Genomic DNA, 57671 nt, shown 5'->3' on the forward strand with positions numbered 1-57671 from the left:
CGTGCGCACGTGCTGGAAAGGCTGCGCCTTCTCATCGACCAGTCGGCCGATCAGCAATTGACAGCGCTGGAAAAGGAACTGGCAGCCTATCCAGTCAGAAAAACCGGACCGGACCCCAAACCCGGCGCCGCTGACATGATCGCCGTGTCCCTTCGTCTACGCCTCGGAGGAGCGGAGCTTTCCTTCATCACCACGACCACCGTTTTTGGCACCCCACTCGACGTGACACTGTCAGAACTTGCCATTGAAAGTTTTTTTCCAGCCGACGCTGCAACCGCCGCCTTTTTGCGACAGCTTCAGAGCCGAGGCTCATGAGGAAGGCGGCACGAAGCGGCGGGCAGCGACCCGCCTGAGGCCAAGGCGGCGCTCGCGCCAGATGATGAAGAGCCCGGCTCCGATCACAATCATCCCGCCAACCAGTGTGTAAAGGGTCGGCACGTCGCCGAAAGCGAAATACCCGATCACGATGGCGAGGATCATCGACGTATATTCGAAAGGTGCGATGGTGGAGAGTTCCGCATGACGATAGCACTCCGTCATCAGGATCTGCGCCACCCCGCCGCAAATGCCCGCGCCGGCCAAAGCAAGATATTGACCGCGCGATAATTCCGCCCATCCGAAAGGAATGGTGAACAGAGAAAGTACGGTGGCCGTCACCGAGAACCACAGAACAATGGTGGCCGTTTTCTCGGTCTGGACCAGTCGACGGACCAAAAGCATGGCGACGGCAGAGCCGGTCGCGCCACACAGGGCTGCGATAACACCCACGGCCTCAGCGGCCTCCAGACCGGCATCTCCTGTCAGAAGGGTCAGTTTCGGCCAGGCGATGATGATGACCCCCAGAAAGCCGACCGCAACGGCGCTCCAACGGTAGATGCGCACCACCTCCCCCATGAAAATGGCCGAGAAGACCACAACGATGAGCGGTTGAGCGTAATTGAGCGTGATCGCGTCGGGCAGAGGCAGGCGCGTAAGCGCAAAAAAGCCAAGCCCCATGGAGGTAACCCCCACAAGGCCGCGCAAGATGTGGCTGACAGGATGCGTGGTACGGAAAGCCGTTGCCAACTCATGTCGCCAGGCCAGCATGGCGATGATCGGGAATATCGCAAAGAACGAGCGAAAGAAGACGATCTGCCCTGAAGGCACCATCCCCGCCGATTTGATCAGCGAGGACATCATAACGAAAACCGAGACCGAAATAACCTTCAGCGCGATGCCGATCAGTGGTTTGCCTTCGGCACCGACTTCGGTCTCAGCGGGCATGATCTGATTTCCTATAAGGCCGGTAAAGAAGCGGGAGGGTGGAGCAAAACCATCGCCAAAAAAGCCGTCATGCCGCCTCTCTGGCCTGTCGGATCGTCTCCCACACCCGCGAAGGCGTGGTGGGCATGTCAATATGGGTGATGCCGTAGGCGCGGTAGAGCGCATCCGTCACAGCGTTGAGAACAGCCGGCGTGGCACCGATCGTGCCGGCTTCACCAGCCCCCTTGATGCCCATCGCGTTGGTGGTCGAGGGCACGTTGCGGGTCTCAAAATGGATGAACGGCAGATCGTCCGCACGCGGCATCGCATAGTCCATGAAACTTGCGGTGACGAGTTGGCCATCTTCCGAGTAAATCGTGTCCTCCGTCAGGGCCTGTCCAAGGCCCTGGGCAACCCCCCCATGAACCTGACCAGCCAGAAGGATCGGGTTCACTGTCGCGCCGAAATCATCGACAATCCAATAGGCCAACACCTTGGTGCGTCCGGTTTCCGGGTCAATTTCGACTTCGCAGATATGCGTGCCATTCGGATAGGTCGCCTCTTCCTGCACGAATTCACCGAAGCCTTCCAGATCTTCAGGTGCCTTGGCGGCCTTGGCGATGGCTGCAAAGTCGACCGCGCGATCCGTGCCGACAATGCGGGCGGCTCCATCGGACAGTTCAATGTCATCGACCGACGCTTCGAGTTCATCGGCTGCAAGCTTGCGGATTTTCTCGGCAAGGTCTTCGCCGGCCCGCGCGGCCGATACACCGCCCAGCGGAATTGAGCGCGAGCCGCCCGTGCCGCCACCGGAGGCCAATTCATCCGTGTCACCCTGGCGCACGGTGATCCTGTCGATGTCGATATTGAGCTTGTCGGCCACGAATTGCGCATAGGCGGTGGCGTGTCCCTGGCCGTTGGACTGGGTGCCGATCAGAAGCGTGACGGTGCCATCCTCGTTCAGCCGCACATGGGCAGGCTCCGAACCGGCAAAGGCGCAGGCTTCAATATAGGTGGCCATGCCGATGCCGCGCAGTTTGCCGTTGCGCCGCGATTCCTCAATCCGCTCATCGAACGTGGCCCAGCCGGCGTTCTCCATGCATTTGTTCATGTGCCCCTCGAACTCGCCGACGTCGTAAAGACGGCCAGTCTGGGTGCGATAGGGGAACTGCTCGGGCCTGATGAAGTTGCGGCGACGGATCTCATCGCGCCCGATGCCAAGATCGCGCGCACAGGCATCCACCAGCTTTTCAAGCAGGAATGCCGCCTCCGGGCGGCCCGCCCCACGATAGGCATCCACCGGGCAGGTGTTGGTGTAGACGCCGTTGATCGTCACATCGAGCGCCTGAATGTCATAGACGCCGGTCGACATGGAGACGCCGACAAACGGGATGAAGGGACCATATTGCGAGATATAGGCGCCCATATTGGCCGTGAGATCGACCCGTAGACCAAGGAAACGCCCTTCCCTGTCCATTGCCATTTCGGCAGTCACGACGTTGTCTCGCCCCTGCGCATCGGTCATGAAATGCTCATTGCGGTCACCGGTCCACTTGACCGGGCGGCCAAGGCGTTTCGCCGCCTCCATGACCATCGCGTATTCACGGTAGACAAAGGTTTTCGGACCAAAACCGCCACCAACGTCCGGCGTGATCACGCGCAGATTTTCCGGCTCGATGCCGAAGGTTTTGCACAGAATGCCGCGCATGGAATGAACGCCCTGCGAGCCGGTGGTCAGCACAAAGCGGTTCTCGTCGTCGCGCCATTCGGCCAAGGCCGCGCGCGGTTCCATGTAGTTACAGACGAGGCGGTTGTTCACAAACTGGATGCGGGTCACATGGTCGGCCTTGGCGAACGCCGCATCGGACTTATCCTTGTCGCCCACATGGTAGAGGAAGGCACGATTCGACCCGAGCTCCGGCCAGACAAGCGGGGCATCCTCGGTCAACGCAGCTGCCGTCGACGCTATGGCCTCCTCGTCATCGAAATCGATCTCGATCAGCTCTGCAGCGTCTTGTGCCTGTGCGCGGCTGTCGGCGACCACGAGCGCCACCGCGTCCCCCACATATTGCACACGATCACGGCACAGGATCGGAATGTCACGGGTGGGGGCGCGAGTTCCGTCGGGCTGTTTCTGCATGGCGCCGGAGCGCAAATCCTTCAAATGCGCCACATCCGCGCCCGTCAGGACCAGATGCACGCCTGGCGCGGCCTGTGCTTCCTCGACCGAGGCGATCGTAAACTGCGCCTTGGCGACAGGCGAACGCACCACGTAGAGATGCAGTGTGCCTTCAGGCAGGAAATCGTCCGTATAACGCCCCTTGCCCGTGATGAACGCCGCATCTTCCTTGCGGCGCACGGAGGCACCCATCCCGAATTTCGGCGTCATCACAGTCATGCGGAGTCCCTTCTGGCCAATCGTGGTTTGACCGATGTTCGGTGAGCTGGCTGGAAACAGTCGAGCGACATATGCTGTCTTAGTTTTGTCGAGCCTGATGATTGTGTAAAGAGCAGCTATCCGATTTTGTTGGACCAGACAGCCCACAGATTGCCGGCCCGCTCCCCAGGCCGTAGAAAGAGTAGCGATGCGTACAGAAAGCGGCCAGGTTTTTCGTCTCGAGGACTATCAACCAAGCAATTATCTCATTCCGGAGATAGCGCTGGATTTTCGGCTGGACCCTCAGGAGACGCTGGTGACAGCCACATTGAGGGTGGAACGGATCGCACGCGCCCCGGCCGATTCTCCATTGATTCTTGATGGCGATGGGCTGATCCTGGAAGCTCTGCAGATCAACGGGGTGGATGCATCAGCTGACAGCTATGACGTCTCACCGGACCGCCTGGCAATCACGCGCTTGCCGGCTTCTCGGCAATTCGAACTAACCATTGTGACGCGAATTGCGCCATCCACGAACACCACGTTGATGGGACTCTATGTTTCGAACGGCGTTTTTTGTACCCAGTGTGAGGCTGAAGGCTTTCGCCGCATCACCTATTTTCTCGACCGCCCCGATATCCTCTCGGTCTATACGGTGCGTATGGAGGCGTATCGCGAGAAAGCGCCGCTTCTTCTCTCAAACGGCAACCCGGTGGAGAACGGAGAACTCGCTGACGGGCGCCACTTCGCCGTCTGGCATGACCCTTTCCCCAAACCCTCCTATCTGTTCGCGCTCGTCGCCGGCGATCTCGGCGTGGTGAAGGATCGCTTCACCACTGCCTCGGGACGTGAAGTCGAACTTGGCATCTACGTCGAACATGGAAAGGAAGAGCGCGCCACCTATGCGATGGACGCATTGAAGCGGTGCATGCGCTGGGACGAGGAACGGTTCGGGCGAGAATACGATCTCGACGTGTTTAACATCGTGGCCGTTTCGGATTTCAACATGGGCGCGATGGAGAACAAGGGGCTCAACGTCTTCAACGACAAATATGTGCTTGCAGATGCTGACACCGCCACTGATGCTGATTTCGCAAATATAGAGGCGATCATCGCGCATGAGTACTTCCACAATTGGACAGGCAACAGAATCACTTGCCGGGATTGGTTCCAGCTCTGCCTGAAGGAAGGGCTGACCGTTTTCCGCGATCATGAATTCTCCGCAGATCAGCGATCGCGGGCCGTCAAGCGTATCGCCGAAGTGCGCGGCCTGCGGGCGCACCAATTTCCCGAAGACCAGGGTCCTCTCGCGCATCCCGTGCGACCACGCCGCTACCGGGAGATCAACAATTTCTACACGGCGACCGTCTACGAAAAAGGCTCCGAGGTCATTCGCATGCTGCGTACGATCCTGGGTGAGGACGCCTTCCGGGCCGGGATGGACCTTTATTTTGAAAGACACGACGGGGAAGCCGTAACCATCGAGGATTTTGTAAAATCCTTCGAGGATGCGTCGGGACGGGACCTCAGCCAGTTTGCGCTCTGGTACCATCAGGCCGGCACACCCAATGTGGCGCTTTCATCGCGATATGATGCCAAGAAGAAGGCGCTGACGGTGGAGATCGAGCAGTCCATACCGCCGACGCCCTCCGAAAGCCGCAAACGCCTGATGCATATTCCTCTCGCTTTCGGCCTTGTTGGCCCGGACGGCAGCGATCTCGACTATGAGAGCGCAGAGGGAGCAAACGTCGAAAACGGTGTGATCCACCTGCGAAAACGCCGGCACCAGATCACCTTCAAGGGCGTGAAGACGCGTCCGGTCCTGTCTATCAACCGTGGCTTCTCCGCTCCAGTCACCCTTGCCGTCGAGAGCAGTGCTGACGAACAACGCTTCCTCGCGCGCCATGACAGTGACCCGTTTTCGCGCTGGCAGGCGCTGAACACGCTGCTGACCAGCGCCTTGATTGCTGCCAGCAAAGCAGTGCGTGGGGGAAAAACACCGGTGTTCGATGACGAGATCGTCTCGGTCACGATAGACCTCGCCGCTGACGAAACGTTGGAAGAGGCCTTTCGAGCGTTGACCCTGAGCGTGCCTGGCGAAGCTGATGTAGCACGTGAAATCGGGCGGGATATCGACCCTGATGCGATCCAGGGTGCGCGCAAGGCTCTTCTCTTCACCATCGCGCAGGCGGGCAGGGAAACCTTTCGCACGCTCTACGACGGGCTGCTCGACAACGTGCCCTTTTCGCCGGATGCGCGCAGTGCGGGGCGCCGCGCGCTACGCAACGCTTTGATAGAATTTCTGACGTTGGATGATGCCAACCCCGCGGCCGCCTACAGGCAATTTGAAGGCGCCGACAACATGACGGAGCGCGCCGGAGCGCTCACGGTTCTTGCTCAGCATTTCCATGATACCGACGAGGGCAGAGCTGCGCTGGCGGCCTTTGAGAAGCGCTACAGCGACAATCCGCTCGTGCTCGACAAATGGTTCCAGATCCAGGCAATGATCCCCTCGGCGGGGACAGTTTCCTTGATCCGTAACCTGATGAAACATCCGCATTTTTCGCTCGCCAATCCAAACAGGGTACGCGCCCTGGTGGGTACGTTCTCGATGGCGAACCAGGCGGCCTTCCACAGTGCCGATGGCGAAGGGTATCGACTCGTCGCAGAGACGGTCACCGCGCTCGATGGCCACAATCCGCAGGTAGCGGCCCGCCTGGCCACCGCGTTCCGTTCCTGGCGCTCGCTGGAAAAGGGCCGGCGTGAGCACGCACGCCGGCTCCTCTGCGAGATTGCCAACCGCAAAGACCTGTCTCGAGATCTGGCGGATATTCTGGAACGGACCCTCGCCTAAAACGGCTCATTAATATCTTTTTTACCAAGACCTCTGGACAAGGCGAATCACCTTTGATTCCTTATGGATGATTCGGCAGCAGGCGGAGCCGAATCACCGAACTTAACGAGGAACGAGGGAGCCCGTCGGATGGCGAAGGCAGGGGGTTGGGCTTTGCCCCTGATAGCGGGCATCGCAGCCGGGCCGCGAACCCGACGCGCTAGGCGCATGGGACTGGCAGGCAACGCCAAGATTATTGCAGCTCCGGCCTATGAGCGTCTTTTGGCGATAGAGCCCTATCTGCGCCGCTCCATTCCCGTTCTGATCATCATCTTCCTTCTGGTTCTTGCGGCAGCGCGGCTTCTCTCGCTTTTCACCTGGCGCGACGACATAGAACGCGACGCCCGGACCATGCTGGCGCTAGCCGCGGACTCCCTTGCCGCAAGCGTTGCGATCGACACCAGTGAAATGGCGCCCGGCCAAAGGGCGCGCATGCTTATCGAAGAGGCAATGCGCCGCGCTGGGTCGGAAGATGAACGTGTGCTTGCCATCACCGACGAACATTTTGAAGTTCTGGCGAGTTCACCCAACGGCCAAAGGCTTGTCGGCCGTTCGCTGGAAGACGTTTTGACGGGCGGCCAACCGCTCTTCCTGTTCGGTGCGCGTGCCGGCGTGATGAATGTGGAGATCGGGGGAGAACCGTGGCTTGCCTCGCTCGTCCATGTCGCAGGCCAGGACGGCGCGGCGGTGGCCCTCACCTCCCGCGACAGTCTCTTTGCCGACTGGCGTCGTTCCGTCTCGATGAATGTCTCGCTGTTTGCCCTGACGGCGGGCATTCTGATGGTCATCCTCTACGCATATTTCAGCCAGGCTGCGCGTGCGCAGGCAGCTGACCGCATCTATATGGAGGCCCATCAACGCATCGACATGGCCATGGTGCGCGGCAAATGCGGCCTGTGGGACTGGGATATGGTGCGCGGAAAGATGTTCTGGTCACGCTCCATGTTCGAAATGCTGGGCTACGAAACCACCGAGGAGATGCTCTCGTTCGGCGAGGTGGCGGCGATCATCCATCCTGACGATGGCGATCTCTTCGAACTGGCCAACCGCATCATGGCACGCGAGATTGATCACGTGGACCGCGTTTTCCGCATGAAGCGCGCCGATGGGCAATGGGTATGGGTTCGCGCGCGGGCGCAGGTCGTGGACCCCAACGCGCCGGAGCTGCACCTGATCGGCATCGCCGTGGATGTGACCGAGCAACGCACGCTTGTGCAGCAGACGGAAGCGGCCGATCAGCGGCTACGTACCGCGATCGAGAGCATCGGGGAATCCTTCGTTTTGTGGGACTATGCCGAGCGGCTCGTCATGTGCAACACGAAGTACAAGCAGGATCTGGGGGTCGATGAGAGTCTCATCGTCACCGGCGCGCGGCGACGCGATATTGAAGCACTGGCACCTGCTTTCCGCTCCGAGCGCCGGCTGGCCGTACCTTCCGGCAATGGCAATGGCGCGACCTATGAGCGCCAACTGGCGGACGGACGCTGGCTGCAGGTGACGGAACTGAAAACCCGCGATGGCGGCACGGTTTCGGTCGGAACCGACATCACCCAGCTCAAGCAGCACCAGGGCAAGCTTGTCGACAGCGAGCGCCGGTTGATGGCGACCATTCACGATCTCAGCCTGGCGCGCCGCGCCGAGCAGGAGCGTACACGCGAACTCAGTGAGCTGAACCGCAAATACATGCGCGAGACCGAGCGTGCGGAAGCGGCGAACAGGGCAAAATCTGAGTTCCTGGCCAACATGTCCCACGAGCTGCGCACGCCGCTCAATGCGATTATCGGTTTCTCGGAAGTGATGGAGTCGGGGATGTTCGGGCCACTGGGCTCCGAGCGCTACGAAGAATATGTGCGCGATATCTGCGCAAGCGGGTCCTACCTGCTCGGCGTCATCAACGATATCCTCGACATGTCGAAGATCGAAGCCGGTCAGTTCTCGGTCGATTGCGAGGAAATCGATCTATGCCCGCTGATCCGCGAGACAGTGCGGGTGGTGGAGCTTCAGGCGGCAGAAAAATCCATCGCGATGAAGATGGACATTCCCGAAAGGATGCAGGTCTTCGCCGATCGACGTGCAATCAAGCAGATCGTGATCAATCTTCTGTCCAACGCCGTGAAGTTCACGGGCGAAGGCGGACACATATCTCTGCGTGCACGCAAGGTCGGACCGGCGGTCACGCTCACTATCGAGGATTCGGGGTGTGGTATTCCGCGGGATGCATTGAAAAAATTGGGTCGCCCCTTCGAACAGGTTCAAAACCAGTTCTCCAAAAGCCACACGGGCTCGGGACTGGGCCTCGCCATTTCCCGCTCGCTGGCGGAGTTGCATGGCGGGGTGCTCAAGATCCGCTCGACAGAAGGCGTCGGCACCATCGTATCGGTGCGCCTGCCCGCCGGGGAACGCAAGAAACCGGCCGTCGCCGCCTGAATTAACCGACCGGGCCGACCAGCTCTCCAAACAGTCGACGCACCCTGCCCGCCGTCTCTTCGACATGCGCCTCCAGAATGCCCAGTTCCGGAAGATCGGTTTGTCGCAACAGCAAATCGGCAAAGCCGGGCGGCGCCTCGTCAGGATCAAAGCCGCCTTCTAGACAAAGCCGCGTGGTCTGCGTGAGGGTCATATAAAGCTGATGCGCGTCGACGAGTTCCTGTCGCGCTTGAGACGCACAAAACCCTTCTGACAGGGAGGACAGGATCTCACCGGTGGCGGTCGCCTCGCTCCCCGCGCGGGTGTTTCTGGTCAGCACCGCCACCTGGGCGATGAATTCGAGGTCGATGAGACCGCCCGGCACAAGCTTCAGATCCCAGACGTCGCGGGCAGGTTTCTCCTCCTCCAGGAGCCTGCGCATCTCGGCTGCTTCTTTGCGGATCTTCTGTGTGTCGCGCGGCAGGGCCAGAATGTCGTGCACTTCCTTTTCAACGCGCCCGATCAGCGCCCGGTCGCCGGCGAAAGCGCGTGCCCGCGTGAGCGCCATGTGCTCCCAGGTCCAGGCATCGTTGCGCTGATAGCGTGCAAACGCGTCTATGTGGGTGGCGACCGGCCCCTTGTTGCCCGATGGGCGAAGCCGTAGATCGAGCTCGTAGAGCACCCCTTCGGCAGTGGGTGCGGACACCGCGGCAATCAGTCTCTGGGTTAGCCGGGCGTAATACTCCGAGGGCGCCAGCGGTTTTTTACCATCTGAATAATCGGCGTCCTCATCGTGATCATAGAGCAGGATCAGATCTATATCGGACCCTGCCGTCAGTTCCCGGCTGCCAAGCTTGCCCATGCCAAGGACAGCAACACGCCCACCGGCTATACGGCCATGGCGCTCTGCGAAATTTTCCACCACCGCTTCAAGCGCCGCCTCAACCGTGAGGTCCGCAAGATCCGAAAACGCCTTGCCGGCCCGCGCAGCGTCGATGGCTCCGGTGAGAAGCCGGATACCGATCAGAAACTTCTGCTCGGCTGCAAAAATGCGCAATCGATCCAGGATCTCTTCGTAAATCCGGGCGCCGGCCAGAAATGTTTGAAGACGCTCGGAAAGATACGCCCGATCGGGAAGCTCGGACAGAAGTGCCGGATCCAGAAGCCCGTCAAACACATGCGGACGCTTCGTGATGATGGCGGCCAGGCGCGGCGCAGCACCCATGATGCTGACCAACATGTTGAGCAAGGCCGGATTGGATTGAAGCAGCGAGAAAAGTTGGATACCGGCCGGCAGCCCCGCCAGAAACGTATCGAAGCGCAAGAGTGCCTCATCGGCGCGCCGCGTGCTTCCGAAGGCTTCGAGAAGCGCCGGTGTCAGTTCCGTCAAACGCTCACGCGCCTCTGCCGATTGCGTTGCGCGATAGCGGCCATAATGCCAGCCGCGGATTACACGGCACATGTCACTTGGCCGTTCAAAACCAAGTTCGCTCAACGTTTCCAAAGTGCCCGGGTCGTCCACGTCACCGGTGAAGACCAGATTGCCGACCCCGCGTGAAAGCTGAGGCGCCGTCTCGAACAGGTCCGCATAGTGCTGCTCCACGAGGCGAAGGCTTTCGCGAAAAGCTGCCGAAAAAGCCTCCGCATCCTCGAAAGCGAGCAGATGCGCTATGCGCTCCAGTTCTTCATCTTCTTCGGGAAGGGTATGCGTCTGCTCATCCGCCACCATTTGCAATGCGTGCTCGACATCACGCAGGAACCAGTATTGTCGCGTCAGTGCCTCTCGCGCCTCTTCGTCTATCCACCCGCAGCGGGCGAGTTCTTCCAGCATGGAGACCGTCCGCCGACCACGGAGCTCCGGGAAGCGACCGCCGGCGATCAGTTGCTGGGTCTGGACGAAAAATTCGATTTCACGAATACCGCCGCGCCCGAGCTTGACGTTGTGACCACGGACGGCAACCTCACCATGTCCCTTATGCGCGTGGATCTGGCGTTTGATCGAATGGACGTCAGCAATGGCCGCATAGTCCAGATATTTGCGCCACACATAGGGCTGCAATTCCTTCAGAAAGTTCGCGCCCCCCGACAGATCGCCAGCGATGGGCCGAGCCTTGATCATCGCCGCCCGTTCCCAATTCTGGCCCCGGCTTTCATAATAGTGAAGCGCCGCCTCGACAGGTATCGCCAGTGGCGTGGAGCCCGGATCGGGGCGCAACCGCAGATCGGTGCGGAAGACGTAGCCATGCTCTGTTCGGTCCTGAAGGATCCGCACCAGTCTGCGTGTCAGGCGAACAAAAAGGTCGATGGCCTCATAAGCCTCGATGATGGCCGGCGCGTGCGGATCGACCAGAACGATGAGGTCGATATCAGACGAGAAGTTCAGTTCATTGGCACCGAGCTTGCCCATGCCAAGCAAGATCCAACCGCTGCCCTCAGCCGGTTTTGTACGGTCCTGGAGTTTCAGTTTCCCTGCCCGATCGGCATCAAGAAGCAAGAAATTGACGGCGGCACGGATGCATTTGTCCGCAAGAACGCTCAACCGCTCGGTCGTTTTGGCTGTGTCCGAGACATTGGCAAGTCTGCAGAGAGCGATAAGAAAATGCGCCTCCGCCTTCAAGTCACGCAGCGCCTTCATCTGGCCGCTTTCGCTCTGCTCCTCGACAAGGGCACTCGCATCGATGCGCTCGAACAGTATGTTGAGCCGTTCGTCGGCTGGCGTGTCGAACAGGGCTTCAAGAGCATTCGGGTTGCGGCGCGCGCAGTCGCGCAGGAATGGCGAAAGCTCGAATACCGCCGAGAGGAAATCCGTCAAACCGGTATTGCGTCCGAAAAGATCGCACAGGCGCGCGCATTGAGCCTCCTCGGCCGCTTCGCGGACCATCTGGAGCGCCTCAGCGGCCTCGTCCTGATCCACCGGCTTGAGAACAAGAACCGGCGCTCCAAACCAAAGACTTCCATCAGCAACCGCATCACGCTCCATCAAGCCCCCCCCTCTTCGGTCAAGCATTCTCGCTCGCCCGGCCACGTCACTCGGAGGCTTCACGCTTCCTGAAGACCGTTTCGACTTTCCGTTTCGAATGCTCGACGGGAAAGACCATTGTCACGACGAGACCGGGCTCGTTGTCGGCCAGTTCGAGACGCCCACCATGGAATGTCATGACAGCCTTGGCAAGGCTGAGACCGAGGCCAGAACCCGGCTGTGTGCGGCTTTCTTCCAGGCGCACGAAGCGTTCGGTGACGCGGCGGCGGTCTGCGTCGGGAACGCCCGGACCGTTGTCGCGCACGGTCAGTCGTATCTCGGAAGGCCCGCTTTGAAGTGAAACCTGCACGGCAGGCTTCTCGCCGGATCCCGCCGAATACTTGATCGCATTGTCGACGATGTTCGACAGGGCCTGTCCGATAAGCTCACGATTGCCCTGCAGGGTCACGGCTGCGTGGGCCTCAGCTTCCAGCGCAACTCCCTGTTCTTCTGCAAGCGCTTCGTAAAGTTCGACCACATCTGCAAGGATGGCACGCAGATCGATGGTCGAGGTGGCTTCGGCAGAATATCCTGCCTCCAGCCGTGAGATCATCAAAATGGCGTTGAAGGTGCGAATGAGCTGGTCGGATTCGGCAATGGTGCGTTCCAGCGCGGCACGATAGTCCGCCGTTTTCGGCTTGCCTGCAAGCGCAGCTTCCGCCCTGTTGCGCAGGCGTGTCAGTGGTGTCTTGAGATCATGGGCGATGTTGTCGGAGACTTCGCGCAACCCTTCGTTCAAGGCAGCGATACGATCCAGCATCTTGTTCAGATTGTCCGAAAGACGATCAAACTCGTCACCCGCCCCCGAAACAGGCAGCCGCCGGCTCAGATCACCACCCATAATGCTACGGCTTGCCTCTGATACGCGGTCGATACGCTTCAGCGCGCGCCGTCCGACGAAATACCAGATCAACAGTGCGCCCGCGCACATGATGGCAAGCGTCACCACAAGTGCCCGCTGCATCACGCTGCGGAATTTTTCAGGTTCGCCCAGATCGCGCCCGACCATGACGATGATCTGATTGGGCAAGCGGAAAACGACCGCCATCGCCCTGTGCTCGCCGCTGTTCCCGCGTGGTTCGAGACGGGCCTCCCCCTCGCCAAAGCGGCTGTAGGTGAACGGTCTCTCCGTCCACCCCATCACGTCGAGAACGCCAGGTTGCAGGCTTTCCACATTGCCGGAGAGGATCCGCCCATTTGCGTCGGCCAGGAGATAGAGATTCGCGCCGGGCTGGCGCGCGCGAGATTCGATGACGCGAACGAGGAACGGCAACCCGCCGCGACGATAGGCACGATCGAGGCCGCGCACCTCCTCATTGATCGCTTCACGTGTCTGGCTCACCAGCATGCGGGCTGAGAGCGAGGTCATGTAGATGACCAGAAATGTGGCGCAGACGGCGAAAAGGATCAGATAGAGCGCGGAAAGGCGCGCTGCGGTCGTGTTGAGAATTGATAGAAGCCGCGCCATCAGTCCTTCAGCATGTAGCCGGCGCCTCGCACCGTGTGGAGCAATGGCTTGTCGAACCCTTTCTCGATCTTGCCGCGCAGCCGCGAGATATGAACATCGATGACATTGGTCTGCGGGTCAAAATGATAATCCCAGACATTCTCCAGCAGCATCGTCCGGGTCACCACCTGTCCGGCATGGCGCATCATGTATTCGAGGAGGCGGAACTCACGCGGCTGGAGAATAATCTCCTGGCCGGCACGACGGACCGTATGTGACAGCCGATCAAGCTCGAGATCACCGACGTTATAAACGGTTTCAACATCCTTGGTGCCCGCCCGCCGGCGCAACACCTCGATGCGGGCCAGCAACTCAGAAAACGCGTAGGGCTTGGTCAGATAGTCATCGCCCCCGGCGCGCAGACCGGTCACCCGGTCATCAACCTCCCCGAGGGCCGACAGGATGAGCGCAGGCGTATCGTTGCCGCCCTCTCGCAATTCAGCGATGATGGAAAGACCGTCACGACGCGGCAGCATGCGATCAACGACAAAGACGTCATAGCTGCCGCTCTCGGCCATGGAAAAACCGCTATCGCCATCGCGGGCGATGTCTGCGGTGTGACCTGCTTCGGCAAAAGCGTTCTTGAGATAGTCCGCCGCTTCCCGATCGTCCTCTATGACAAGAATCTTCATACGGTCGTTATAACCCGCTCACCGATAAAACGTCTTCCCGAAAGACCGGGACAAAGCCCGGCTCCCCCGAAGAAACCGCGGGGGAACCGGATTGTCAGGATGATCAGCCTTCGCTGGTCGGAAGGGCGACAAAGCGGCTTGCCTCGTCGCGCTCGATCTGCACCAGAACGGCCTTGCGGCCCGCTTTCACGGCAGCAGCAACCGCGTTTTCGACATCCTTGCCCGTTTTCACCTTCTGGGAATTGACGGCGCGAATGATATCGCCGGGGCGGATACCGCGCTCCTCGGCAGCGCTGTCAGGCTCCACATCCGTCACGACCAGACCATCGCCATCCTCCGCCGGTGTGACCTTCAGACCGAATTGTGCATCCATTGTGCTGGACTGGGAGCCACCGCGCGCCGCTGCCACCGTCTCGACGCCGGGCATCTCGGCGAGTGTGACTTCAAGGGTTTCGGTTGCGCCGTCACGCCAAACCGTCACGTCGATTTCATTGCCCGGCGCGAACCCAGCGATCAGGCGTGCCAGTTCCTTCGGCGAAGCGACCGGCTTGTCATCCACGGCGATGATGATGTCGCCGGAGCGGATTCCGGCCTTGGCTGCAGGCTCGCCTTCCTGTGCATCGGCGACCAGCGCGCCTTTTTCTTCGTCAAGACCGACAGATTCGGCGATGTCCTTGGAGACAGGCTGGATCTGAACGCCAAGCCAACCGCGCTCAACCGTACCGTCCTCGATCAGATCTCCAACAACCTGCTTGGCAACCGAGGCCGGAATGGCGAACGCGATGCCGACATTGCCGCCCGACGGCGAGAAGATTGCCGTGTTGATGCCGACGACCTCACCACTCAGATTGAAAGCCGGACCACCGGAGTTACCGCGGTTCACTGCCGCATCAATCTGGATGAAATCGTCATAGGGCCCAGCGCCGATGTCTCGGCCGCGGGCGGAAACAATGCCCGCCGTCACAGTGCCGCCAAGGCCGAACGGGTTACCGACTGCAACCACCCAGTCGCCTACCCGGACCTTCTCGTCATCCGCGAAATCCACATAGGTGAACTTGCGCTCTTCTTCGACCTTCAGAACAGCAAGGTCCGTGCGCGGATCGGTTCCGACGAGCTTGGCGTCGATCTCCGTGCCGTCATCCATGACGACGGTGAAGTTGCTGCCGCCATCGACCACATGGTTGTTGGTGACGAGATATCCATCCTCGGAAATGAAGAAACCGGACCCCTGAGAAACCGGGCGGGGACGACGACGCTCGGCTCGGCGATCCTGCTCAAATCCGCGATCACCGCGGAATTCCCGGAAAAAGCGCTTGAGCGGGTGCCCGTCCGGCAGCTCCTCAAAGCCAGGCATGTCGAACAAGCCCGGGCCGCCACGGTTCGAGGTCATCTCGACATCAGCTTTCACACGGACGCTGACGACCGCGGGAGATACCTTTTCAACGATGTCTGCAAAGCTGGGAGCCTGCACGGGCTGCTCGAGCCGAACCGCTTCCGCCATGACCGGCGCCGTCCCGCTTGTCACAGCGCCCAGCCCTATCGCCCCGGCGATTGCGACAGACGCGATGGTCGCCATCAGGCGCCCCCGCCTGCCTCCGACAATGCCCTTTTTCGATGCCTTGTTTTCCGCGTCGTGATGCATAGCAACCTGTCCTCTTGGAGAATTTCACTTCAGCGCGTCAACGCGCGTTGAGTGAAGAGATAGCGATCCGTACATTACGACGCCATTTCCAGCCGATGAAATTTTCGTAATGTTTGCGTCGATTTCTTCTCACGCATCTCTGCGCACGGCCGTGTGGACATGAACGAGGCTCTCAAGCGTTTTGTGAACCGGACATTTGCCGGCAATTTCAACCAGCTTATCGCGTATTTCGGGTGTCGTGGGCTTCTCCACATCGATGACGCGATCAAATCTATCGATGCGCCCCTGTGTCTTCGCCGCGTCGGAACAGTCTTCGCAGTCCCTGGCGTGGATCTTTTTATGGGAGACATCCACACTGATGCGTCCAAGATCCAGCTTCTTGCGATCGGCGTAGAGACGCAAGGTCATCGTGGTGCAGGCGCCAAGGGCGATGGACAGAAAATCATAAGGCGAAGGCCCTGTATCCAACCCGCCAAAACTCTCCGGTTCATCGGCAAACAGTCGATGCCTGCCGGCTTGTACCGCATTCTGAAAGGTGCCCTGACCTGTCTCCATCACACGCACATGCTCAATCGACACTGCACCCTGCGCCTCGTCGCCCGGCAGATAGCGTGAAAGCCAGCCACCGATGGCGCTCGCTGCAAAGGCTGCATCCTCAGTATTGGTCAGCAAATGGTCGCCCTGATCCAGTGAGATGTAGCTTTTGGGGTGTTTCGCCGCGAGGAAAATCTGGGTGGCGTTGTCGATCCCGACAATCTCGTCAAGTGGAGCGTGAAGGATGAGAAGCGGTTTGCGCATGCCTGCTACAGCATCGAGAATTCTGTGCGAGCGGACATCCTCAACAAACTGTTTCTTTACGCGGAAAGCGCGACCCGCCAGTGAAACCTCCGCTTCGCCGCCCTGCTGGATGTCTTCCAGCGACGTGCCAAGATTCTTGAGCACATGCGCCGTATCAGAGGGCGCACCAATGGTTGCGACGGCCTTCACCGACGGCAGCCGCCCGGCAATGGCAAGGACGGCCGCCCCTCCCAGAGAATGACCGATCAACACGGACGGAGCTTCATAATGCTTCTCAAGAAAAGCTGTAGCGCTAAGCAAATCCTCGAGATTGGTAGAGAAGTTGGTCGATGCGAACTCTCCCTCGCTGGATCCGAGGCCAGTAAAATCAAAGCGCAGCACGGCAATCCCTGCCCGCGCCAATTCGGCGGCAATGCGCCGCGCAGCGAGCAGATCTTTCGAGCAGGTGAAACAGTGCGCGAAGAGCGCATAAGCCCTGATTGGTCCGTTGGGCAAATCGAGCCGGGCGGCAAGATCCGCGCCGGAGTGGCCTTTGAACGTGAGCTTCTGGGTTATCGCCGTCATGGGGTCCCTTTCGCAACTCTCCCGATCCTGCCGTCTGGCAGCCCGGTGTCAGGCTAAGTGGATCCGGTTCCCCCGTACAGGCTTGTGATCAGGAAACTCATTCACGGTCGTTCAAGATTTGGTCAAGGCGCTTCTTTTCTTCTGCACTCAGTCTCAATACAGCGCCGCCAGTCTTTTTGCGCCGCGCACCGGTGACGATCAGCACGCCGCCCACCAGCAGCAATATCACGGGGGCACCCCAAAGCAGTGCATTGCGATAGCTGAAACGCGGTTTCAGGAGAACAAACTCTCCATAACGATCCACCACATAGGCGATCACTTCCTCGTTGCTGTCACCTGCCTTGAGACGGTCGCGTACGAGGATCCGAAGATCACGCGCGAGCTCCGCATCCGAATCGTCAATGGACTGGTTTTGGCAAACCATGCACCGCAGCTCCGCAGAAAGCTCACGCGCGCGCTCCTCCAGCACCGGATCATCAAGGATCTCATCAGGTTGCACCGCCAAGACAGGCAGAAGCGCCATATTCAGCAGCCCAAACGCGGCGGTAAGCACACCAATGATCCAGCGCCTCATGCCACCCGTCCCTCCACCGCCGGCTTGCGGCGCGGCATAGGCGCGCCGACCCGCAACCGACGATCAAGAAGCGACACGGTCCCGCCCACCATCATCACGAGGGCGCCGAGCCAGATCAGCGTGACCATCGGTTTCCACCAGATGCGTACGACGATCTTGCCGTTGGGGGTCTGATCACCAAGGGAAACATAAAGCTGGCTTAGGCCAAGCGTTCTGATGCCAGCCTCAGTGGTTGGCATTTGGCGGGCTGTATAAAGGCGTTTGGACGACACCACCTCGCCCAGAGGTTTTCCGGTAACCCGGGACAGAACGAAGGTTGCCTGGTCTTCGGTGTAGTTCGGGCCTGTGAAGGGACGGAGACTGTCGAACCGTAGATTGTATCCCTGAATCTGAACGGTCTCGCCTGGCTGCATCGCGGCGATGCGCTCAGTCTCCAGCGTCGTCACGGAGATGATACCGATCGTGGTCAACCCGATCCCCGCGTGCGCCAGAGCTGTTCCAAACACTGAACGCGGCAATCCTTTGAAACGACTGAAAACCACGGACGGCGCCGCCTTGCCAACACCGGATTTGACGACGAGATCAGTCATCGCACCCAGCACGAGCCACACTCCCAGTCCAATGCCGAGTGCGGCCAGAACCGAAGCACGATCGACCAGAACGAAAGCAAGAAGCGCGATAGCGAGTGCGGCACCAAAAGCCCCGAAGAGCCTTTGAGACACAGCCCACAGATCGCCTCGCTTCCACGCAAGAAGCGGGCCGAAGGGCACGATCACCAGGAGAGGAAGAATAAGAGGGCCAAAGGTGAGATTGAAAAACGGTGCTCCGACGGAGATCTTGTCGCCGGTCACGGCCTCGACCAAAAGCGGGTACAGCGTGCCGATCAACACTGTGGCGGTCGCTGTCGTCAAAACCAGATTGTTAAGGACCAGCGCTCCCTCGCGCGAGATCGGCTGGAAGAGGCCACCCGGTGCCAGCGTTGCTGCCCTCCAGGCAAAAAGCGCTAAGGACCCGCCAATGAACAGCACGAGAATCCCGAGAATGAAAACGCCGCGTGCCGGATCCGTCGCAAAGGCATGGACGGAGGTCAGAACGCCGGAACGGACCAAAAACGTTCCGAGCAACGACAGCGAGAATGTCAGGATAGCAAGAAGGACCGTCCAGATCTTCAGCGCCGACCGCTTTTCCATAACCAGCGCCGAGTGCAATAGCGCCGTCCCCCCCAGCCACGGCAGCAGCGAGGCATTCTCGACCGGATCCCAGAACCAGAACCCGCCCCAGCCAAGCTCGTAATAGGCCCAGTATGAGCCCATTGCGATACCGCCTGTCAGAAACATCCAGGCTGCAAGCGTCCAGGGCCGCACCCAGCGCGCCCAGGCAGCATCCAGCCGCCCCTCGATCAGGGCCGCAATGGCAAAGGAAAAGGCAACGGAAAACCCGACATAGCCGAGATAAAGCAGAGGTGGATGAACGGCGAGCCCTATGTCCTGGAGAATGGGGTTTAGATCACGCCCTTCCATCGGGGCCGGGTCGAGGCGTGCAAACGGGTTCGAGGTCGCCAGAATGAATATGATGAAGGCACAGCTGATCGCACCTTGCACTCCGAGCACATTCGCACGCAGGGATAGAGGAAGGTTACGCCCGAAAACCGCCACCAGCGCACCGAAAAAAACAAGGATCAGCACCCACAGGAGCATCGACCCCTCATGGTTCCCCCATGTACCGGTGATCTTGTAGAGAAGCGGCTTGGCCGAATGCGAGTTCTCCCAGACGTTCAATACCGAAAAATCCGATTGGATATAGGCGGAGGTCAGCGCCATGAAGGAGAGCGCGACCAGCATGAAATTGGTCAGGGCCGCGGGCTCACCCACGCGCATCAGCGTGTCGTTCTTGATCTGAGCACCGATGATGGGCACCGCCATCTGAACCAGCGCCAGCGCGAAGGCGAGGACAAGGGCAAAATGACCGAGTTCAATGCTCATTGTGTCATCCACTCCAATCGATCCGTTCTGGCTGGTCCGGACGCGTTACAACGGCGTCAGTTTTCCTGCCAGACACCCTTTTCCTTGAGACTGTCGGCCACTTCGCGCGGCATGTAATTCTCGTCATGCTTGGCAAGAACGGTATCGGCAACAAACATCTTGCTGTCGTCGAAAACGCCCTCGGTGACCACACCTTGCTCCTCTCGAAAAAGATCGGGCAGGATGCCATTGTAGCGCACCGACACCGTGTTGCTTCCATCGGTCACCGTAAAGCGCACATGGGTATCGTCGGAGCGCACTATAGAGCCCTTTTCCACAAGGCCGCCGAGTCGGATGCGCTGACCGGCAGCAACCGGGTTTTCCGCCAGATCTCCTGGCATGTAAAAATAAGATGTCTGTTCGCCCAGAGCATAGAGCGTGAGCCCGGTGGCTGCTCCGATAAAGCCTAGGGCGCCTGCGATTATCGCCAGCCTTTTTTGTTTCCGTGTCACATCCAACCTATTCGATTGTCACGCCAAGATTGGCCGCGAACCCCTTCAGTTCTGCACTTTCGGAGGCTTTATCGCCGAATGCCGCCACAGCGCGCGCGAGCGCTTCCTTGGCGGCTTCAGGACGCTGAAGCACAACGTATGAACGAATGAGACGCCGCCATCCTTCCAGATCGGAAGGGTTTTCGCGCAGCTTTTCGTCCAACCCTTTCACCATGCCTTCGATCATCGCCTGACGATCGGTCTCGGAAAGGTCGGAAGCCGCAGCCACCTCGCCTGCCGCGGGGCCGCGAGCAGAAGCTCCCTCGCCGCCGGATTGTGCCATGGCCTGCTGCGCTGCCTCACGCCATGGCGAGGCATCAGGAAGATTTTCCAGCATTCCGCGCCAGATCGTCCGCGCATCCTCGGTTGCGCCTTCCTGAGCACGCGCCAGCCCCAGGAAAAATCGCGCTTTCGGCTCGTTGGGGTCAAGCGCGAGGGCCTGCTCGAAAACCCCTTCTGCATCGGCGGTCACCATGCCGCGCGCAGCCCCGACCATCGCCTCTCCCAGCGCCGCTTTCAGCTCTGCTGTTTCGCCTGAGAGCCTCATGATGTTTTGCAGGGCGGTTTGAGCGTCCGCAAAGCGCCCCAGACGCATGTAGACCGGAGCCAGAACCTGCCAGCCGCGGGCATCGTCAGGATTGGTCGCCAGATGCGTCTCTGCGCGCGCGACCAACTCGTCTATAGACGCATCGGCGGGCTCGGCAGCTGTTCGCGCATGCAAAGGTTGTGCGGGCATGCCGGGTTCCCCGGTAAACACGTAAAGGCCCCAGCTCACCAATGGAATTGCGAGAACGGCCGCGGCAGCCGTCAATTGGGTAACACGACGATTCGACCTAGTACTATCTCGGATATCAGCAGCCTCGGAGACCTGCAAAATGCGACGTCCTATCTCGGCCCTGGCCTGTTCGGCTTCCTGCTGGCCAATCAGTCCGCGCTTCGCGTCACGTTCCACTTCCTCAAGCTGATCACGGTAGACCTCGATGTCATGGGCGCCTGCATCTTCGGCGGGCGCTTGGCGCACGGCGAAGGGTCGCAGCACTGCAAAGGCGGCAATGAAAGTCAGAAAGGCTGCAAGGATCCAGAACAACATGGGTCCTAAATAGCCGCCGGGGAACGTGCTGCCAACTCGGCGCAGCTGCGGCCATTTGGCAAACTGGCCGCCCCCCCGTTCCCCAACCCTGAGATTTTTGCTGAAAATCTTATCCCAGCAGCATCCAGCTTCCATCCTCGTTGCGACAAGCGGTTCCGCGTGCTTCCCGGGGCGTCCCGTTGATCTGGATGGTGTGGGTATATTGCCGACAGTCCTGGGAGCCCACGCGGTAAGGCTGCGCCGCGCGTACGGTTCCAGTCCGGCCGGAGCCAGCATCCTGCCACGACACGTCTTGGCCAGCGGGTGTGCTCTCGAGGGCCTTGTACTCAGCTTCTATCGCGATGCGTTTTTGCCGACGAGATAATGCAGCGCCGAATTCGCCACCAATCAGGCCACCGCCCTCCATGCCAAGTATGGCGGAACTGTCCGTTGCAGCCTGAGATGCTGCAAACTGATTGGGCTCGAGTTGCGCGCTCGACATGCCGTTGCTCAGGCAGCCGGACAAAACTGCGGATAGGGCTACTGCAAAAACTGCTGAGAGTTTCATTGATACCAATGGTCCCCTGAGACACATGTGTCGTTTGCAAGGTGTTTAAAGCTTCGGTTTGGCCCAATTTGGGCAATTCTGCTCAACTGGCGCCCTGAGCTTCCGCACGAGGCAGCGCAACAACAACTTTGAGCCCACCAAGCGAGGAACGTTCCAAAGCGAGAGAACCCCCATACTCTTCCACCAGATCTGCGACAATCGCAAGCCCGAGCCCGGTACCAGGCTTGGTTTCATCAAGCCGCCGGCCACGCTTCAACGCGTCCCGCGCCCTCTCTTCGGGAATACCGGGACCGTCGTCTTCAATGATGATAAGAAGCCCGCGGGCATCGCCCTGCGACGCGGCGTCCTTGGCAGACAGGCAAACGCGCGTCCTGGCCCATTTCATCGCATTTTCCATCAGGTTGCCGCTGATTTCCTCCAGATCTTCCCGTTCCCCGGCAAAGATCAAAGGATCGTCAGGAAACTGCACTTCAAGGTCGATCGTGGGATTGAGCTTGCCCATGACCCGCGCCATGCGCTCGAGCGATGCCTTGACCGGTGTGCGAAAGACAAGACTGTCGCGCTGGGCTGCTGCTCGCGCCCGCTGCAGATAGTGATCGAGCTGACGCTGAAGCGCAGTGGCCTGGGCTGTGATCAGCTTTCCCCGTTCACCGCCCACCGCATGACCTTCGTTCATGAGAACGGCTAGAGGAGTTTTCAGGGAGTGAGCCAGATTGCCGACCTGTTTGCGTGAACGCTCGACGATACGTCGATTGTTGTCGATCAAGGCATTGGTCTCGTCCGCCAACGCTTCGATTTCGGTCGGAAACGGGCCCTCAAGCCGCTGCGTCGAGCCTGCTCGAATCTCTGAAAGAGCCTGTTGAACGCGATTGAGCGGGCGCAAGCCGTAGAGGATCGCAAAAACATTGATGGCAATCATCCCAAGGCCGAATATTGCCAGATAGCCGTAAAGTCTGCGAACAAATTGGCTGACTTCGTCCTCCAGCTCGCTTCGATTGCCCATGACGCGAAAACGCGCCACCTGGCCCTGGTCACCCACGACCAGTTCGGCCTCCACCACCTCGATCGTTTCGCCACCTGGCCCCATGGCCATGTAGCTGCGCTGAAATCCGGTGTTGAACGGCACATCATTTATGCTCGGCGATGGGACGGGCTCTGCCATGGAAGGCGAGCGCAATGCTCGGCCCAGGTCATCGGTCAGCGGTTCCACCGCCCAATACCAGCCGGATTGGGGCTGCAGAAAACGCAGATCATCGAGATTGGGGCTGCCCTGCAAGGTTCCGTCTTCCGCAAGCCCCACCGAGCCAATGACATTGTTGAGGTAAGCAGACAGGACGCTATCGAAACCGCGTTCTGAAACCTGACGAAACAAGGCGGAGATGATGGTTGCGATGACGACCAGTGCGATGATCGCCCAGAAGGAGGAGAAGGCAATAACGCGGACAGCGAGCGAGCGCGTTACAATCCGCATGAGCCAAGGCTGCTTCTTCTGATCCGCCATGTCAGGAAGGCCTAGCCGGCCTCCGGTTCGCGCAGTCGATATCCCATGCCGCGCACCGTTTCGATCAGGTCCACATCCCCGAGTTTTTTGCGCAGGCGACCGACAAAAACCTCGATTGTGTTGGAATCTCGGTCAAAATCCTGATCGTAGAGATGTTCGACGAGCTCCGTTCTGGAAACAACCGTGTCCCGATGGTGCATGAGATAGGCGAGCAGCCGGTATTCGTGCGAGGTGAGTTTCAGCGGAACCCCATCGACATCCGCCTTTGAGGCTCTGGTATCGAGGCGCACGGGTCCGCAGCGCAATTCCGTTGAAGCGTGCCCTGCCGCGCGCCTGATGAGCGCGCGCAAACGCGCGAGAACCTCCTCAATATGAAACGGCTTCGTCACATAATCATCGGCCCCGGCATCGATGCCGGCCACCTTGTCGCTCCAGCGATCACGGGCAGTGAGAATCAAAACGGGCATCTTGCGATCATCCTGACGCCAGCGTTCGAGCACACTGATCCCGTCCATCTGCGGCAGACCAATATCGAGAACCACTGCGTCATAGGGCTCCGTATCGCCGAGAAAATGCCCCTCTTCCCCGTCAAACGCCTTGTCAACGACGTAACCGGCGTCCGTCAACGCTTCGCATATCTGCCGGTTCAGGTCCTTGTCGTCTTCGACAACGAGAATGCGCATGAACCCCTCAACATGGTTTGTTTCAAAATTTAGTTTTGTCGCGGCTGCCGTGCGACGTCAATTTGCGGGGACCACGAATTCGGCCCGCTTCGGGCGTTCCCCATTCCCCCCGGGGATCACCACCACAACCCTGCAGACCGTCTGTCCGCCGCGGTTCTCAGGTGTTGCCTGAACCAGTGTGCCGCCGTTTTGTGAGGCGACCCGGGAGCCAACGGAATAACAATCCACGCCCGATTGGGCTGGAGATGTCGTCGGCCAAGCCATCGCCGGCAAGAGCGCCAGTGCGACGAAGAAGCCAAGTTTATATGTGCGGTGCCAGAACATGTCTGTGATGTAACCTATCGAGGCTGAATAGGAAATGAACAGCATGTCATTTTACCCCCATCCAGCCCCGTGGCCGCCGCACCGATTCTAGTCAGAACCGTAGTGTCGGCGGCTGCCTTCCCGTTGCTCCAGTCTCTCACCGGATAAGGCTGCGGGCCTGAACTCTACCGAAGATGGCGATCAGCCCGGAGATCGCGGTGACTACCCGCAAAACTTCATCGGACACGGCTGAACTGTCGATGTCTCCCAAAGGATAACCCAGCATGCTCGCAGCCGTAGCTGCAATCGTCACCATCGACGCCCATATCGTTCGGGAGAGGTACCATGGTTTGCTGTCACTCATCGTTCTTCCTTTCTTTCATTGCACACTCAACCTGCGAAGATCATTGTTGCCGGCAATCCTGGGCCGACGCGTTCGCTTAGCTGGCGGACCGTGAAACGAATGTCCGGCGACGCCTCCGCAAAATCCTCGGCCTTCATTTCCGGCGTGTAAGTCCAGTTTGTCGAAGTGGACGTGACGCTGCGCACGACAGTCCCGTTGCTGCCGGCCACGTCGACGCGGTAGCGCTCGCTCGCCTCGCCAAGGGGCACGTCGTCGCCCAGCCAGCTGTCGGCGTCCACACGCCCTCGCCTCACCCAGGACAGAACCACCGCTTCCGTAGCGGTTTTACGTGCCCTAAGGTGGACCGGTGACAAAGGCAGGAGCGCACGCAGGCCGCCCGTGCCCTGTGTCTGAAAAAACCGTGTGCTGCCAAGAGCTTCCCCGGCTGGTCCGATAAGCCAACTGCGTTCAAGCCCGATTTCGCCAGACCGTAGTCCCGCTGCCTGTACAGCCTGGTCTAGCAAGACAAACCCGGCTCCAGCCGGTGCGCCTGCTTTCATGGCGTCATCGGTTCCCAGTTGCCCCCGCAACAGACCGTTAAGACGCCACACGGACGGTTCAATCTCTTCGGCTGTGGTGAACTGCAATATCTCCCAGACACCCGCCTCGCTGAAAACGGCAGCTGCGTTTGCACCATTGACGAGTTGGGCCACCGAAACACTTTCCAATGCGCCGGAGAGAAGCTCCACTGAGATCGTCCGGCTTGTGTCCCGCCGGCCCAACACACCGCTTCCGAGTGGTTCTTTGAGGAAGCCGATGGTGGCACGCTTTTCAATCCGGCTGCGCAATTCGAAACCACTGTCCTCAGGCGAGGCAAAGGCGACATGACTGCTCCAGGGGGCTGAATGAACGGCGAGCCGAAACTGCTGGTGACTTTCGCGTGTGTCGGGCTGCCACGGCAGATCGAGCATCAAGGCAAAAGCAGCACTTTCCCCTTGTTCAGCATTGTCGGTCGGTAGTGAAGGAGCCGCACCTGTCGCCGGAGCTGGATTTCCAAGCACACGCCGTGCCTTGACCCGACGCAACAGGCCATCTTCCACCTCGGTGACGAGATATCGACCTGCCCCCAGAATCTCGGGGAGATGCAGGATCGTGCCTGGCTCAATGCCGTGCTCTGACGGCGGCAAGGCGAACTGGGCTTCCTCCCGCGCAGCCCAATGGCGAAAAAGCCATTCCTTCGCCTGGATGTCAGCTTCCGGCGCCGTCAACACACCCGGGAAACTGAGAAAATGTGTTCTCCGCCCCTTTGCACCGATATGCAAAACACGTGTAGTGGCCGCCTGATGATCGCGCATCTCGTCACGGAAATCCAAATGCAATTCGGCAGGCAGGGCATGATCGGGCTCCCGCATCCGCTCCACGACCACACCGTCATCCTGCATGGCCAACTCCGTGATCTCTCGCTTACCGCTCAGAGCGGCGGCGAGTGAACGGAAACTGAGTTTTCCTTCCCGCTCATGAGCACCAATACCAAAAAGATCGAGGATAGGTTCGAGTGCTGCTCGGGCAGTGGTCGGATTGGCGATCGCATAGCCGGCGATCCAACCGTCCGCATTCTCCGTTTCGGCCCTATCCAGCCCATGATCGTCCAGTATGGCGTTGATAAGATCGCCGGCGGTTGCGCTGCTTGCGCGACCGTTGAGCCAATGCCCGGTCGCCCAATTGCCCCCGTCACCCCAAACATCCGTTCGCACAGGAAAGGCCGGGAAGGGACGGGCATCCCAGGCCCAAAGGCTGAACATTTGCGGATCGACCATAGGGGCTTGATAAACCGGTGAAACCGGGTTGTGTGGACCCGTCTCAGCCCAATAGTCAAAATGCGCCTCGAGCAGCCGATGCTGGGCCAGGTCCGAGCGCCCACCATTGGAGAAATACGGCAACGCGTTTTCGGAGGATTTCGCATCCGGAAATACGTTCGGCTGATTGGGGCCCTTGTCGACCGCTGGGCAACCAAGCTCGGTAAAGATGATTGGCTTGGAAGCAGGCAACCAGGCGGTCGGAAGGGCCTTTTCCACCCCGCCAATCCTGTCGAAATGCGGGTTCGACCACCAGCTAACAAGATCCTTGTAGCGGAAAACCCAGGGTTTTCCATAAGCCCCGTCCGCAATCAGGGTGCGAAGCCGGGCGCGCCGATCTGCCTCACTGGCATAAAACCAATCGAAGCCCTCGCCTGAAGCGATGCCCGCCTTGAGCCCCACCGGATCGTAGGGTCCATAAAAACCATCCGGGTTGCCTCCCGCATGATCTTCATCGCGCCAGTCGGACAGCGGCATGTAATTGTCGATACCCACCGCATCAATCGCATCGTCCGCCCATAGGGGATCAAGGTGAAATAGTACGTCACCGCTTCCGTCAGCAGGCTGATGCCCAAAATACTCGGTCCAGTCCGCGCCATAGGTAATCGTCGCTCCCGCCCCCACAATTGCGCGCACTTCATTGGCCAAGATCCTTAACCCCTCGACGAAGGGGAACTGACCGTTCTGGTTGCGCAACTGGGTTAATCCTCGCAGTTCCGAACCGATCAGAAACCCGTCCACGCCGCCAGCCACGGCGGCCAGATGGGCGTAGTGAAGCAAGAAACGTCGATAACCCCATTCATCGGGATCACCGGTGAAGTCCACCGTATCCTCGTTAGGAGTGTAAGCGGCCGCCGCAGCATCTCCCAGCAGAGCAGCGACCTGCGCATCCGCCGCCGCGCTCTTGTCTGCAGTCCCCGGGCGACCCGGTCCCGGATAACATGTAATCCGCCCCCGCCATGGATAAACAGGCTGATGTGTTTCTCCATCCGGACTGGGGAGATCATTGCCGGCGGGCACATCCATCATAATGAACGGATAGAGCCAGACCTTTAGACCCCGCGCCTTGATCGCCTTGATCGCGGCTACCACCGTATGGTCGGACGGCGTCCCTCCATAAGCAGCGCCCTGCTCGGTGTAGGAAACCACTTGGGCGTTCTCTCGCTCCAGGCTCGAAACCTTCCATTTTTCATTCTGCCCGCTGCCCGAAAGGTGGTCGAGAAATGCCGGGGGCACCCCCATCAGTCTCCAGATATTTTCCCAGTCCAATGGAAACGCGCTGCCGCCGTGAGAACTCACCATAGGTTTGATCTGGCAGTGCCCTGCCCGCAGATCTGTACCGAACCATGAAACGACAAGAGAAACGCTCTTGAGATTCGGCATTAATGCCTGCAACTCATCCAGCGAGGCTTCGAAATCGCTTTCGGCGACGCGCGTGTTGCGGTTTACGACCGTGTGCTTTCCCGGACTGTTGCGAATCTCAACTGTTTTCGGAGAAAGGCCGAACTCGGTGGAGCCGGGGATAAGGGCCACGGATCCAACCTTCGCATTCAACGTGGAAACCGGCCGGAGCACTTCAAACTGAAGCTGAGGGATTCGTCGCCCGTAATCATCAATTGGCATGCGGTCGATCACCACATAGGCGGTTCCGCGATAGGCAGGCGCATTGCCGGTGCCTTGCTTTGCCTCGATCAGCGGATCGGGCATTTGGTCCTCTGTACCGCGGTAAACTCGGATACTGACCCTGCTTTGATCCACTTCCTGGCCGTCGGCCCAGATGCGACGGACACCGGCAATCTCACCATCGCAGACCGCAAATGCGGCGTTGGCAAAATAAGAATAGGTGGTTACTTTCGGCCCGCCCTTGCCGCCTTGACGCTCCGTGGTGCTGGTTTCTTCGAAACGCGTCGCCCAGATCAGGGTGCCGCCCGTGCGCACGGTTCCATAAAGTCTGGGCAAGGGAGAGCCTTCCTCCCCGGAAAATGGCCTTGCTGCGGAAAGCCGCGGTCCTTCGTAGTGCTGCGCTCCTCCAAACAGAGCCCTATCCACTACATAGCCGGCCAGAGCGCCCGCAGCTGTCCCTAGCGTTACGCCGACAGGCCCGAGAAAGCCACCGAGGAACGCACCGGCAGCCTGCAAGACGAGTGTAGCCATAAGCTTCTACTTTCCAGGTATCGAGGATGGGGGTAGTGGAAAGGCGAACACACCTGCAATCCGTCTGCGCCATTGCGGTACGAGCGCTGAGACCACGACTGCGCTCCCTTCATAGGCGTGCACGAAGGCATCCGTCGCCGTCATGATGCCCACATGCTTGGCTGGCAGATGTATGCGCCAGCGAAACAGAACGATATCGCCAGGCTTGGGGGCCGTTTGCGCCTGTTCAATGCAATGACGCCTGGCTGCAGAAAGAAGACGCTCTTCCCCGCCACACTCAGCCCAGTCCGCGCTGTAAACACCCGGGTCCTCTGCTTCGCGGCCCAGTACGTTTCGCCACACACCGCGCAACAGTCCGAGGCAATCGCAACCCACGCCCTTGCGGCTCGCCTGATGCCGGTAAGGGGTGCCGACCCAGCTCAAGGCTTCGTTCAGAATGGCTTCCCGCAGGGCCTCCTCGGTTGTATGGGTACGCTGTCTCATCGCACCAAAGCCTTGCCGTCGAAGACCCCCTCGCCCCGTACATAGCTGTAGGCTGCGTCATCGCCGGGCAAATGCGGAAAACCACGGAAGTTCAGGGCGTTTTGGAACTTCCCCTTGCAGGTGGAAAATTGCTTGTCACATCCGGACACGACGGTAAAAAGGTCGCCGGCTTCGCCAGAAAGCGGTGCTTCGCGCCAGAGTGAAAGCCGGGTCTCGCTTCCCGACTTCGCATGCGCGATGACCCGTTCCTTGCGACCAGATTGCGCTCCGCTGGCCCAGGTCAGAACGCCATTGTCAAACCAGCCAGCCGCAAACGCATCGAGGCCATCAACCACCACAACGTTCCCTTCTTCAGCGCGAAGGAAAGTGCCGCTGCCTGCAAAACGGTCATCGGTCAGATCCACTCCGCATCGCTGGTCGCCCAGTTCAGCATCGCAGCATCGTCCGACGGTTCGACCGCTTGGTTGATCAAGTGTCCATGCTTCGCTCTCCAATTCGGCGACGAAACGTCCATCCTGCCGCGTCACCTTGCCAATCACCGCCACGCGCAGTTTATGAAACGTCGATGGATTTCGCCAATTCACGAGCAAAGTCTCAACCCTTGCACCGTCATAGAGACCTGAGAGAATGTCGTCTTCCAGGATTTCCGAGGCCGAAAGCGCTCCAACCACATCGACCGTATCCACCGATAGTCCGAATGATGATCTGGCTTCGCTCGCCGTAAAACCCGTGTTCGGATGGAAACTCGTGCCATCGCAATGCAATTGCCTGTCGTGGTCGGTAAAACCGAGGAAGATCCCGTCGGATCGGCTTAACCGCCAGCAATGGCAAAGACTTGTCACCTCCCCTTGAATGTGGGCTTCCAGCGTTTCTTCGGTCGACGTCATGCCAGGATCTCCACCAGCGGGATTGTGGGAATTTGCCCCGCCTTGAAAGCACTGAGGCTCACCGACAATCTTTCAATGTCGAAGCGGACGGGCACGTCGAATTCGAACCCCGCCGTGACCACAGCGCCTTCAGCGGGCACCGCCTGAGACTGGAACACCACTTCTCCGGTGGCGCTGTCGATGGCAAAGTCGAGTGAGGTCTGCTGAAGCACACCGTCGACGCCGACGAGAACCGTGTCCGCGACTGGGCGGGTGATCGGACGCGCAACCGCATCGGGTCCCTCGCCATATGTCTTCACCAACTGAAAGCGTGTGGTGATGCCATCGCCAATGCCGATAGACTGGTCATTCGCAGCCGGCGTCCCGGAAGGCCCACACGATTTCATGTCGAATGGATCGCGGAACCGAAACCCGTGAAGCGAACCGCGCCGCGCCTCGAAAAATGCGATCACTTCATGCACATCGTCGAGCGAGCGCAATCCAGTGCCGACGTCGTAATACCGCCGCGCTAGCGCATGTCTCGCATTGCGCTTCTCGCGGCCCGATGTCAGCTCCACGATTTCGTTGCGTCTTTCCGGCCCTCCAGTGGCCCCAAAGGAGATGGCCACGGGAAACCGCACATCGTGAAAGGCGTTCATGCCGGTTCTTCTCCTTCCTCAAAAGGTCTTCGCGCCACGCGATACAGCGCGCGCCAGCATGCCGGTGATTTGGGCCTGCGACTTGCGGAACGATGCCGCGTCCGGTGTCGAAACGTTGAAAACGATGTTTGGGGCGGTCGACCCGCTTCCTGCAGCAACACCCAGCCGACCGTCGGAACCGCGCTGAAGAGGCAGGATCGCTTCTGCGCCCGCCTCACCCATCAATCCGACCCTGCCCCCCATCGGAAAATAGGTGGGCGAGGAAACGACGCCACCATCGGCAAACGGCACCACGCCCCCTTTGGCGAAGGGCAGGATACCCCCGACCACACTCGAAAACAGCGACGATCCCAGCGCCGCCAAAGGCTGCAACGCCTGCGAAAGCGCCATACTCGCCAGGTTCATACCGATATTGCGCAGCACATCCTCGAACGATTTGCCACTCACCACCGCACTTTTCAACGCCCCGGTCATGTGTCGGCCAAAGCCGTCCGCCAGCGTCTCCAGTTCGCTCAGGGCTTCGGCAAACGGCTTGGTGTCCGCGCGGATTTCAAAGGTCATGTCTTCCAAGGAATAGCCTCCGCTCATTGTCCGACGTCAAAGTCTGGAAACCGTTGCATGAGCTGATCGAGATCGCTGCGCGCCGGGACACCTGGAGCGCTGCCACACAACGCTTCCAGCGCACAATTCAGCTCGCGCGGTGTCATGCCCCAGAACGCGCCCGGTGGAAGCCGCAGCACCCCAAACGCAACGCCCATCACCTCATTCCAGGGGAAAGGCCGCACTTGGGTTGCTGCGGCATTCAAGGGTTTGGGGCCGGTTCCTCCGCGCCGCCGAACGTTGCCACCAAAAGTGCACTCACAACCCGCGCAAGCCCGGCCAAGCCCTCTTCGCAGCGCATGGCCTGCACATCTTCCTGACTGACGGCATGGCCGCCGCCACGAAGACCAGCCCCGATCACGCGTTGCATGTCGCGCGCCGAAAGGCGTCCGCTCGAAAACCGTTTTGCAAGTTCGCCCAGATCCTCCGCAGCGAATGCGTCTTCGAGTTCGGCCAAGGCACCCAGTGTCAGGCAAAGCGTGTAGTCTTTGCCGTCGATCCGCGCAGCCACCTCGCCGCGCCTGCGGTTGACACTGATCATGAGACCTCCGCAAAATTCACGGCCCCGGCAGATTCCAGCGCGATCTCAAAGGTCACCTCACCATCGTGATTGCCGCCATACTCCAGCGCGGTGATCTGAAACGGGCCCGACACGATGCCGAAATCCGGTATCGTCAATTGCCAGTCGGCTATCTCGCTGGCAAAGAACCGGCTGCGAATTGCGGCATCTGATGCGCTGTCCTTGAAAATTCCGGAGCCGCTGATCGCGGCCCGCTGCACGCCGCTGCCGGCAAGCAACTCCCGCCACCGGCCCACCGAATCCGCATTCGTCACGTCCACCGTCTCACTGTTGAAGGCGAGACGCTTGGCACGCAGCCCTGCAACGGTGGTGAATGTTCCCGCCCCGCTCGTGTCGAGCTTCAGGAGCAGGTCCTTGCCTTTCTTGGCAACCATGCTTGTCCTCCAGGGAAATGTTAATGTCTCACACCGGCTCGATCACTGCGCGAAAGCGCATCAGGCCGTGATAGGCGATGAGGTCTTCGTCGAAGTGGATTTCGCTGCCCTCACGACGCAGGTTGACCAGGTGATGTCCGGCGACTGAAAACGGGGAGGTCATCAGCGCCTGATCGATGCGATCCATCAGTTGCAGCGCTTCGCGTCGCCCCTTGCCGTTGGCCCAGACATTGATCGTGAAGAAGTGCTCGCTGCCTTGCTCGGTGTCCGTGCTCCAGTCATGCGTGCTGGTCGGTCCAAACGTGACATAGGGGTAGGCCGTACGGGCAGGTGCCAGATCGTAGAGTTTTTCACCGCCCAGAGCGCCAGTCAGCCCCGTATCTGCTGCCAGCGTCCCGAACACCGCCTTCTGCAGTTCAAACGCGGCGGCGAGCATTGTCACGCTCCTGTTTTTCTGGTTCCGCTTTCGGCGCTTTGCGTTCTGCACGCCTTGCGGCCTCTCCCACCTCGGCCACCTTGTGTGATAGCCGTCGCAATGCCTGGGCCAGCCCGTCGCCAGTCAGTCGCAGGCTCATCTTCATGTCTGTTCCTCCTCACAGAGACAGACCAGATAGCGGCCTGTCTCATCGGGATCATGGGCCGTCAGGATCGAGAATCGCCGCGTCCCCCTCACGATCCGCATTCCGCCCGTCACACCGGTACGGAACCGCAGCGTGATGCGATGGGTCACCCGTTCGTGGCGTTGTCCCGCTCCGAAAGGTGCCGCGGCCCTCACTGGCTCTATGAAACCGAATATCGTCGCGGTCTCGCTCCAGGCCTCGGTGTGCCCGCCTGCGTCGTCCGAAACGAGCGTTGCTTTCTGCAGGCTGAGCTCGGCACGGAATGCGCCAGGGTCGATGAACTGAACACGCATCACAGCCTCGGCTTCCGATAGCTGCTGACAAGTCGCTGGAAGCCGGCCGGCATCGAAACAGGCTGGTCACTGGCCTCAAACGCGGCCCGGAACTCGAACCAATGGGCCACAAGCACAAGAATGGCGCGCCGCAGAAGGTCCGGCACATCCGTCCCCGCTTCTCCGTAACCGGCGCTGAAATCGATTTCGATCCCGTTCAGCTTTTGGCCCGGAAGCGGTCGCACCTCCAACAGCAGTCGAGCCGGCTCAGAATTCGCATCCAGCCGATAGGTTGATGGATCGACAACCGACGCGGCTCCATCAGCGTCGAACACCGTCACCGATAGCACTTCGCGCACCGGGGTTCGGTTCAGAAAAAGCACATCGCTTGTTGGCCAGTCGTCCAGCGTAAGCCGCCAGGACTGTTCGATCAGTGCCTGACCGGTGGTCTTTTCCACCTCCTCGCGCGCGGCGCGGATCAGCCCTTCGATAAGCGGATCTTCGCTTGCCTGCTCAAGCCGAAGATGCGCCTTCGCCTCGGCCAGGGTCACCGGCTCGATCAATGGGCCGACCGTTCGAAATAGCGTCATGCGGAAACTCCGTTCAATGAAAACGGCCCCGGAAATGCTTCCGGGGCCGTATCGGCATGGACGTACAGGGAGGATTACACCGTGCCGAATTTCAGCAGCTTCACCGCATCGAAATCCTGGATCCCGCCACCCACGCGCTTCGTTGTGTAGAAGAGCACGTAAGGCTTGGCAGAGTACGGATCGCGAAGCACGCGAACGCCGGCCCGATCCACCACCAGGTAGAAACGGCGAAAATCGCCGAAAGCGATTGGTGTCGCGTCGGCGCCAATGTCGGGCATGTCCTCCGCTTCAACCAGCGGAAAGCCCATCAGCATGGCACGGCTTCCGGGGGTGGCGGGCGGCTGCCACATATAGTTGCCGTCCGCGTCCTTCAGTTTGCGCAGCGTCGCCTGCGTCTTGCGGTTCATCACCCAGCTTGCGTTCTGGCGGTAGCCCGCCTTGACCGCATAGACGAGATCGACAAGAACGTCGGAAGCGTCACTTGCAGCAAGGTCGCCGCTGACGCCTGTCACATTGTACCCTACATTGCCCCAGCTCCAGCCGGTTTCGTCCGCCTGCGGGTAGCTGAGGAAGCCTTTCGGCTTGTTGATGCCGTCACCGTTGACGAAAGCCGCCCCTTCCTGCTCGGCAAAGGCGCTCTCCACTTCGCTGGCAATCCATTGGTCAAGATCGACCACGGCGTCATCCAGCAGCATCGCGGTTGCCGCCGGCATGGCATAGAGTTCAGCGGTGGGAAATTGCAGTTCCTCCAACGTGCCTGCCGCCGTCTCCGGACGTGCTGCCGTTTCGGCGACCCAGCCCACCGCCGGACCGGTCACGGCAAACGGCTTCTTCAAAACCGCACTGGAGACCTGCCGCACCGAAGCAATTGAGCGGATCGGTGATAGCTCGGACAACCGCGCGCCGATTGCCGCTTCCGTCTCGTCGGGCACCAGATAGCCGCCATCCGGTGCAGAGCCATAAGACATTGCCTTTTCTTCCAGAGAGCGTATTCCGCGCTCGTCTCCGGACCGCATATAGGCTTCAAAAGCCTGTTTTCGCTCAAGATCCTGCAGCGCTGTAGCACCGCCACGGCCCAGAACCGGCCGCGATTTCTTCAACACCAGCGTATCAAGCGCCTGCTTGTGCTCGTCGAGCGCTTTCGAAATTCGCTCCACCTTCTCCGACGTCACCACATCCGCACTGCGCGTCTCAAGCTGTTTCAGCTTCTCGTCATTGGCTTCCTTAAAACTCTCGAATGCATTCATGAAATCATGGAAGGCGCCCGTCACGTCACCCTCATCAAGCGCCGATTTCACCTCCGGCGCGCGTTTTGCCTGTCCTGCCGTCATGTCTTCATCCTCAATCGTTGAACATGCGGGCCGCCTTGCGGATCAGCGCAGCAAGCCCGTCATCAATGCCCCGCACGGCATCCCGCTCGCGTCTCAAGGCGCAAAACCCCTTGGCGATCACCAACCGGGCCTCTCGCCGCGTCAGGCCGGCATCCCGCGTCAGCCAACGCTCGAACTCACGCGCCGTGGGCAGCGGCGCGTCCCTTCCCTCCGTTTTCACCTCATCCACACGCGCCTCCGGCAGCATGGGAAACGTGACCACGGAAATCTCCCAGAGATCCGCCTCCACGATGCGGCGAACGCCGGTCTTCGCTTCCGTCTTCGCCTTGACAGTGCGAAAGCCGATGGAAAGCCCGTCGATCGCCCGGTCGCGCATCAGCTCCCAGACCTCCCGCGCCTTGGCGACGCCAAGCGCCAGCCGCCCGCGCACCAGGAGGCCGCGCGCGTCCTCGCGCAGCTCATCCCAGGTTCCTATGGGCTGGTTGGGATCGTGTTGGAACAGCATGCGTACGCCGCCTGGGCCACGTCTTTCGAGCGAGCGGGCAAAAGCGCCCCGCTCCACCGCATCGCGTCCGAGATCGACTTTGCCGAACAGGCTCGCATATCCAGAAAACGTCCTGTCAGCCTTCACGGTCTCGATGTCGAGACCGGTATATTTGCGCTCATCGGGTATCGGCGCGATCTTTGCCTGCATGGTCTAGCGTCCTTTCTGATCATCCAGCCTTTCGGACCGTCCTTGCGGCAACGGCCCCACCGGCCGCGTCTGGAAATATCGCAGGGCCAGACCGATGGCGCTCCAGGCGCATAGGCTTGCTACAGCCGCCCCCATGAGCATGGTCTCCGCAGCCCCAAGCCGCCCGGAAAGTTCGAGAATTTCAGCGAGTTTCAGCCCCGTCGCCCCGCCGAAAACCATGCCGCACACCACACCGACCGCAAAGCGAACCGCCGCGTCGCGCCGATGCTTTGGCAGGATATAGGCGAGCGAGATGGCGGAGCCGGCCACAGCGCCAGCCCCCTTTGCGAGCCATATCCAGCCCGCATGGGTGATGTCGGTCATTGATCAGTTTCCTTGGAGTTTCCAGCGACAATGGTCAGTCTGTCGAGGCATTCTCATTCGTCCCGGGGGCCATAACCCACCGCCTGACGTTTTTCCGCCTCGCTCAGGAAGTCGGCCGCTCCCACCCGGTTCCATAGCGCTTCACGCTCGGCGGCCAGCCCCTCAATGCCGTCAGCATCGTACCAAAGTCTCACCTCAGATCCGAATACCGGATGGAGCCAGGCCGAAAACTCCTTCGCCACCCGCCCCACAAGCGGCAGCACGGTCAGACGGTAAAAGGCCCGGTTCGCCTCCTGATAATTGGCATAGGTGTTGTCACCGGGGATGCCGAGCAGCATCGGCGGCACGCCAAGCGCCAGCGCGATGTCGCGGGCAGCGCCATTCTTCGCCGCCATGAAGTCCATGTCGCGCGGCGACAGGCTCATCGCCTTCCAGTCGAGCCCGCCTTCCAGAAGCAGCGGGCGCCCGGCGCGCGCAGCACCGCCATAGCCCTGCTCCAGCTCTACCTTCAGTCGGTCGAACTGATCGTCGGAAAGGTTCCCGCCCTCTTTCGGTGCGTAGACCAGCGCTCCAGAGGGCCTCGCCGAATTGTCGAGCAGCGCCTTGTTCCAACGTGCTGCCTGGTTGTGCGTGTCGAGCGCCATCAGCGCTGCGCCCAGCGGCGCAAAGCCGTAATGATCGTCGAGCGGGTGAAAAAGTGAGAGCTGCAGAGCCGCCCCCGCTTCCAGCGGCACGTGCTCGCGCGCCTTGCCCTCGCGATAATCCAGCGCCACCGGCCAGCCGCCCGCATCCGCCATCACCGACACCCGGTCCGGCCGCAAGAGATGCAGTTCGCGGGTCCCCGTACCTGTTTCGAGCATGCGTAGATAGGCATTGCCTGACAGAAGCAGATGCCCGTAGAGCGCCTCCATGAAACTGCTACCAGCTTGTCTCTGGTTTGGACGTGCCATCAGGTCCAGAATCGGATGCGTGTCGTGTTCCTGCGCACCCTCATAAAGCAGCCACGGGATCGCGGCCGCCGCCTCAGCCACCAGCCGCACGGCGCGATACGCGATCGGGTTGGACATGAACCCCTCGCGCGACATCGCGCCATAGTCCCGCCGCGTAAACCGCGCCTCAGCCTCCCGGTGCAGCGCCACGAAACCGCCCGCGTGCATCTGTTTGGTTTCAACCGGCGCACGAGCACCTCCCGGACGCTTCGCCCAGGGCCAATACCAAGCCATATGATTTTCCCGATTTGCGTTGTTGATCCGCCTCAACCGAGTGCGCGCACGCGCGGCTCCCGCCGGTTGGATAGCATGAGTTCGCTCAGGGCCCAGACCAGCGCGTCCACCCGGTCCGGCGAGTGCCCGCCCGAGAGACAGTCGAGGCCAAAATCGCACATTTCATCCTCAAGCTCGGGGAAGCGTTGCGCATGACGCACCCGTCCCTGCTCATAAAGGGCGGCTACCGGTTCCGCCCTCAGCCACTTGCCGCGCGTTGCCCGCACCGCTTTTACCGGCACGCTGGCGTCCACCGTGGCAATGACCGTCGCCACCATTTCACCGCCCTGGTTCACCTCGGCCACAAGACAATCGGCTTCAAGCCGATGATAAAGCCCCACCGCGCGCGCCGCCCATTCCCGCGGCTTGGCGCCCTTCACCGTGTCATCGCTCAGGACCACACCATTGCCCTCCGCATCAATGCCAGCCGCAACCAGCCCGCAAGCATCCGACCTGCGGCCGGAGGCGGCCGGGGGATCGACCGCGACGACAATGCGTTTGAGTTCGCTTATCGATCCGAGGGCACCAGCTTTCTCCAGCATCGCCCGCGTCCACAGCGCATCGGGCCGGTCCTCGATCAGTTCGCCGTCCAGTTCCTGCCGCCCAAGCCGCGTCCCCGCGTAGCGCTGCCTTATGGTCCTTATGAAGCCCGGAGCCAGATTGTCCCGGTTTTCGTCCGTCCGCATACGGGTCACGGTCACATGTGGATCGTCCATCAGCCTGCGGATCAGAGGGATTGGCCTCGGTGTCGTGGTCAAAAGCTGCTTCGGTCGTTCTCCCAGCCGCAGGCCGAACTGCAGCATATCGAAGGTTGCGTCGGCCTGCCTCCATTTGGCCAGTTCATCGCACCAGGCCGCATCGAATTGCGGCCCGCGTAGACTGTCAGGGTCCTCGGCAGAAAAAAGCTGCGCTACCGCACCATTGTCCCACACGATGCGCCGCCTGCTCGCCTCGAAGCGTGGACGAGCGCGCCGCGAGACCGCCAGAATTCCCGAAGGCCCCTCCACCATCACTTCTCGTGCGTCAGACAGCGTTTCGCCGATCAGGGCCAGCCGGCCATAGCGCTTTCCGCCGGCAAAGGGCGGCAATCCCCGAACCAGCGCGTTCACCCATTCCGAGCCAAGCCTGGTCTTGCCGGCGCCACGACCGCCCATAACCAGCCAGTTGTCGAAAATCGAACCGAGCGGATACTGCGCCAGCCGCGCAACGCCCAGCCATTCGCGTTCAATGGCGTATGCGAGTTCCCGTGCCAGGTTCAGCCTTGCCCATCCGCTCTGCAAGCTCTGCAGCAAGGCAGCGGATCCGATCGTCAATGCGTTCGAGTGCGGCGGCCATTTCTTCATCGCTGGGGGCGTGCTTTCCATCCATGTGCTGCTGCTCGAGTGCGATCTCGTTCATTCTTTCAAGCACCTTGAGCAGCGTACTGAGGCCTTCGATCTGCCCCTTGTCGAAAAGATCGCGATGAACCGCATCCTCGATCAACCGCTGGAGTTGATTGAAGAGCATCGCGATCATGCTTCGCGTCCGTTCGATCGATGGCGGCAGCGCCGGATCGTCTGGCGACCCCCAGCTTTCCTCCTGTGCCCGCTTGCGCAAAAGCCGCTCCGAGCGGCCGCTTGCCAGCGCCAGCAGTTCAAAAGAAGGCGGCGCGCCTTCTCGCAGCGCACGCACGGCCATCAGATCGGCCGTACCCATCTTGCCCATAACGTCTCACCCATGTCCGGAAACAAAAAAGGCGCGTCCCGTCAAAGGACCCGCCTCGAAACGCCGCAACTGTGCGACCATGCCTGAACCCTATCAAACGACCGTCACGCTGTCAAGAATTTTTTCCTATTAATGCATGTTGTCGGGTCCGGCGTTAGCCATTTCGGTGTTTTTCCCTTGCGGAAGAGACGGAAATGCGAAGAAACTCACAGAACAATCCGCTAGAATAGCCGTTATATGACGAACATCGATGTGGGGTCGTGTTCGCCTGGCGATTTCGCAGAGTGGATTTGTTCGGGTTGGCCCTAAAAGGCCGGACGGGAGTTTGGGTGAAAATGCCGCGCGAAAAACGGCAGAGCAAGGCGCCGCGGGCGACCAGATTGCTGGCGCTTGATGCCTGGATCGATTCCACGCTTTATGAAGCGGGTTTCAAGCTTGCCCAGTTCTGGGAAAGCATAACGATCTTCTTCCGCCGCTTCCGGGTCTACGGCGTCAAACGCGCCGTGGTCGAATTGTTCAGTGAAGGCGCCACGCTGGGGGCCATCGGATCGGTCGTCATGCTGGCGCTGGCCATGCCCGCTTTCGAAGAGACCGCCGGAGACTGGCGCGCCCAGGACGATTACGCCGTCACATTTCTGGACCGCTATGGCAATGAGATTGGCCAGCGCGGAATCATCCAGCGCGATTCCGTGCCCGTCGACGAGCTTCCCGACCACGTGATCAAGGCTGTGCTCGCCACGGAGGACCGGCGCTTCTTCGATCATTTCGGCATCGACTTTCTTGGTCTCGCACGCGCGCTGACCGAAAATGTGCGCGCCAATTCCGTCGTCCAGGGGGGCTCCACACTCACTCAGCAGCTCGCCAAGAACCTGTTTCTGTCCAATGAGCGCACCCTCGAGCGCAAGATCAAGGAAGCCTTCCTGTCGATCTGGCTCGAAATGAATCTCTCAAAGACCGAAATCCTCCAATATTACCTCGACCGTTCCTATCTGGGCGGCGGAACATTTGGCATCTCGGCCGCTGCGGACTTCTATTTCGACAAGCCGGTCAAGGACTTGAATCTGGCCGAAGCTGCGATGATCGCCGGCCTCTTCAAGGCTCCCGCGCGCTACGCACCGCATGTAAATCTTCCGGCAGCACGTGCCCGCGCAAACGAGGTCCTCACCAATATGGTGCAGGCCGGCTTCATGAGCGAAGGACAGATACTCTCTGCCCGCCTGCATCCGGCGACTGCCGTTGACCGCGAGGGCGCCGACACTCCCGACTATTTCCTCGACTGGGCATTTGAAGAGGTCAAACGTGTCGTCCCGCGCAGCGCCACCCATTCACTCGTCGCACGCACCACACTCGACCCGAACCTGCAGAGGGCCGCGGAAGAATCGCTGGAGTTCCACCTGCGTCAATATGGAAAAGACTATGACGTCTCCGAAGGTGCCATTGTTCTGATGGACACCGAAGGGGCCGTGCGTGCCGTTGTTGGTGGCCGCGATTACGGTTCGAGCCAGTTCAACCGCGCCACCAAGGCCGAGCGGCAGACCGGCTCCTCCTTCAAGCCCTACGTCTACGCGGTGGCGATGGAGAACGGGTTCGAACCCGGCTCCGTCATTTCCGATGGACCGATTTCATGGGGTAGCTGGTCGCCGCGCAATTACGGTCGCAGCTATGCCGGCCGGGTGACGCTCACTCACGCGCTGATAAAATCCTACAACACGGTTCCTGTTCGCCTTGCGCGCGATCATCTAGGCATCGATCCCATCATCGATCTCATCAAATCCTTTGGCATCGAATCCCCGATCAACGGCCACAAGACGATGGTTCTGGGCACGTCCGGCATGACCGCACTTGATCAGGCGACCGGCTATTCCGTCTTTGCCAATGGCGGCTATGCCGATACGCGTTTCGCCATCGTGCAGTTGATGACCCATTCGGGAAATCTCATCTACGATCACGGTCGCGATGCCCCGCCGCCGCGCCGTGTGCTTTCGGAAAAGGCTGCTGCGTCCATGAACCAGATGCTTATCCTTGTTCCTGAGCAAGGTACGGGGCGCCGTGCGGCTTTGCCGATGACGCGTTCTGCAGGCAAAACCGGCACCACTCAGTCTTATAGAGACGGATGGTATGTAGGTTACACCGGCAATTACGTGGCATCCGTCTGGTTGGGCAATGACGATTTTCATCCCACAAGGCGCATGACCGGCGGCTCCCTGCCCGCCATGGTGTGGCAGCGCCTGATGTCCTACGCACATCAGAATGTTGAAATCAAACCCTTGCCCGGCATCGAAGGACCGATGCGCATCGAGACGGATGCCGTGGAAACAGCCAGCGAAGACGGCGCGGGAGAGCTTCCGCAGACTGACAACCTTCCTCTCGCCCTATCGGCCCGAACATCTCTCTTCCTCAAGGGGCTAGCAAAGCATTTCGAGGCGGCGCCGCGCCTGCACAAGCCCGCCGTTCACGAAACGCTGTCCGCCTTGTAATGCAGCGTAAAGCACACCTTAAAATGCTTGAACACTCCGTTCGAGTTGAAGTATCCGGATGCGTCCATAGCTTGCCGGGTCGCGCATGCTGAAAAACCTACTCTTCGTTGTCATCTTTTTGATCATCGCGCTCGGCGGCGGTGCAGGCAGCGCATGGCTGGCGTTGGAATCGACACGCTCCATAGGTTCCGTGGAAATCGGGCCTTGGGTCACCTTTCCCAATCAGGGAACACGCGAAGCCGACCCTTATTCCCGGGCAAGAAGCGCCAGGCTCGGTCAACTCAGTCTCGGACAGGCGGAAGGCGTGGTTTTTGTCGCAGTGACAGACGGTGATGGACGCCCTCTTCTGCGCCAATGCACCTATCGCCTAAAAGGGGGGCTCCCTCCCACCCGCTTCTTCACCCTTCATGCCACCGGTGAGAACCGGCAGATCCTGTCTGCGCCGGCTCGTTTTCCCTCCGCCCTGCACTCGCAGGACCTCCTCTGGCGTGATGGCCAGACACTGGACGTGATCGTTTCGCCACATCCACAGCCCGACAACTGGATGGCAATCGCTGGGAACGGATCAATGCAATTGGTGCTGACCCTGGTGGACACTCCCATTTCAACAGGTGCGCGTGTCGGAGAAACCGGTTTGCCAGGTATCTCCAGGGTGGATTGCGATGCTTAAGCTCCTTCACGCAATTCTGCTGGGACTCTTCGGAGCAGCGGTGATTCACATCGCCATTCTGTTTCTGCTCCCCACTTATTCGGAACGCGATGTGTGGGCTGCAATGGCAGAGGAAGCGGCCCCTTATGCATTTGTCAGGCTGGGTGAAGGCAATACCAATCCCCTGCTTGCCGAAGAACAAAATCCATTCTTCGAAACAGCAGCATGCCGATTCGATCTTGAACGTGGCATGGTGCGGTTGACCTCTGCAGAACGCGTGCCGTTCTGGTCATTCTCCGTTTATGACCGCGACGGCTTCAACGTGTTCAACACCAATGACCGAAGCGCGACCAATCATGCGTTGGATGCACTCGTTGTAAACGCAGCCCAGTTGCTGGATCTGCGCAAGGGCGTGCCGGAAACGCTCGCGTCTTCTCTGATCGCTCAGACGGATATAGAAGAAGGTATGATCGTGATCCGCGTCTTCGTTCCCGATGAGAGCTGGCGGATCATCGTCGAGCGCTTCTTTGAGGACCTGCGCTGCGAAGCTCTGTAAGAGCCTCGATCAGGCGACTTGAGAGGGTTCCAGAAGCCCGGCCCTCACCCTTTGGTCGAGCGGCGGCGGACGTCCTGCGGGCGATCGTCCCCGCCATTATCGGGGTCGCTTTCCGGTCGTCTCTCATAGCGCACACCAGGAAAAATGATGATCGACGCGCTGGAAGACCGTTGTTTGGACGCAGCTCCTGTCGTGCGTTTCGCAGCTGCTGCAAAGTTCAGTATCGTCGCCATGACATCGCGTCCCTTTCTGTGACGGAGTGGTACGCAACGCCTCCTTCTTCCAGTAAGGCAGCACATGGTTAACGTTCCGTTACCGGTAAAGAACGGGCGCCACCCTCAACCCGTCCTGAAGGGCCGGAACCTGGAAAATCTGAACGCAAGTCTAAAGAAACCGGTTAACAGCTTGCTAAGGGAATTGGTGTAAATCTCATCAATCGCTGGCTTTCTCGCTACTGTCGCCGGCAGCGTATATTGTTCTCAGTCGCGTTTCGGAGGTATTGGTCTGCGTGTCGTCCGCTGTATTCAGGCAACTGGCTTCAGGCGGGGAAGCGCAAAGACCCGAGCGGCTGTTTCGCGCGGCAGTCTCCGCATTTGCGTCCCTTACACGTCCTACTCGACGCGAAGTCGCACAACTGGATGACCTCGCCCTTCCTCTTTATTCCTTGATCTCCACGGAAACACGCCGTTACGCAGCCGCAGTGCTGTCCGAATGCCAAAACCCGCCAAGGGGTCTGCTCAAGAAACTCGCAGACGAGCCTGCAGAGATCTCCGCTCCCCTTTTGATGCGCTCTCCGGCACTGTCGGATGTGGACTTGATCGGCCTTCTTGCCCGTCACGGCAGGGCTCATGCGCGGGTTATCGGACGGCGAGTTGGCCTAAATCCGGCAATTGCCGCCCTGACGCGGGCGCTCTCGGCCCAGGAGGCCGAACCCTGCAGCGATACGCAAACAAGTGGCAGCGCCGTGGAAGCGGAAGTCCGTCACCGTCTCCGTCTCATCATGCGCGCAGCCAATTCGCAGCACGCGCCCGCGCAACAGGACAGCCACCCTCCTCTTCCCGCAGCGAATGAAGCGGCCCGGACGTTGCGGGCTGCGGCCTTTTCCGGAGAACAGGGCGCCCTGGAAACCGCGCTCTCGACGGTTCTGGGCATCTCAAACAACGCCGCCCGCGAAATCACCGGTTTTCCCACCTATGGTGAACTCATTGTGGCGCTGAAAGCGCTGGACATCGGGGAGGCGGAAGCGTTTCTTCTTTCCGCCGCGGTGTTTCCAGGGCTTTTCACGCAGCGCAGCGCAATTTCCTTCTTCCTGGAACGCTACAATGCTCTGTCACCCGTTGTCGCGCGACAAAGGTTGAGTGATTGGCGAAGTGGGCTGAGCTGCCCCGGCCAAACACCTCAGCCAGCAGCAATCTCGAAATAGCGCTCTGCCTCATCGAGGTCCGTTACCTCGATTTCGACCAGCCAGAAATCCGGATCGAAGCGACGCTCCCGCTCAAGCCGCTTCTCGATTGCCTGATCGTCATCTTTCGCAATCAGCGTGAAGCGTCGTTCATTGGGCCGCGCCTCGTCGTAAACGGCCTGTGCAGCAGGGCCATAAAGAGCTTGCTGGCCAAGACGATTGCGCAACAGAATAAAAATGGTTCCGGCTTCGCGCGCGCCTTTCTGCAGGACCGTGGCAAACCCACCCTCTGCAAAGAGACGCTTGGTCAAAGCTGAAACCCAGAAATCACTGGTCAGGCGCATGGACAGCGTCTCATTGGTGCCGGCGGACGATCAACCTGCCATAAGGGTCTCAGCCCCATTAGTTGGTCAGACCAACCTCACGCATTTTTGCAAGGAGCGCCTGATCCGGCTGTCCGGTAACAGGGAGCCCGAAAAGGCTCTGAAACTCACGGATGGCGGCCTGGGTATTCTGGCCCAAAAGACCGTCCACCTCGATCCCGTCATTGCCAAACGCTTTCAGACCGGCCTGCACACGCATGATCGTGGGGTCCGCCTCGGTGGTTTGCAGTGCGGCCGTCTGAACACGAGCCTGCGGCACGTCCGCCGTCGGCACCGGCACCGGCCTCGCTTCTGGTTCCGCCTTTGGGGGAGCAGAAACGGAACGCTGGTAGGTCGGGCGTGGTGTGGGCGTCGGTGCGACAGGCGGGATTGTCGCCGGCGTTGCCGACAGATTTGATGTGGTGTCAGCCGGCTGCGGCGCTGCCGAAAGGCCAAGCTGGCGCAGCAGGGCTTCGTCGACGGTGGGCGTTGGATCCAGATCCACAATGCGACGATAGTTTCCGATCGCGGTGCGGGTTTCGGGGCCCTCAAGACCATCAATCGTACCGCGATAAAGTCCCAGATCCCGGAGCACCGACTGCACCTGACGTATGGTCGGATCCCCGCCGTCCACTTCCTCCGGGCGCTCGACCGGAATCGCCCCGGTTGTGTCCTGATCGGGAGCCACCTGACGTGGTGCCTGGCGCGGGGTTTCTTCGAGGATGGCCGGTTGGTCGGACGCTGGCACATTCCGTGGTTCGGTGAAGACCGGCGCACGGGTCGAGATCAAAGCACCAGAATGAAAATGGGGCTGATACCAAAGCGCATTGGCCGAAACGAAGGAAAATGCGACAGCAAAGGCCGTTGCACCACCGACTGCCAGAGGATTGCGAACGATCGCCATCCCGACGCCGGCGGCTCCGGCGCGAAGCAGCGTTCCAAACGTGACCTCCGGTTCAGGCCGTCTTGCGGTATTCTTCATTACCCCACTCATTTTCAGTTGCCGGGCCAGTTGCCGGTTTGCCACCTCGGCCAATCTCGTCCTTTTCCGTGCCCACACCCACTGGCAGCGAAATGCTCACACATGTCCCCTCACCCGGCGCGCTGTCGATGGTCATGCCACCTCCCTGAAGGCTCACCAGTCCTTTCACGAGCGCCAGGCCGAGGCCGGTTCCCTCAACATGCCTTGTCGCTTCGTTCCGAACCTGCGCAAAAGGCTCGCCGATTCGTTCAAGATCATCGGCCGAAATCCCGATACCATTATCGGTTACACTGAAGTCAAGGCGATTGCCGGTCCGCTCTGCCTTCACCCGCACGCAGCCGTTGGCATGGGAGAATTTCACGGCGTTTGAGAGAAGGTTTATCAGCACCTGCTGCACCGCACGCCGGTCGCAATAGACGACGCCGACATTCTCCGCGATCGCCACATCCACATCCACCGCACGTGAAGCGGCATCTGCTCGTGCGAAGGCTACACTGGCATCCACGGCGTCCGAGAAATTGAACGCCTCCGGGTGGAGCGTGTAGGTTCCCGCTTCCAGCTTGGAGATTTCCAGCGTCGAATTCACCACCGATAGAAGATGTTCGCCGGCCTCGTGAATGAGCCGGACATATTCGCGCTGCCGATCATTGGAGAAGCGTCCGAAAATCTCGGTCTGAAGCGTATCGGAAAATCCGAGAATGGCATTCAGCGGCGTCCGCAGCTCATGACTGACCGCTGCCAGCATGCGTTTGCTTTCGACCTTGGCGACACGTGCCTCTTCCCGCGCTCGCGCCAGGTCAAGTTCCAGATCGGCCCGGTCGCTCTCGTCACGCACGATTGCCACGATCTGCTCTGCGTCTTCCAGTCTAAGAAGCTCAACGCCGAACTGACGATAACCGGCTGGACGGCGTGCCTCTTCTTCCACAGGCATACGAAGGCGGATGGTGATGGTGCGTCTGCCTGCTCCACCACTCACCTCGGAAACCGCGCACAGATAGGCCACGCGATCGCCCACATGAATGCGCTCGAAAAAACCGTTCCCCAACAGAATATCCGACCGGACATTCAAGACCTGCTCGGCCTGAGCGGATGCATCCACCACATCTCCGGTCCCTTCAAGGCGCAGCACGAGCGCGCTCATCATGGCTTCGATGCCCGCTCCTTTCGAAGGAACCGAAATGCGCGCCTGCTCAGCTTGCAAAGTCCCGAAACGCATGCCGAGCGTCGCCACATAAGCAAGCGGAATAAGCCAGTGCGCGGCCAGCGGCAGCGATGGAGAAAAAGAAATGCCCAGAAGCCCGCCGAGCGTCGTCAGTCCGAGCGAGAGTCCACCGGCAAGAGCACCCGTCCAAACAGCGCGGCGTGTCCTTGCCACCCAAACGCTTTCTGCTGCAAGAGCCCCTGTCAGTGCTGTCATCGGAGACGCAACTCCCCCGGAAAGGACAGTCACCGTGCTGACGGCAGCCACACCAAGAACCAGTGCGAGCGCTTCGATCAATGCCCGACGCCCACTTGCAAACAGGCCTGCGGCAGCAAGCCAACTTGCCGCGAAGCCAGCGCTCGCGAGCGCCAATGTCGGGGCGAAACCAAAAGTGCCGGCCAGAAGCAGAGCGACCGCTCCCGCAAAGAGGAAAGGCGCTGTCAGAAGCACCACTGCCAACCGCAACTGACGCGAACGCTCCACCCCCTCTTCGACACTGGGGTGAATCAGCCTTTCGCAAGCGGCTGATAGGGCTGCCAGCCATTCTTGATATGATGCTACTCGTGAACTCAACTCGACGCGCTCTTGCTTTGTCCGTTCGGCGGGTTCTTGTTCCTGCCGAGACTCGCACCGAGCGTTTAAGGAAAGGATAAGCGCAGGCGTCCAGGGACCGGTGGCAAGGGTAAAAATGAGAGAAATCGGCCCTTCAGACCCCGGTGAATGCCGTCATGGTTAACGCCTGCTGAACAGAGTTGTCGACACAATGGCGACGCAAAAAAGCTTTGAAACAGGCCTCGCCGAAGAAAAAAGACAATTGTCTCAGATCATTAGATGGCGAACAAAACGTAACCATGTTCCCACGGGTTTGAAACGGCTTTGCCTCAAAGGCAGACATTTCCGAACTTTTAAAAAGTTTGCCTTCAATTTTAGGAAAATTCTCAAGAGCTTCTTGGCGGAAGCATGGGATTGTATTCGCCGGGGACATCCTTCGGGGCAAGAACGGGACTGGACGTCATGGGCTTTATCATTCGCTCGATCTTCTGGCTTTCGCTGGTGCTGCTGCTGTTGCCTATCGGGGGAACAGGCGGCCAGGACAGCGCGGAGACGCCACAGGTCGGTGCGCTGCAGGCATTGGGGGCAGCGCGCGAAGCCATCACCGACATGATTGGCATCTGCGAGCGGAAGCCCGAAGTCTGTGCGACAGGACGTGCGGCGCTGCAGACGATCGGGGCCCGCGCCCGTGAAAGCGCCCGCTTTGCCTACGAAATGCTTGAAGAACCGACGGACGCTCCATCCGAGGCCGCCGCCACAGGAGGGGAAACACCTTTGACGACCGGAAGTGTTCCAGACCAACCGGCCGATCAATAAGCCCCCGACATTCTGGACAATCAAAGGTTTTCCGTGACGAATGGCCGGTCAATCACTATATCCGGCCCAATGAGCACGACGATTGACACCCTTTACGACGATTTCGCCTTCCTCGATGATTGGGAAGAGCGTTACCGTTACATCATCGATCTTGGCAACAGCCTGCCTCCCTATCCCGAAGCTGCGCGCGACGAGGCGCACCGCGTACGCGGCTGTGTCAGCCAGGTCTGGCTTCATACCGAGCGTGGAGAAGGCACCGACCCCGTCCTTACCTTCAAAGGCGATTCGGACGCGCATATTGTCCGCGGTCTGGTGGCCATCATGCTCCTCCTGTTTTCCGGCAGGCGCGCCAGCGAGATTCTCGACATCGATGCCGAAGACGTGATGGCCAAACTCGGTCTCGACGAACATCTCACACCACAGCGCGCCAATGGTCTGCGCTCCATGGTGCAGCGCATAAAGAAAGAAGCTACGGAAGTGGCCCCGGCAACAGGTTGATTGCCTGTTGCCGGGCAATCAGCACATCGCTCATGCCATTTTCGGACGATAGTCCTGTGCACCCCAATGCAGGATCGGCCTGCCGGTTTCGCTTTGTCTGCGTGTCGGAGGCTCATAATGGCGGGCCAGCGCACCCAGCGCGGTCTTAAGCACCACCTTTGCCGAACGGACGGGCCATCCCCGTTCCAATTCCACCTGTTCGAAGCCCTTCAGAAAACAACATATATCAACCAGGACACCGGCGAGCTCCGGCCCGACGGCCTCGAGCGCACGATCGACACGTTGACGGGCGGCCAATGCGGCTTGCGTCAGTTCAACACCGCCCCCGGCGCCGGTACCCCGCTTTTTGCCCGACACGCACGCCATCCAGTTGGCAGTCAGGCGCGGCATGATCTGACCGCGCGTGTAATCGGCGCGCAGTTTTTCACCAGCGTCGAATTCAGTCCGCGTCAAGAAGGGTTCGCCATTGCGCATACGCCGGCTCGCCAGGAGCGCCAAGGGAGATTCGCTCAGCGTTGCAGTAAGGATCGTTTTTTCGGCACCCTGCTGTAAAATCCTGCGCTCGATCTCGCGATGCTGGCTTGTAAAAGGTTCCCGCTTTGCTGCCACTCGCCGCGCACAGGCGACACCCGCACTCGACAACGCCACCCTGTCCTTGCCAAGGCGTACGAGGTCCTCCTTGTCCAGCGCCTCCAGAACCTCAAGCGATATGGAGATCGTCCCCTGCTCGCCGCCATCGAGAAGCACGCTTCCCTGCTTTGCGCCGGGTTGCAGCCATGCCTCTCCCTTCTGGAGAAACCGCAGACAGCGGGATCGTTCGCGCAGATGGCGAAATTCGCTCTTGTATACAGCCATATCAGCGCAGCTCCGTGTTGCGAAAAGCAGCCGCAGTAACGCGCTCGGTCATGAGGACGATCCGATCGAATTCTTCGTCGTCACGCATATCCTCAACAATGTGGCATGCGTATTGAACCGTGGTTCGGTCACGACCGAACCCGCGCCCGACTTCACTCATATTGAGCCCGAGCACCACATGCGCAGCATACATACCGATCTGCCGCACACGTGTGACACTTGTCGAAGACCGGCGCGTTTCACGCAGTTCGCGTCCGCTTACATTGAACAGTGCAGCCACGATGTCGAGAACGCATTCGCAAACCTCTCCGATCCGTTCTTCAGGAATCGGACTGAGACGGCGTTGCAGCGTCACCGGTGAGTGATTCTCAGGCGATTTTACCCGCCCGTCTTCTTGTTCCGTCGATTTGGCAGCGTTTGAAAGCACAGACTTTATCCCTTCACAGGAAAGAGGAATAAATTCTTATACCCCACACCTCCATAGGCGGGAACAAATTACGAACAGATAAAACGGTGAAATTTCATAAGCCTCTGAAATTACTATCAAAACAAAATTCCGTCGCGAATTCCGCTTCTGGTTTATCCCCGCCGCGCCAGCCTGCCTCATAGTCATCGCTCACCATCAAAAGGATTGAGCATGACTACGGTAAAGAAGGAGAGCCTCGCCTTTCTCGAAGCCAAGCGGCAGCGCAATGAAGAGGCAAGGCAGACGGCGGCACTTTTTCTTCTCGGAGGACTGGATCTCGAGAAGGTGCAGCAAAGCTCAGGTCCAGAGCGCAACAGCATACTTCGTCGCCTGCGGCGGTTGATTGAGAGAGAGCGCCTGAAAGGGGTCAGGAACCATTGGAGCTACGACCTCAACCGACACATCGCCCTCAGTCAGGCGTTCAAGCGGTTGTCCATCACTACGCGCTCCAGTCTTTCCTGCTGCCCTATGAATAACCGCCCCCCTGCGGGTACAGGCTGACGACTGTCAAGCTCACAAAAAAAGCGGCGCACGAAGCGCCGCTTGAACACAGGAACATAGCGTCGGCGCCACGCGCCAGGCTAAACTATTTTTCCTTGCGTTTGCGTCCTAAACCCATTTGCTTTGCCAATTTCGAACGCGCCACGGCATAGCTGGGGGCCACCATCGGGTAGTTGGCGTCCAGTCCCCACTTTTCCCGATACTGTTCCGGCGTCATGCCGTAATGCGTCATCAGGTGCCGCTTAAGCGACTTGAACTTCTTTCCGTCCTCAAGACAGATAATGTAGTCGTCATGCACGGAGCGCTTCGGGTTCACAGCCGGTTTCTGCTTTTCAGCAGGTGGTGCTTCCGGAGAGCCGCATACACGGCCGAGCGCTGCATGAACGTCTGAAATCAGGTTAGAAAGTTCGGATGCAGGAACAGGATTGTTGCTGACGTAAGCAGCGACAACGTCTGCGGTCAGTTCAATAAGAGTATCGTCGTTTTTTACAGAATCTTCGTTCATTTCGTTACCTTGCCCCAACGTCTATTCAAATCCACCACCTCATGCCGCCAGTGATGAGGTGTCTATAGGAATCCCTATTCTGCAGGCTTTTTTTTGTCGATTCCCGAGAAGGCAGCAATCATATCGTTTTTTTGTTCGACCGGTCAACTCACAATCTCAAATTAATACTACCAGAAACCTGAGACTGATTGTTTATCACATCTCAAAAAATCGTATTTCATTCCAAAAATCAGATCTGCTTAAATTTAAACTCACCAATTAAGCAAATCGACCTTATCGATTTTCATCCTCGTGGCTTTCGCACCCACAAAAGGACGAATGCTTACGCATTTCCGCCAATGCAGCTGCTACAAGGGATTACCATCGATCCCTCGCCCTATCGAACAATACACACCGAACATTGAATTATACGAAGTATATAAGAAGAACTTATCTTTGATCTTCTTTGATATTTTCATCGTCGAGCGATACCGCTGCCTCACTCGCAGGCGATGCCATGTCATCGTGCACGGAACGCCCCCAGAGTTTATAGCCGGCAGCATAGGCCGCCTTTGCCAGAAGATGAGCAGAAATCGGAGCGGTGAGGAGAAAGAAGACCACTGCCGCCAGCGCTCTCGTTACGATCGCCTGATCCTGTGCGAATATCGCCAAGGCGACAAGCATGAGCCCGGACCCGAGCGTCCCTGCCTTCGAGGCAGCATGCATGCGCGTATAAAGATCAGGAAGTCGCAAAATACCGACCGCCGCGATCAGGGTGAACGCCGCGCCAATGATAATGAGAAGGCCCGTGAGTATGTTGAACAGGTCGTCCATCATTGCTCCTTGTCGCCGTAGATGCCGAGCGTATCGCGCCTCACAAACTCCTGCTCATAACGTCGACTGAGAACGAAGCGGGCAAACGCAACCGTTGCAAGAAAGCCGACAAGCCCCAGGGCGATGGCAATATCGAGATAAAGCGTGAAGCCTGTGCGGATGCCTATGACGGCGATGAAGCCGATCGCAATCGTGACCAACATGTCGAGAGCAAGAACCCGATCGGGCAAGCTTGGCCCCACGAGGACACGCACCACAGTAAGCAGGAAAGACAGGCTCAACAGGGCGAGCGCTATGAACTCGGCAAAGACGAGAAATTCTCCACTGGCGTTCATCGAAACGCCTCCATGATCTTTCGTTCAAAACCTTCGGCGATGTCGCGCTGCAGTTCCTCCGGATCAGAACAGTCGATGGCGTGGACATAGAGAAAGCGGCGATCTTCCGAAACGTCGACAGAGAGGGTCCCTGGCGTCAACGTGATGAGATTTGCCAAAAGCGTGATCTCGAAATCCCGGTCGACCTTGAGCGGATAGGCGAAAATGCCGGGCTTCAGGTCCATCTTCGGGGAAAGAACGAGAAGCGCGACCCGCCAGGCCGAAAGCACCAGTTCGTAGAGGAACAGAAGCGCGAGCGAAGTTACCCGCACGGCGCGGGCAAAATATCCCAAGGACCCCACCTGTTCGCGGATCAGGTAAAGTGCCGCCGCCCCAAGGAGAAAACCGAAAATGAAGTTCGGCAGTGTGAAGGAGCCGCTGACCGCGGTCCAGATCAGCGCCAGGATGATATTGATCAGGGACAGTCTCATTGCGCCGCCTCCGCAGGAAAGACCGCACCAATATAAGCTGAGGCGTCCAGAAGCCCGCTTGCAGCGGCTTCAGCCACCCGGATAAATGGCTCAGGGTAAATGCCGAGCAATATGATCGGGACACACAGCAAGGCCATTGAACCGTAGCCATATCCGGGAGCACCCGTGGCAGCATCGGAAGGAGCTTGGCCCGGCCTGTTCCGCCAGATCGCAAGTATATACATCCGCCCAAGCGCGATCGTCGTGAGAAGTCCAGTCAACAAGATGGCGAAGGAAAGCCAGGGCCAGCCTGCGTCAAGCGAAGCCCGCACGAGCATAATTTTCGGCCACAATCCGGATGCCGGCGGCAGTCCCGCCACGGCAAGCATCAGAACCAGCGCAAAGGCCCCCATTGCCGGATAGGTCCGATAGAGCCCGCCCAGCTCATGCAGCGAATAGCTTCCGCCAAGCTCCTTGATCACCCCTGCCAGCAGGTAAAGCGCCGTCATCGCGAGAACGGAATGGAACGCGTAGAGGATCGTGCCCGTCAACCCGGTCTCGGTACCCAGCGCAAGCCCAGCAAGCATCACCCCCACACCGGATATCACCACAAAGCCAAGGATACGGCGAATATCGGACTGTGCGATAGCGCCCATGATCCCGAGCACCATCGTGCCAGCGGCCACCCAGGCAATGACACCTGAAAGCTCCGCCCGCTCAACAGGAAACAGCATCACCAGAACACGCAGCAGCGCATAAACGCCGACCTTGGTCAGCACACCGCCAAACAGCGCCGCCGTGACGATGCGCGGCGTGTGATATGAGGCCGGCAGCCAGAAATTGACGGGAAACGCAGCTGCTTTCATGCCGAAAGCCAGCAGATAAAGCACGGTCAGCGTCATCAACGGGCCGGTCTCGCGCATGGCGTCCGCCTTGCGCGCGATGTCGGCCATGTTCAGCGTCCCGAACGTGCCGTAAAGATAGGCGGTCGCGGTCAGAAACAACGTCGTGCCGACCAGATTCAGAATGGCGTATTTCGTTGCACCGTCGAGCTGGCGATCAGTCGACCCTAGGATCAGAAGACCGAAGGACGAAATCAGGAACACCTCGAACCAGACATACAGGTTGAAAATGTCGCCGGTCAGAAACGAGCCTCCCACGCCCGCCATCAAAAGCATCAGGAAGGGATAAAAGCCATAACGACGGCCCGTCGCACCAATGTCTTTCATCGCGTAGAGAGCACAGACACTGGCAACCAGCGTCGCCACAAAGGCAAGCGATGCTCCAAGCGCATCCGCGGTAAAGGATATGCCGAAGGGCGGCAGCCAGCGCCCCATGGTCATCACCTGCGGACCGTCTGCCAGCACCTGCAGAAGAAGCGCGGCATTGGCGCCAAGGGTCAGAAGCAGCCCCGCAATGGCAATGCCCGCGTGTAGCCGGGTTTCATGGCGCACCATCAGCAGGACCGCACCAAAAAGGATCGGCAACCCGACCGGCGCCACCAGCATCCAGTCACCCAGCGCCGTGGGCGCTGTCAGCATTGCGTTGGAAATATCAATCGTTTCAGCGGCCATCGGTGTCTCAGTATCCAAGCGGGGGCATCGGTTCGCCCTCGGGTTCGGCAACGCGCATTCCATCCGTATCGTCGGTTCCCAATTCCTGATAGGCGCGGAACGCCAACACCAGGAGGAAAGCGAAGAGCGAGAACGAGATCACGATCGCCGTCAGTACGAGCGCCTGTGGCAGAGGACTTGCGGTCGCCACCTCCGGTGTCGGCAAGGCCTCGGGGATGATCGGCGGAACCTCGCGCATCAGTCTGCCGGCCGTGAAGATCGACAGATTCACCGCATTCCCGAAGATCGAAACCCCCAGAAGAATACGAATGATGTGCTTCGACAGCATCAGATAGATTGCGACAGCGAAGAACACGCTGACCACAAAGGAGAGAGCGACTTCCATTACCCGTGCTCCCTTTCTTCAAGGGCAAGTGCGACCGAGGTGATCGACCCGAGAACGACAAGATAGACGCCTATGTCAAAGAAGAGCACAGTCGACAGGTCCACGGGAACACCGAGCACGCTGACCTTGGTCCACAGGCCCGTCATGAACGGCACGTTGAAGGCCAGGGACAGCCAGCCGGAAATCGCCGACACCAGAAGCCCGAACCCCGAAATCGCCATCGGATGAAAATAGAGGGCGCGGCGCACCGGCGAAACACCACAGGCAATGCCGTAAATCGCGAAGGCAGAAGCGGCAATCAGTCCGCCGATGAAGCCACCGCCCGGTTCGTTGTGGCCGCGCAAAAGCACAAAGATGGAAAACAGGATCATCAGGCTCGTGAGATAGGGCGCGACCGTGCGGAAGATCAATGTGCGCATATCACCCCTCCTCTTTGTTTTCTGCGAGCGGCTTGACGCTGCGGATCCGGACCAACGCCAGGATGGCCAGCCCGGCGATCATTACCACAGCAATTTCACCCAACGTATCTGTTCCGCGGAAATCGACGAGGATCACGTTCACGATATTCCGGCCATGCGCGATCACGCGGGAATATTGGGAGAAGAATTCGCTGAGTTCCGTGTTGAACGGCACCTGTGTCACCCGCAGCAGCATGAGGCCCAGCGCGGCACCGCAGGTTCCGGCCACGGCAACGTCAAGCACCTTTTCGCCTGTCGGGCGGTGATCCGTCGGCGAGAGCCGAAGCCGCGTCATGACAAGGGCCAGGATCACCACAGACAATGTCTCGACCATGAACTGGGTGAAAGAGAGATCCGGTGCACCGAGCAGCATGAATATCAGCGCGACGGCAAATCCCTGAATACCGAGGGAAACAATCGCCGTCAGCCGGTCGCGCGCATAGATCACTGCGCCAAGGCCGATCAGGCCAATGAGCAGCACGGTCCATTCATAGAAGGGCATTCGCGGAAACTGAGGGACTGTGGGCCATTCGTCATAAAGGCCCATCGGAATCAACACGGCGGCTGCGACAGCGACGAAAGTTGCTGTCATGTAGTAATCGAGGCGACCATTCTGAATGACATTGGTCACCCGGAACGAAAGCCTTGTCAGACCACGCATAACCTGGTCAAAGCCCTGATCCGGTCCCCAGCCGATGGCGGTTAGAATGCCGGCCATGGCGGTTCGCCCGCGTTCCAGCATGGCGAACACCAGGATACCCAACGCGACCGTCACCACCGAGAGAACGAGCGGCATGCCGATATGCGGCACAGTCGAAATCGTCACCGTTACAGGCTTGCCAAGCACTGCACTCGACATCGGGCTGCTAACCAGTTGATGGCTGAGGCCTGAAACCAGCGCAGACACGAGCCCGAGACCGCCAAGAACGAGCGGCCCAAGCCAAAGCAGGATCGGCCCTTCATGAGCATGTTTGGGGGTTTCCACCTTCGCGCCGAGGAAGGGTTTCAGCGCGACAGCAAAACCGATCGCGAACATCAATCCGTTGCCGATAAGCGCAACCAGCGTCAAAAACGCGGTCCAGCCACCGGCAAACCCAAGACCGGCGTAGATCTCTTCTTTCGCAAGAAAACCGAAAAACAGAGGGACACCGCCCATCGACGCGGCTGCCAGAACCGCCGCCACGAAGGTGATGGGCATAGCCTTGCGCAAGCCCCCCAGTCTGGTGACGTCGCGTGTGCCGGATTCGTGATCCACCAGTCCTGCGACCATAAAGAGCGCGCCCTTGAACATGGAGTGCGCCACCAGATAGAGCACTGCTGCCTCAACAGCCTTCTCCGAGCCCACGCCCGTCAGCATAACGAGCAGTCCAAGCGAAGCCACCGTCGTGTAGGCGAGCATAAGCTTCAGATCCGTCTGACGCACAGCCAAAAGCGTACCGACAAGCAGCGTTGCACCGCCAAAGAGGGGCAGGATCGTTTCCCATGCCACCGTATCACCCAGCACGGGATTAAGCCGCATCAAAAGGTAGACACCAGCCTTCACCATCGTCGCAGAGTGCAGATAGGCCGAAACAGGAGTGGGAGCTTCCATCGCGTTCGGCAGCCAGAAATGAAAGGGAAACTGCGCCGATTTCGTGAAGGCCCCGCCAAGGATCAACAGCAGTGCGGCCATGTAGAGCGGCGCATCGCGCAGCGCGCTTTCGCTTGCAAGCAGCGCCGACATGGAAGTCACGCCCGTGGCGCCCCATATCACCAGAAGACCGGCGAGAAGCGAAAGCCCGCCAAGCCCGGTCACGACCAGCGCCTGCAGCGCCGCACGGCGCGAGGCTTCCCGTGAATGATCGAAACCGATCAGCAGGAACGATGTGATCGAGGTCAATTCCCAGAAAACAAAAAGGGTCAGGAAGGAATCGGCCACCACCAATCCCAGCATGGAGCCCATGAACATCAGGATGAAGGAGAAAAAGCGCCCTTGGTGCTCATGTCCCTTCAGATACCCGCCCGCATAGAGCACGATCAGCGTGCCGATGCCGGTAATCAAAAGCGCGAAAGTGACGGACAGGCCATCGAGAAACCAGGAAAAGTCGACCGATAGGCTCGGAATCCAGACATATCCGGCCGAAAGTGTTTCTCCTTCGGAGATGCTTCCGACGAAACCGCTGAAATGAAGAAAGATCAGGGCAGGAGCCAGAGCCAGAAGCCACGCCGCATTGTGTTTCAGCGCTTTTGTCAGCACTGGTGCTATGGCGGCGGCTGCAAACGGCAGCAACAGAGCGAGAAATGTCAGCCACTGGCCGTCTGCTGTCATGAACTCTCCCCACTTGAAATCGTGTTTCAGGCCACATTTTTAAATCTTACGGTGACATAAACACTCGCCTCAGGCACCACAAGGCGTAAACCGACCTGCAAAGCGCGATGAAACGCCGCCATTCACAGAAGATTACGCAGCTTAAACCACGGGACTGCTCAGATGCAAAATCCGCTCTTCGGTGAGCTTTGAACCCAGGAAGCGCCGGAAAAAACACGATAGGCCATTGCCATGCCCCATTCGCTCGGGACATGAAGGAAACAACTCCTGCGGCCCACCGCACCCGCCCCTAGCAGACATTCACAAGGTAGCCTCATGACATCCAAACCGTTCGCCATGGACGCAAAAGCCCCCTCGCCGCGTGCTCATCCCGTGAAGGACACGCGCCACGGCATCGAGCGCACGGATGAATATGCCTGGATGCGCGCTGAAAACTGGCAGGAAGTCCTGCGCGACCCCAGCCTTCTCGCAGACGACATCCGCGCC

General features: G+C 59.5%; 57 protein-coding genes (2 of these 57 only partly in view). 11 read left to right on the forward strand and 46 right to left on the reverse strand.

Going from position 1 to position 57671, the window contains the following annotated elements:
- Positions 1–315, forward strand: partial view of a helix-turn-helix domain-containing protein gene (locus H7H48_RS03725; protein WP_370633325.1) — the 3' end only. Its footprint begins 486 nt before the window's first position; only the last 315 of its 801 coding nucleotides appear in the window; its start codon lies off the left edge, out of view; its stop codon occupies positions 313–315.
- Here H7H48_RS03725 and H7H48_RS03730 read toward each other — a convergent pair.
- Positions 310–1263, reverse strand: a complete 954-nt coding sequence (locus H7H48_RS03730; RefSeq protein ID WP_229447448.1) for a DMT family transporter — start codon at positions 1261–1263, stop codon at positions 310–312. The genes H7H48_RS03725 and H7H48_RS03730 overlap by 6 nt on opposite strands.
- A 67-nt stretch (positions 1264–1330) precedes the next feature.
- A complete protein-coding gene (locus H7H48_RS03735) occupies positions 1331–3640 on the reverse strand; it encodes a xanthine dehydrogenase family protein molybdopterin-binding subunit (protein ID WP_229447449.1) in 2310 nt (769 codons plus the stop codon).
- Between the two features lie 187 nt (positions 3641–3827).
- Between H7H48_RS03735 and pepN the strand changes: the two genes are divergently transcribed.
- Complete coding sequence (gene pepN, locus H7H48_RS03740) at positions 3828–6473, forward strand: aminopeptidase N (protein WP_229447450.1); 2646 nt, start codon at positions 3828–3830, stop codon at positions 6471–6473.
- Positions 6474–6602: 129 nt separating this feature from the next.
- A complete protein-coding gene (locus H7H48_RS03745; protein WP_229447451.1) occupies positions 6603–8939 on the forward strand; it encodes a PAS domain-containing sensor histidine kinase in 2337 nt (778 codons plus the stop codon).
- Between the two features lies 1 nt (position 8940).
- Here the strand turns inward: H7H48_RS03745 and H7H48_RS03750 are convergent, their stop codons facing one another.
- From H7H48_RS03750 to H7H48_RS03900, 31 genes are all read right to left on the reverse strand, one after another.
- A complete protein-coding gene (locus tag H7H48_RS03750) occupies positions 8941–11898 on the reverse strand; it encodes a bifunctional [glutamine synthetase] adenylyltransferase/[glutamine synthetase]-adenylyl-L-tyrosine phosphorylase (protein ID WP_229448089.1) in 2958 nt (985 codons plus the stop codon).
- A 46-nt stretch (positions 11899–11944) separates the two neighbouring features.
- Positions 11945–13405 (reverse strand): HAMP domain-containing sensor histidine kinase, encoded by a 1461-nt coding sequence (locus H7H48_RS03755; protein ID WP_229447452.1) that lies wholly within the window; start codon positions 13403–13405, stop codon positions 11945–11947.
- On the reverse strand, positions 13405–14076 hold the full coding sequence (locus H7H48_RS03760; protein WP_229447453.1) for a response regulator transcription factor: 672 nt from the start codon (positions 14074–14076) through the stop codon (positions 13405–13407). The genes H7H48_RS03755 and H7H48_RS03760 overlap by 1 nt, the downstream gene beginning before the upstream one ends.
- A gap of 103 nt (positions 14077–14179) precedes the next feature.
- Positions 14180–15718, reverse strand: a complete 1539-nt coding sequence (locus H7H48_RS03765) for a DegQ family serine endoprotease (protein ID WP_229447454.1) — start codon at positions 15716–15718, stop codon at positions 14180–14182.
- A gap of 129 nt (positions 15719–15847) precedes the next feature.
- The gene (locus H7H48_RS03770; protein ID WP_229447455.1) at positions 15848–17080 is read right to left on the reverse strand and encodes a bifunctional alpha/beta hydrolase/OsmC family protein; all 1233 of its coding nucleotides are present in this window, start codon (positions 17078–17080) and stop codon (positions 15848–15850) included.
- 97 nt (positions 17081–17177) lie between these two features.
- Positions 17178–17654 carry a cytochrome c-type biogenesis protein gene (locus tag H7H48_RS03775; protein ID WP_229447456.1) on the reverse strand — a complete coding sequence of 159 codons (477 nt, stop codon included), beginning with the start codon at positions 17652–17654 and terminating at the stop codon, positions 17178–17180.
- Positions 17651–19636 carry a heme lyase CcmF/NrfE family subunit gene (locus H7H48_RS03780; RefSeq protein ID WP_229447457.1) on the reverse strand — a complete coding sequence of 662 codons (1986 nt, stop codon included), beginning with the start codon at positions 19634–19636 and terminating at the stop codon, positions 17651–17653. Before H7H48_RS03780 ends, H7H48_RS03775 begins: the two co-directional genes overlap by 4 nt.
- 56 nt (positions 19637–19692) lie before the next feature.
- Positions 19693–20127 carry a cytochrome c maturation protein CcmE gene (gene ccmE, locus H7H48_RS03785; RefSeq protein WP_229447458.1) on the reverse strand — a complete coding sequence of 145 codons (435 nt, stop codon included), beginning with the start codon at positions 20125–20127 and terminating at the stop codon, positions 19693–19695.
- 7 nt (positions 20128–20134) lie between these two features.
- Positions 20135–21256: a c-type cytochrome biogenesis protein CcmI gene (ccmI, locus tag H7H48_RS03790; protein ID WP_229447459.1), complete on the reverse strand. Its 1122-nt coding sequence runs from the start codon at positions 21254–21256 to the stop codon at positions 20135–20137.
- Between the two features lie 109 nt (positions 21257–21365).
- Complete coding sequence (locus tag H7H48_RS03795; protein WP_229447460.1) at positions 21366–21803, reverse strand: RT0821/Lpp0805 family surface protein; 438 nt, start codon at positions 21801–21803, stop codon at positions 21366–21368.
- An 82-nt stretch (positions 21804–21885) separates the two neighbouring features.
- Positions 21886–23274: an ATP-binding protein gene (locus H7H48_RS03800; RefSeq protein WP_229447461.1), complete on the reverse strand. Its 1389-nt coding sequence runs from the start codon at positions 23272–23274 to the stop codon at positions 21886–21888.
- A gap of 41 nt (positions 23275–23315) precedes the next feature.
- Positions 23316–23987: a response regulator transcription factor gene (locus tag H7H48_RS03805; RefSeq protein WP_229447462.1), complete on the reverse strand. Its 672-nt coding sequence runs from the start codon at positions 23985–23987 to the stop codon at positions 23316–23318.
- 460 nt (positions 23988–24447) lie between these two features.
- The gene (locus H7H48_RS03810; RefSeq protein ID WP_229447463.1) at positions 24448–24654 is read right to left on the reverse strand and encodes a hypothetical protein; all 207 of its coding nucleotides are present in this window, start codon (positions 24652–24654) and stop codon (positions 24448–24450) included.
- A 26-nt stretch (positions 24655–24680) separates the two neighbouring features.
- Positions 24681–28643, reverse strand: a complete 3963-nt coding sequence (locus H7H48_RS03815; RefSeq protein ID WP_229447464.1) for a glycoside hydrolase/phage tail family protein — start codon at positions 28641–28643, stop codon at positions 24681–24683.
- Positions 28644–28649: 6 nt separating this feature from the next.
- The gene (locus H7H48_RS03820) at positions 28650–29126 is read right to left on the reverse strand and encodes an NlpC/P60 family protein (RefSeq protein WP_229447465.1); all 477 of its coding nucleotides are present in this window, start codon (positions 29124–29126) and stop codon (positions 28650–28652) included.
- Positions 29123–30013, reverse strand: coding sequence for a DUF2163 domain-containing protein (locus H7H48_RS03825; protein WP_229447466.1), 891 nt, complete (start codon positions 30011–30013; stop codon positions 29123–29125). The genes H7H48_RS03820 and H7H48_RS03825 overlap by 4 nt, the downstream gene beginning before the upstream one ends.
- Positions 30010–30651, reverse strand: a complete 642-nt coding sequence (locus H7H48_RS03830) for a DUF2460 domain-containing protein (RefSeq protein ID WP_229447467.1) — start codon at positions 30649–30651, stop codon at positions 30010–30012. The genes H7H48_RS03825 and H7H48_RS03830 overlap by 4 nt, the downstream gene beginning before the upstream one ends.
- 18 nt (positions 30652–30669) lie before the next feature.
- Positions 30670–31212, reverse strand: a complete 543-nt coding sequence (locus H7H48_RS03835; RefSeq protein WP_229448091.1) for a phage tail tape measure protein — start codon at positions 31210–31212, stop codon at positions 30670–30672.
- 23 nt (positions 31213–31235) lie between these two features.
- The gene (locus H7H48_RS03840) at positions 31236–31436 is read right to left on the reverse strand and encodes a rcc01693 family protein (protein WP_229448093.1); all 201 of its coding nucleotides are present in this window, start codon (positions 31434–31436) and stop codon (positions 31236–31238) included.
- 17 nt (positions 31437–31453) lie between these two features.
- Entirely contained in the window at positions 31454–31792 is a 339-nt protein-coding gene (locus H7H48_RS03845; protein WP_229447468.1) for a gene transfer agent family protein, read from the reverse strand.
- On the reverse strand, positions 31789–32205 hold the full coding sequence (locus H7H48_RS03850; protein WP_229447469.1) for a phage major tail protein, TP901-1 family: 417 nt from the start codon (positions 32203–32205) through the stop codon (positions 31789–31791). Before H7H48_RS03850 ends, H7H48_RS03845 begins: the two co-directional genes overlap by 4 nt.
- A gap of 28 nt (positions 32206–32233) precedes the next feature.
- Positions 32234–32641: a DUF3168 domain-containing protein gene (locus H7H48_RS03855; protein ID WP_229447470.1), complete on the reverse strand. Its 408-nt coding sequence runs from the start codon at positions 32639–32641 to the stop codon at positions 32234–32236.
- On the reverse strand, positions 32622–32786 hold the full coding sequence (locus H7H48_RS03860) for a hypothetical protein (RefSeq protein ID WP_229447471.1): 165 nt from the start codon (positions 32784–32786) through the stop codon (positions 32622–32624). Before H7H48_RS03860 ends, H7H48_RS03855 begins: the two co-directional genes overlap by 20 nt.
- Complete coding sequence (locus H7H48_RS03865) at positions 32783–33118, reverse strand: phage head closure protein (RefSeq protein ID WP_229447472.1); 336 nt, start codon at positions 33116–33118, stop codon at positions 32783–32785. The genes H7H48_RS03860 and H7H48_RS03865 overlap by 4 nt, the downstream gene beginning before the upstream one ends.
- On the reverse strand, positions 33118–33687 hold the full coding sequence (locus tag H7H48_RS03870) for a head-tail connector protein (RefSeq protein ID WP_229447473.1): 570 nt from the start codon (positions 33685–33687) through the stop codon (positions 33118–33120). Before H7H48_RS03870 ends, H7H48_RS03865 begins: the two co-directional genes overlap by 1 nt.
- 74 nt (positions 33688–33761) lie before the next feature.
- Positions 33762–35018 (reverse strand): phage major capsid protein, encoded by a 1257-nt coding sequence (locus tag H7H48_RS03875; RefSeq protein WP_229447474.1) that lies wholly within the window; start codon positions 35016–35018, stop codon positions 33762–33764.
- Between the two features lie 10 nt (positions 35019–35028).
- Positions 35029–35712, reverse strand: coding sequence for an HK97 family phage prohead protease (locus tag H7H48_RS03880; RefSeq protein ID WP_229447475.1), 684 nt, complete (start codon positions 35710–35712; stop codon positions 35029–35031).
- Between the two features lie 3 nt (positions 35713–35715).
- Positions 35716–36075: a DUF6107 family protein gene (locus H7H48_RS03885; protein WP_229447476.1), complete on the reverse strand. Its 360-nt coding sequence runs from the start codon at positions 36073–36075 to the stop codon at positions 35716–35718.
- A 53-nt stretch (positions 36076–36128) separates the two neighbouring features.
- Positions 36129–37298, reverse strand: coding sequence for a phage portal protein (locus H7H48_RS03890; protein WP_229447477.1), 1170 nt, complete (start codon positions 37296–37298; stop codon positions 36129–36131).
- Between the two features lie 32 nt (positions 37299–37330).
- Positions 37331–38596 (reverse strand): DNA-packaging protein, encoded by a 1266-nt coding sequence (locus H7H48_RS03895; protein ID WP_370633326.1) that lies wholly within the window; start codon positions 38594–38596, stop codon positions 37331–37333.
- Positions 38562–39041, reverse strand: a complete 480-nt coding sequence (locus H7H48_RS03900; RefSeq protein ID WP_229447478.1) for a hypothetical protein — start codon at positions 39039–39041, stop codon at positions 38562–38564. Before H7H48_RS03900 ends, H7H48_RS03895 begins: the two co-directional genes overlap by 35 nt.
- A gap of 335 nt (positions 39042–39376) precedes the next feature.
- Here H7H48_RS03900 and H7H48_RS03905 point away from each other — a divergent pair, with 335 nt between their 5' ends.
- From H7H48_RS03905 to H7H48_RS03920, 4 genes are all read left to right on the forward strand, one after another.
- Positions 39377–41518, forward strand: coding sequence for a transglycosylase domain-containing protein (locus H7H48_RS03905; protein WP_229447479.1), 2142 nt, complete (start codon positions 39377–39379; stop codon positions 41516–41518).
- An 85-nt stretch (positions 41519–41603) separates the two neighbouring features.
- A complete protein-coding gene (locus H7H48_RS03910) occupies positions 41604–42188 on the forward strand; it encodes a DUF1214 domain-containing protein (RefSeq protein ID WP_229447480.1) in 585 nt (194 codons plus the stop codon).
- A complete protein-coding gene (locus tag H7H48_RS03915; protein ID WP_229447481.1) occupies positions 42181–42723 on the forward strand; it encodes a DUF1254 domain-containing protein in 543 nt (180 codons plus the stop codon). The genes H7H48_RS03910 and H7H48_RS03915 overlap by 8 nt, the downstream gene beginning before the upstream one ends.
- Positions 42724–43537: 814 nt before the next feature.
- A complete protein-coding gene (locus tag H7H48_RS03920; protein ID WP_229447482.1) occupies positions 43538–44146 on the forward strand; it encodes a hypothetical protein in 609 nt (202 codons plus the stop codon).
- Here the strand turns inward: H7H48_RS03920 and H7H48_RS03925 are convergent.
- The 3 genes from H7H48_RS03925 to H7H48_RS03935 are packed head-to-tail and all read right to left on the reverse strand — an operon-like array spanning position 44122 to position 47153.
- Positions 44122–44469, reverse strand: coding sequence for a DUF1491 family protein (locus tag H7H48_RS03925; protein WP_229447483.1), 348 nt, complete (start codon positions 44467–44469; stop codon positions 44122–44124). The genes H7H48_RS03920 and H7H48_RS03925 overlap by 25 nt on opposite strands.
- 58 nt (positions 44470–44527) lie before the next feature.
- A complete protein-coding gene (locus tag H7H48_RS03930; RefSeq protein WP_229447484.1) occupies positions 44528–45469 on the reverse strand; it encodes a peptidoglycan-binding protein in 942 nt (313 codons plus the stop codon).
- Positions 45444–47153, reverse strand: a complete 1710-nt coding sequence (locus H7H48_RS03935; protein WP_229447485.1) for a PAS domain-containing sensor histidine kinase — start codon at positions 47151–47153, stop codon at positions 45444–45446. The genes H7H48_RS03930 and H7H48_RS03935 overlap by 26 nt, the downstream gene beginning before the upstream one ends.
- A 531-nt stretch (positions 47154–47684) precedes the next feature.
- Between H7H48_RS03935 and H7H48_RS03940 the strand changes: the two genes are divergently transcribed.
- Entirely contained in the window at positions 47685–48038 is a 354-nt protein-coding gene (locus H7H48_RS03940) for a DUF5330 domain-containing protein (RefSeq protein ID WP_229447486.1), read from the forward strand.
- A gap of 69 nt (positions 48039–48107) precedes the next feature.
- On the forward strand, positions 48108–48536 hold the full coding sequence (locus tag H7H48_RS03945; RefSeq protein ID WP_229447487.1) for a SufE family protein: 429 nt from the start codon (positions 48108–48110) through the stop codon (positions 48534–48536).
- Positions 48537–48566: 30 nt separating this feature from the next.
- Here the strand turns inward: H7H48_RS03945 and H7H48_RS03950 are convergent, their stop codons facing one another.
- Together H7H48_RS03950 and H7H48_RS03955 are read right to left on the reverse strand one after the other, a co-directional pair.
- Entirely contained in the window at positions 48567–49391 is an 825-nt protein-coding gene (locus H7H48_RS03950) for a DUF6456 domain-containing protein (protein WP_229447488.1), read from the reverse strand.
- Between the two features lies 1 nt (position 49392).
- Entirely contained in the window at positions 49393–49746 is a 354-nt protein-coding gene (locus tag H7H48_RS03955) for a helix-turn-helix domain-containing protein (protein WP_229447489.1), read from the reverse strand.
- Positions 49747–50022: 276 nt separating this feature from the next.
- Here H7H48_RS03955 and H7H48_RS03960 point away from each other — a divergent pair, with 276 nt between their 5' ends.
- A complete protein-coding gene (locus tag H7H48_RS03960) occupies positions 50023–50358 on the forward strand; it encodes a cytoplasmic protein (protein WP_370633303.1) in 336 nt (111 codons plus the stop codon).
- A gap of 85 nt (positions 50359–50443) precedes the next feature.
- On the opposite strand, the gene H7H48_RS03965 is transcribed toward H7H48_RS03960, so the two are convergent.
- The 8 genes from H7H48_RS03965 to H7H48_RS04000 all read right to left on the reverse strand — a co-directional run bounded on the left by H7H48_RS03965 (position 50444) and on the right by H7H48_RS04000 (position 57185).
- On the reverse strand, positions 50444–50863 hold the full coding sequence (locus tag H7H48_RS03965; RefSeq protein ID WP_229447491.1) for a MucR family transcriptional regulator: 420 nt from the start codon (positions 50861–50863) through the stop codon (positions 50444–50446).
- 429 nt (positions 50864–51292) lie between these two features.
- Entirely contained in the window at positions 51293–51679 is a 387-nt protein-coding gene (gene mnhG, locus H7H48_RS03970; protein WP_229447492.1) for a monovalent cation/H(+) antiporter subunit G, read from the reverse strand.
- Positions 51676–52011 carry a cation:proton antiporter gene (locus tag H7H48_RS03975; protein ID WP_229447493.1) on the reverse strand — a complete coding sequence of 112 codons (336 nt, stop codon included), beginning with the start codon at positions 52009–52011 and terminating at the stop codon, positions 51676–51678. The genes mnhG and H7H48_RS03975 overlap by 4 nt, the downstream gene beginning before the upstream one ends.
- On the reverse strand, positions 52008–52481 hold the full coding sequence (locus H7H48_RS03980; protein ID WP_229447494.1) for a Na+/H+ antiporter subunit E: 474 nt from the start codon (positions 52479–52481) through the stop codon (positions 52008–52010). The genes H7H48_RS03975 and H7H48_RS03980 overlap by 4 nt, the downstream gene beginning before the upstream one ends.
- Positions 52478–54034 carry a Na+/H+ antiporter subunit D gene (locus H7H48_RS03985; protein WP_229447495.1) on the reverse strand — a complete coding sequence of 519 codons (1557 nt, stop codon included), beginning with the start codon at positions 54032–54034 and terminating at the stop codon, positions 52478–52480. Before H7H48_RS03985 ends, H7H48_RS03980 begins: the two co-directional genes overlap by 4 nt.
- 7 nt (positions 54035–54041) lie before the next feature.
- A complete protein-coding gene (locus H7H48_RS03990) occupies positions 54042–54419 on the reverse strand; it encodes a Na+/H+ antiporter subunit C (protein ID WP_229447496.1) in 378 nt (125 codons plus the stop codon).
- A complete protein-coding gene (locus tag H7H48_RS03995) occupies positions 54419–54838 on the reverse strand; it encodes a Na+/H+ antiporter subunit B (protein WP_229447497.1) in 420 nt (139 codons plus the stop codon). Before H7H48_RS03995 ends, H7H48_RS03990 begins: the two co-directional genes overlap by 1 nt.
- A 1-nt stretch (position 54839) precedes the next feature.
- A complete protein-coding gene (locus tag H7H48_RS04000; RefSeq protein ID WP_229447498.1) occupies positions 54840–57185 on the reverse strand; it encodes a putative monovalent cation/H+ antiporter subunit A in 2346 nt (781 codons plus the stop codon).
- Between the two features lie 315 nt (positions 57186–57500).
- Here H7H48_RS04000 and H7H48_RS04005 point away from each other — a divergent pair, with 315 nt between their 5' ends.
- A protein-coding gene (locus H7H48_RS04005) for a S9 family peptidase (protein WP_229447499.1) crosses the window boundary here: on the forward strand, positions 57501–57671 show its start. Its footprint extends 1938 nt past the window's final position; the window shows 171 of its 2109 coding nt (coding positions 1–171); it begins with the start codon at positions 57501–57503; its stop codon lies off the right edge, out of view.

This window comes from Nitratireductor sp. B36, assembly GCF_020833685.1.
Taxonomy (GTDB): domain Bacteria; phylum Pseudomonadota; class Alphaproteobacteria; order Rhizobiales; family Rhizobiaceae; genus Nitratireductor.

Coding starts and splice junctions, on each gene's coding strand:
- H7H48_RS04000 (WP_229447498.1), bottom strand. CDS start 57,185: ATGACAGCAGACGGCCAGTGGCTGACATTTCTCGCTCTGTTGCTGCCG.
- H7H48_RS03770 (WP_229447455.1), bottom strand. CDS start 17,080: ATGACGGCGATAACCCAGAAGCTCACGTTCAAAGGCCACTCCGGCGCG.
- H7H48_RS03900 (WP_229447478.1), bottom strand. CDS start 39,041: ATGGGCAAGATGGGTACGGCCGATCTGATGGCCGTGCGTGCGCTGCGA.
- H7H48_RS03760 (WP_229447453.1), bottom strand. CDS start 14,076: ATGAAGATTCTTGTCATAGAGGACGATCGGGAAGCGGCGGACTATCTC.
- H7H48_RS03735 (WP_229447449.1), bottom strand. CDS start 3,640: ATGACTGTGATGACGCCGAAATTCGGGATGGGTGCCTCCGTGCGCCGC.
- H7H48_RS03795 (WP_229447460.1), bottom strand. CDS start 21,803: ATGAAACTCTCAGCAGTTTTTGCAGTAGCCCTATCCGCAGTTTTGTCC.
- H7H48_RS03830 (WP_229447467.1), bottom strand. CDS start 30,651: ATGAACGCCTTTCACGATGTGCGGTTTCCCGTGGCCATCTCCTTTGGG.
- H7H48_RS03915 (WP_229447481.1), top strand. CDS start 42,181: ATGCTTAAGCTCCTTCACGCAATTCTGCTGGGACTCTTCGGAGCAGCG.
- H7H48_RS03945 (WP_229447487.1), top strand. CDS start 48,108: ATGAGCACGACGATTGACACCCTTTACGACGATTTCGCCTTCCTCGAT.
- H7H48_RS03995 (WP_229447497.1), bottom strand. CDS start 54,838: ATGCGCACATTGATCTTCCGCACGGTCGCGCCCTATCTCACGAGCCTG.
- H7H48_RS03885 (WP_229447476.1), bottom strand. CDS start 36,075: ATGACCGACATCACCCATGCGGGCTGGATATGGCTCGCAAAGGGGGCT.
- H7H48_RS03860 (WP_229447471.1), bottom strand. CDS start 32,786: ATGAAGATGAGCCTGCGACTGACTGGCGACGGGCTGGCCCAGGCATTG.
- H7H48_RS03825 (WP_229447466.1), bottom strand. CDS start 30,013: ATGACGTCGACCGAAGAAACGCTGGAAGCCCACATTCAAGGGGAGGTG.
- ccmI (WP_229447459.1), bottom strand. CDS start 21,256: ATGTTGTTCTGGATCCTTGCAGCCTTTCTGACTTTCATTGCCGCCTTT.
- H7H48_RS03765 (WP_229447454.1), bottom strand. CDS start 15,718: ATGCATCACGACGCGGAAAACAAGGCATCGAAAAAGGGCATTGTCGGA.
- H7H48_RS03990 (WP_229447496.1), bottom strand. CDS start 54,419: ATGGAAGTCGCTCTCTCCTTTGTGGTCAGCGTGTTCTTCGCTGTCGCA.
- H7H48_RS03905 (WP_229447479.1), top strand. CDS start 39,377: ATGCCGCGCGAAAAACGGCAGAGCAAGGCGCCGCGGGCGACCAGATTG.
- H7H48_RS03870 (WP_229447473.1), bottom strand. CDS start 33,687: ATGACGCTATTTCGAACGGTCGGCCCATTGATCGAGCCGGTGACCCTG.
- H7H48_RS03805 (WP_229447462.1), bottom strand. CDS start 23,987: ATGCGCATTCTCGTTGTCGAAGACGACAAGGACCTGAACCGGCAGATA.
- H7H48_RS03880 (WP_229447475.1), bottom strand. CDS start 35,712: ATGCAGGCAAAGATCGCGCCGATACCCGATGAGCGCAAATATACCGGT.
- H7H48_RS03865 (WP_229447472.1), bottom strand. CDS start 33,118: ATGCGTGTTCAGTTCATCGACCCTGGCGCATTCCGTGCCGAGCTCAGC.
- H7H48_RS03730 (WP_229447448.1), bottom strand. CDS start 1,263: ATGCCCGCTGAGACCGAAGTCGGTGCCGAAGGCAAACCACTGATCGGC.
- H7H48_RS03845 (WP_229447468.1), bottom strand. CDS start 31,792: ATGATCAGTGTCAACCGCAGGCGCGGCGAGGTGGCTGCGCGGATCGAC.
- H7H48_RS03855 (WP_229447470.1), bottom strand. CDS start 32,641: ATGCTCGCCGCCGCGTTTGAACTGCAGAAGGCGGTGTTCGGGACGCTG.
- H7H48_RS03985 (WP_229447495.1), bottom strand. CDS start 54,034: ATGGCCGCTGAAACGATTGATATTTCCAACGCAATGCTGACAGCGCCC.
- H7H48_RS03980 (WP_229447494.1), bottom strand. CDS start 52,481: ATGAGACTGTCCCTGATCAATATCATCCTGGCGCTGATCTGGACCGCG.
- H7H48_RS03755 (WP_229447452.1), bottom strand. CDS start 13,405: ATGGCGCGGCTTCTATCAATTCTCAACACGACCGCAGCGCGCCTTTCC.
- H7H48_RS03910 (WP_229447480.1), top strand. CDS start 41,604: ATGCTGAAAAACCTACTCTTCGTTGTCATCTTTTTGATCATCGCGCTC.
- H7H48_RS03890 (WP_229447477.1), bottom strand. CDS start 37,298: ATGGCTTGGTATTGGCCCTGGGCGAAGCGTCCGGGAGGTGCTCGTGCG.
- pepN (WP_229447450.1), top strand. CDS start 3,828: ATGCGTACAGAAAGCGGCCAGGTTTTTCGTCTCGAGGACTATCAACCA.
- H7H48_RS03780 (WP_229447457.1), bottom strand. CDS start 19,636: ATGAGCATTGAACTCGGTCATTTTGCCCTTGTCCTCGCCTTCGCGCTG.
- H7H48_RS03850 (WP_229447469.1), bottom strand. CDS start 32,205: ATGGTTGCCAAGAAAGGCAAGGACCTGCTCCTGAAGCTCGACACGAGC.
- H7H48_RS03745 (WP_229447451.1), top strand. CDS start 6,603: ATGGCGAAGGCAGGGGGTTGGGCTTTGCCCCTGATAGCGGGCATCGCA.
- H7H48_RS03775 (WP_229447456.1), bottom strand. CDS start 17,654: ATGAGGCGCTGGATCATTGGTGTGCTTACCGCCGCGTTTGGGCTGCTG.
- H7H48_RS03750 (WP_229448089.1), bottom strand. CDS start 11,898: ATGGAGCGTGATGCGGTTGCTGATGGAAGTCTTTGGTTTGGAGCGCCG.
- H7H48_RS03810 (WP_229447463.1), bottom strand. CDS start 24,654: ATGAGTGACAGCAAACCATGGTACCTCTCCCGAACGATATGGGCGTCG.
- mnhG (WP_229447492.1), bottom strand. CDS start 51,679: ATGATGGACGACCTGTTCAACATACTCACGGGCCTTCTCATTATCATT.
- H7H48_RS03815 (WP_229447464.1), bottom strand. CDS start 28,643: ATGGCTACACTCGTCTTGCAGGCTGCCGGTGCGTTCCTCGGTGGCTTT.
- H7H48_RS03925 (WP_229447483.1), bottom strand. CDS start 44,469: ATGCGCCTGACCAGTGATTTCTGGGTTTCAGCTTTGACCAAGCGTCTC.
- H7H48_RS03965 (WP_229447491.1), bottom strand. CDS start 50,863: ATGAACGAAGATTCTGTAAAAAACGACGATACTCTTATTGAACTGACC.
- H7H48_RS03800 (WP_229447461.1), bottom strand. CDS start 23,274: ATGCGGATTGTAACGCGCTCGCTCGCTGTCCGCGTTATTGCCTTCTCC.
- H7H48_RS03820 (WP_229447465.1), bottom strand. CDS start 29,126: ATGAGACAGCGTACCCATACAACCGAGGAGGCCCTGCGGGAAGCCATT.
- H7H48_RS03930 (WP_229447484.1), bottom strand. CDS start 45,469: ATGAAGAATACCGCAAGACGGCCTGAACCGGAGGTCACGTTTGGAACG.
- H7H48_RS03975 (WP_229447493.1), bottom strand. CDS start 52,011: ATGAACGCCAGTGGAGAATTTCTCGTCTTTGCCGAGTTCATAGCGCTC.
- H7H48_RS03835 (WP_229448091.1), bottom strand. CDS start 31,212: ATGACCTTTGAAATCCGCGCGGACACCAAGCCGTTTGCCGAAGCCCTG.
- H7H48_RS03875 (WP_229447474.1), bottom strand. CDS start 35,018: ATGACGGCAGGACAGGCAAAACGCGCGCCGGAGGTGAAATCGGCGCTT.
- H7H48_RS03950 (WP_229447488.1), bottom strand. CDS start 49,391: ATGGCTGTATACAAGAGCGAATTTCGCCATCTGCGCGAACGATCCCGC.
- H7H48_RS03940 (WP_229447486.1), top strand. CDS start 47,685: ATGGGCTTTATCATTCGCTCGATCTTCTGGCTTTCGCTGGTGCTGCTG.